Annotated in this window: 57 protein-coding genes and 1 pseudogene (2 of these 58 running past the window's edge); 33 read left to right on the forward strand and 25 right to left on the reverse strand. The window is 39.9% G+C overall.

The features are described from left to right. Together B3139_RS12240 and B3139_RS12245 are read right to left on the reverse strand one after the other, a co-directional pair. Positions 1-282 carry the 5' portion of a Fur family transcriptional regulator gene (locus B3139_RS12240; protein WP_209580691.1) on the reverse strand. Its footprint begins 210 nt before the window's first position, so the window shows 282 of its 492 coding nt (coding positions 1-282); its start codon is at positions 280-282; its stop codon lies off the left edge, out of view. A gap of 108 nt (positions 283-390) precedes the next feature. Further along, on the reverse strand, positions 391-2610 hold the full coding sequence (locus B3139_RS12245; protein ID WP_293883469.1) for a RelA/SpoT family protein: 2220 nt from the start codon (positions 2608-2610) through the stop codon (positions 391-393). Positions 2611-2761: 151 nt separating this feature from the next. Between B3139_RS12245 and B3139_RS12250 the strand changes: the two genes are divergently transcribed. From B3139_RS12250 to bshB1, 3 genes are all read left to right on the forward strand, one after another. Then, positions 2762-3394, forward strand: a complete 633-nt coding sequence (locus tag B3139_RS12250; protein ID WP_293883471.1) for a DUF4294 domain-containing protein — start codon at positions 2762-2764, stop codon at positions 3392-3394. A 19-nt stretch (positions 3395-3413) separates the two neighbouring features. Further along, on the forward strand, positions 3414-3905 hold the full coding sequence (locus B3139_RS12255) for a glutathione peroxidase (RefSeq protein ID WP_209580686.1): 492 nt from the start codon (positions 3414-3416) through the stop codon (positions 3903-3905). A gap of 125 nt (positions 3906-4030) precedes the next feature. Further along, positions 4031-4762: a bacillithiol biosynthesis deacetylase BshB1 gene (gene bshB1 / locus B3139_RS12260; RefSeq protein ID WP_293883473.1), complete on the forward strand. Its 732-nt coding sequence runs from the start codon at positions 4031-4033 to the stop codon at positions 4760-4762. A 105-nt stretch (positions 4763-4867) separates the two neighbouring features. Here the strand turns inward: bshB1 and B3139_RS12265 are convergent, their stop codons facing one another. Genes B3139_RS12265 through B3139_RS12280 form a run of 4 tightly spaced genes read right to left on the reverse strand, consistent with a single transcriptional unit; the run spans position 4868 to position 8345 of the window. Next, positions 4868-5677: a phosphate ABC transporter ATP-binding protein gene (locus tag B3139_RS12265; RefSeq protein ID WP_209580682.1), complete on the reverse strand. Its 810-nt coding sequence runs from the start codon at positions 5675-5677 to the stop codon at positions 4868-4870. After that, positions 5635-6486, reverse strand: a complete 852-nt coding sequence (locus tag B3139_RS12270; protein ID WP_293883476.1) for a PstA family ABC transporter permease — start codon at positions 6484-6486, stop codon at positions 5635-5637. Before B3139_RS12270 ends, B3139_RS12265 begins: the two co-directional genes overlap by 43 nt. Continuing rightward, positions 6479-7375, reverse strand: a complete 897-nt coding sequence (gene pstC, locus B3139_RS12275) for a phosphate ABC transporter permease subunit PstC (RefSeq protein ID WP_293883478.1) — start codon at positions 7373-7375, stop codon at positions 6479-6481. Before pstC ends, B3139_RS12270 begins: the two co-directional genes overlap by 8 nt. Before the next feature lies 1 nt (position 7376). Further along, entirely contained in the window at positions 7377-8345 is a 969-nt protein-coding gene (locus B3139_RS12280) for a PstS family phosphate ABC transporter substrate-binding protein (RefSeq protein WP_293883480.1), read from the reverse strand. Positions 8346-8493: 148 nt separating this feature from the next. On the opposite strand from B3139_RS12280, the gene B3139_RS12285 reads away from it, so the two are divergent. The 9 genes from B3139_RS12285 (at position 8494) to B3139_RS12325 (ending at position 17414) form a co-directional block, all read left to right on the forward strand. Next, entirely contained in the window at positions 8494-10599 is a 2106-nt protein-coding gene (locus B3139_RS12285; protein WP_293883482.1) for a HEPN domain-containing protein, read from the forward strand. Positions 10600-10611: 12 nt separating this feature from the next. Continuing rightward, positions 10612-11370, forward strand: coding sequence for a uroporphyrinogen-III C-methyltransferase (gene cobA / locus B3139_RS12290; RefSeq protein WP_293883484.1), 759 nt, complete (start codon positions 10612-10614; stop codon positions 11368-11370). A 2-nt stretch (positions 11371-11372) separates the two neighbouring features. Further along, positions 11373-11951 carry a precorrin-2 dehydrogenase/sirohydrochlorin ferrochelatase family protein gene (locus tag B3139_RS12295; protein WP_293883486.1) on the forward strand — a complete coding sequence of 193 codons (579 nt, stop codon included), beginning with the start codon at positions 11373-11375 and terminating at the stop codon, positions 11949-11951. After that, positions 11941-12642, forward strand: a complete 702-nt coding sequence (locus B3139_RS12300) for a phosphoadenylyl-sulfate reductase (protein WP_293883488.1) — start codon at positions 11941-11943, stop codon at positions 12640-12642. The genes B3139_RS12295 and B3139_RS12300 overlap by 11 nt, the downstream gene beginning before the upstream one ends. Before the next feature lie 54 nt (positions 12643-12696). Next, on the forward strand, positions 12697-13587 hold the full coding sequence (cysD, locus tag B3139_RS12305) for a sulfate adenylyltransferase subunit CysD (protein ID WP_293883490.1): 891 nt from the start codon (positions 12697-12699) through the stop codon (positions 13585-13587). 35 nt (positions 13588-13622) lie between these two features. Then, positions 13623-14867: a sulfate adenylyltransferase subunit 1 gene (locus B3139_RS12310; RefSeq protein ID WP_209580669.1), complete on the forward strand. Its 1245-nt coding sequence runs from the start codon at positions 13623-13625 to the stop codon at positions 14865-14867. A gap of 521 nt (positions 14868-15388) precedes the next feature. Beyond that, the gene (gene gdhA, locus B3139_RS12315; protein ID WP_293883493.1) at positions 15389-16720 is read left to right on the forward strand and encodes an NADP-specific glutamate dehydrogenase; all 1332 of its coding nucleotides are present in this window, start codon (positions 15389-15391) and stop codon (positions 16718-16720) included. A gap of 102 nt (positions 16721-16822) precedes the next feature. Then, complete coding sequence (locus B3139_RS12320) at positions 16823-17068, forward strand: hypothetical protein (RefSeq protein WP_293883495.1); 246 nt, start codon at positions 16823-16825, stop codon at positions 17066-17068. 10 nt (positions 17069-17078) lie between these two features. Then, the gene (locus B3139_RS12325) at positions 17079-17414 is read left to right on the forward strand and encodes a hypothetical protein (RefSeq protein WP_293883497.1); all 336 of its coding nucleotides are present in this window, start codon (positions 17079-17081) and stop codon (positions 17412-17414) included. 117 nt (positions 17415-17531) lie between these two features. Here the strand turns inward: B3139_RS12325 and B3139_RS12330 are convergent, their stop codons facing one another. After that, positions 17532-19901: an endonuclease MutS2 gene (locus tag B3139_RS12330; protein ID WP_293883674.1), complete on the reverse strand. Its 2370-nt coding sequence runs from the start codon at positions 19899-19901 to the stop codon at positions 17532-17534. 22 nt (positions 19902-19923) lie between these two features. Further along, the gene (locus B3139_RS12335; protein ID WP_293883499.1) at positions 19924-20670 is read right to left on the reverse strand and encodes a DUF4296 domain-containing protein; all 747 of its coding nucleotides are present in this window, start codon (positions 20668-20670) and stop codon (positions 19924-19926) included. A gap of 73 nt (positions 20671-20743) precedes the next feature. Here B3139_RS12335 and B3139_RS12340 point away from each other — a divergent pair, with 73 nt between their 5' ends. The 10 genes from B3139_RS12340 (at position 20744) to B3139_RS12385 (ending at position 28684) form a co-directional block, all read left to right on the forward strand. Further along, positions 20744-21436: a YggS family pyridoxal phosphate-dependent enzyme gene (locus B3139_RS12340; protein ID WP_293883501.1), complete on the forward strand. Its 693-nt coding sequence runs from the start codon at positions 20744-20746 to the stop codon at positions 21434-21436. After that, positions 21429-21881, forward strand: coding sequence for a GNAT family N-acetyltransferase (locus B3139_RS12345; RefSeq protein WP_209580653.1), 453 nt, complete (start codon positions 21429-21431; stop codon positions 21879-21881). The genes B3139_RS12340 and B3139_RS12345 overlap by 8 nt, the downstream gene beginning before the upstream one ends. A gap of 21 nt (positions 21882-21902) precedes the next feature. Next, positions 21903-22694, forward strand: a complete 792-nt coding sequence (locus tag B3139_RS12350; RefSeq protein WP_293883505.1) for a DUF3298 and DUF4163 domain-containing protein — start codon at positions 21903-21905, stop codon at positions 22692-22694. Between the two features lie 24 nt (positions 22695-22718). Next, positions 22719-23981 (forward strand): aspartate kinase, encoded by a 1263-nt coding sequence (locus tag B3139_RS12355; RefSeq protein WP_293883507.1) that lies wholly within the window; start codon positions 22719-22721, stop codon positions 23979-23981. Further along, positions 23982-25169: a THUMP-like domain-containing protein gene (locus B3139_RS12360; protein WP_293883509.1), complete on the forward strand. Its 1188-nt coding sequence runs from the start codon at positions 23982-23984 to the stop codon at positions 25167-25169. It begins immediately after the preceding gene. Between the two features lie 46 nt (positions 25170-25215). Continuing rightward, a complete protein-coding gene (locus B3139_RS12365; protein WP_293883511.1) occupies positions 25216-26205 on the forward strand; it encodes an LLM class flavin-dependent oxidoreductase in 990 nt (329 codons plus the stop codon). A 57-nt stretch (positions 26206-26262) separates the two neighbouring features. Then, positions 26263-27075, forward strand: a complete 813-nt coding sequence (locus B3139_RS12370) for a hypothetical protein (protein WP_293883514.1) — start codon at positions 26263-26265, stop codon at positions 27073-27075. An 11-nt stretch (positions 27076-27086) separates the two neighbouring features. Beyond that, the gene (locus B3139_RS12375; RefSeq protein WP_293883516.1) at positions 27087-27743 is read left to right on the forward strand and encodes a DUF1345 domain-containing protein; all 657 of its coding nucleotides are present in this window, start codon (positions 27087-27089) and stop codon (positions 27741-27743) included. A gap of 43 nt (positions 27744-27786) precedes the next feature. After that, entirely contained in the window at positions 27787-28173 is a 387-nt protein-coding gene (locus B3139_RS12380; RefSeq protein WP_293883518.1) for a hypothetical protein, read from the forward strand. 91 nt (positions 28174-28264) lie between these two features. Then, complete coding sequence (locus B3139_RS12385) at positions 28265-28684, forward strand: c-type cytochrome (protein WP_293883520.1); 420 nt, start codon at positions 28265-28267, stop codon at positions 28682-28684. A gap of 111 nt (positions 28685-28795) precedes the next feature. On the opposite strand, the gene B3139_RS12390 is transcribed toward B3139_RS12385, so the two are convergent. The 6 genes from B3139_RS12390 to B3139_RS12415 all read right to left on the reverse strand — a co-directional run bounded on the left by B3139_RS12390 (position 28796) and on the right by B3139_RS12415 (position 32456). Then, positions 28796-28963 carry a hypothetical protein gene (locus tag B3139_RS12390; RefSeq protein ID WP_293883522.1) on the reverse strand — a complete coding sequence of 56 codons (168 nt, stop codon included), beginning with the start codon at positions 28961-28963 and terminating at the stop codon, positions 28796-28798. Beyond that, the gene (locus B3139_RS12395) at positions 28956-29210 is read right to left on the reverse strand and encodes a hypothetical protein (protein ID WP_293883524.1); all 255 of its coding nucleotides are present in this window, start codon (positions 29208-29210) and stop codon (positions 28956-28958) included. Before B3139_RS12395 ends, B3139_RS12390 begins: the two co-directional genes overlap by 8 nt. 215 nt (positions 29211-29425) lie before the next feature. After that, positions 29426-29830, reverse strand: coding sequence for a DUF5675 family protein (locus B3139_RS12400; protein WP_209580634.1), 405 nt, complete (start codon positions 29828-29830; stop codon positions 29426-29428). 1 nt (position 29831) lies between these two features. Further along, positions 29832-30476 (reverse strand): DUF6266 family protein, encoded by a 645-nt coding sequence (locus tag B3139_RS12405; protein ID WP_209580633.1) that lies wholly within the window; start codon positions 30474-30476, stop codon positions 29832-29834. A gap of 490 nt (positions 30477-30966) precedes the next feature. Continuing rightward, the gene (locus tag B3139_RS12410) at positions 30967-31275 is read right to left on the reverse strand and encodes a helix-turn-helix transcriptional regulator (protein ID WP_293883527.1); all 309 of its coding nucleotides are present in this window, start codon (positions 31273-31275) and stop codon (positions 30967-30969) included. 101 nt (positions 31276-31376) lie between these two features. Further along, a complete protein-coding gene (locus B3139_RS12415; RefSeq protein WP_293883529.1) occupies positions 31377-32456 on the reverse strand; it encodes a hypothetical protein in 1080 nt (359 codons plus the stop codon). A gap of 306 nt (positions 32457-32762) precedes the next feature. On the opposite strand from B3139_RS12415, the gene B3139_RS12420 reads away from it, so the two are divergent. From B3139_RS12420 to B3139_RS12430, 3 genes are all read left to right on the forward strand, one after another. After that, on the forward strand, positions 32763-33164 hold the full coding sequence (locus B3139_RS12420) for a hypothetical protein (protein WP_293883531.1): 402 nt from the start codon (positions 32763-32765) through the stop codon (positions 33162-33164). 51 nt (positions 33165-33215) lie between these two features. Next, positions 33216-34226 (forward strand): AraC family transcriptional regulator, encoded by a 1011-nt coding sequence (locus tag B3139_RS12425; RefSeq protein WP_293883533.1) that lies wholly within the window; start codon positions 33216-33218, stop codon positions 34224-34226. Positions 34227-34719: 493 nt separating this feature from the next. After that, the gene (locus tag B3139_RS12430; protein ID WP_293883535.1) at positions 34720-34944 is read left to right on the forward strand and encodes a hypothetical protein; all 225 of its coding nucleotides are present in this window, start codon (positions 34720-34722) and stop codon (positions 34942-34944) included. 63 nt (positions 34945-35007) lie between these two features. On the opposite strand, the gene B3139_RS12435 is transcribed toward B3139_RS12430, so the two are convergent. The 4 genes from B3139_RS12435 to B3139_RS12450 all read right to left on the reverse strand — a co-directional run bounded on the left by B3139_RS12435 (position 35008) and on the right by B3139_RS12450 (position 41353). After that, complete coding sequence (locus B3139_RS12435; protein ID WP_293883537.1) at positions 35008-36213, reverse strand: TlpA family protein disulfide reductase; 1206 nt, start codon at positions 36211-36213, stop codon at positions 35008-35010. Between the two features lie 12 nt (positions 36214-36225). Then, on the reverse strand, positions 36226-37581 hold the full coding sequence (locus B3139_RS12440) for a RagB/SusD family nutrient uptake outer membrane protein (protein WP_293883539.1): 1356 nt from the start codon (positions 37579-37581) through the stop codon (positions 36226-36228). 10 nt (positions 37582-37591) lie between these two features. Continuing rightward, entirely contained in the window at positions 37592-40813 is a 3222-nt protein-coding gene (locus B3139_RS12445; protein ID WP_293883541.1) for a SusC/RagA family TonB-linked outer membrane protein, read from the reverse strand. Positions 40814-40978: 165 nt separating this feature from the next. Continuing rightward, complete coding sequence (locus B3139_RS12450) at positions 40979-41353, reverse strand: hypothetical protein (protein WP_293883543.1); 375 nt, start codon at positions 41351-41353, stop codon at positions 40979-40981. 575 nt (positions 41354-41928) lie between these two features. Between B3139_RS12450 and B3139_RS12455 the strand changes: the two genes are divergently transcribed. Genes B3139_RS12455 through B3139_RS12465 form a run of 3 tightly spaced genes read left to right on the forward strand, consistent with a single transcriptional unit; the run spans position 41929 to position 44302 of the window. Then, complete coding sequence (locus B3139_RS12455) at positions 41929-42288, forward strand: hypothetical protein (RefSeq protein ID WP_293883545.1); 360 nt, start codon at positions 41929-41931, stop codon at positions 42286-42288. Positions 42289-42300: 12 nt separating this feature from the next. Further along, on the forward strand, positions 42301-43593 hold the full coding sequence (locus tag B3139_RS12460) for an AAA family ATPase (protein ID WP_293883547.1): 1293 nt from the start codon (positions 42301-42303) through the stop codon (positions 43591-43593). Continuing rightward, on the forward strand, positions 43577-44302 hold the full coding sequence (locus B3139_RS12465) for an HNH endonuclease (RefSeq protein ID WP_293883549.1): 726 nt from the start codon (positions 43577-43579) through the stop codon (positions 44300-44302). The genes B3139_RS12460 and B3139_RS12465 overlap by 17 nt, the downstream gene beginning before the upstream one ends. A gap of 69 nt (positions 44303-44371) precedes the next feature. On the opposite strand, the gene B3139_RS12470 is transcribed toward B3139_RS12465, so the two are convergent. From B3139_RS12470 to B3139_RS12495, 6 genes are all read right to left on the reverse strand, one after another. Next, positions 44372-46117, reverse strand: a complete 1746-nt coding sequence (locus B3139_RS12470; protein ID WP_293883551.1) for an ISL3 family transposase — start codon at positions 46115-46117, stop codon at positions 44372-44374. A 494-nt stretch (positions 46118-46611) separates the two neighbouring features. Beyond that, the gene (locus tag B3139_RS12475) at positions 46612-49737 is read right to left on the reverse strand and encodes an AAA family ATPase (protein WP_293883553.1); all 3126 of its coding nucleotides are present in this window, start codon (positions 49735-49737) and stop codon (positions 46612-46614) included. Then, complete coding sequence (locus B3139_RS12480) at positions 49737-50324, reverse strand: ABC-three component system middle component 1 (RefSeq protein ID WP_293883555.1); 588 nt, start codon at positions 50322-50324, stop codon at positions 49737-49739. Before B3139_RS12480 ends, B3139_RS12475 begins: the two co-directional genes overlap by 1 nt. A gap of 3 nt (positions 50325-50327) precedes the next feature. Further along, positions 50328-51638 (reverse strand): ABC-three component system protein, encoded by a 1311-nt coding sequence (locus B3139_RS12485; RefSeq protein ID WP_293883557.1) that lies wholly within the window; start codon positions 51636-51638, stop codon positions 50328-50330. A gap of 1 nt (position 51639) precedes the next feature. Continuing rightward, on the reverse strand, positions 51640-52686 hold the full coding sequence (locus B3139_RS12490; protein WP_293883559.1) for an MBL fold metallo-hydrolase: 1047 nt from the start codon (positions 52684-52686) through the stop codon (positions 51640-51642). A gap of 11 nt (positions 52687-52697) precedes the next feature. Beyond that, positions 52698-53009 carry a YbjQ family protein gene (locus B3139_RS12495; protein ID WP_293883561.1) on the reverse strand — a complete coding sequence of 104 codons (312 nt, stop codon included), beginning with the start codon at positions 53007-53009 and terminating at the stop codon, positions 52698-52700. A 312-nt stretch (positions 53010-53321) separates the two neighbouring features. Here B3139_RS12495 and B3139_RS12500 point away from each other — a divergent pair, with 312 nt between their 5' ends. The 3 genes from B3139_RS12500 to B3139_RS12510 all read left to right on the forward strand — a co-directional run bounded on the left by B3139_RS12500 (position 53322) and on the right by B3139_RS12510 (position 55524). Beyond that, on the forward strand, positions 53322-53726 hold the full coding sequence (locus B3139_RS12500) for an NUDIX hydrolase (protein WP_293883563.1): 405 nt from the start codon (positions 53322-53324) through the stop codon (positions 53724-53726). 15 nt (positions 53727-53741) lie between these two features. Further along, entirely contained in the window at positions 53742-54680 is a 939-nt protein-coding gene (locus tag B3139_RS12505; protein ID WP_293883565.1) for a proline dehydrogenase family protein, read from the forward strand. A 484-nt stretch (positions 54681-55164) separates the two neighbouring features. After that, entirely contained in the window at positions 55165-55524 is a 360-nt protein-coding gene (locus tag B3139_RS12510) for a hypothetical protein (protein ID WP_293883567.1), read from the forward strand. Between the two features lie 410 nt (positions 55525-55934). Here B3139_RS12510 and B3139_RS12515 read toward each other — a convergent pair whose 3' ends face one another. Continuing rightward, entirely contained in the window at positions 55935-56303 is a 369-nt protein-coding gene (locus B3139_RS12515; protein ID WP_293883569.1) for a hypothetical protein, read from the reverse strand. A 497-nt stretch (positions 56304-56800) separates the two neighbouring features. Between B3139_RS12515 and B3139_RS12520 the strand changes: the two are divergent. Both B3139_RS12520 and B3139_RS12525 read left to right on the forward strand, forming a co-directional pair. Beyond that, positions 56801-57061: pseudogene (locus B3139_RS12520) on the forward strand (IS256 family transposase); the annotation flags it as partial. Between the two features lie 56 nt (positions 57062-57117). Then, positions 57118-57671, forward strand: a protein-coding gene (locus tag B3139_RS12525; protein WP_293883573.1) for an IS3 family transposase whose coding sequence is annotated in 2 segments (ribosomal slippage) — positions 57118-57370 and positions 57370-57671 — 1164 coding nt in all; it runs 609 nt beyond the window's last position. Because the reading frame shifts where the segments join, the coding sequence is not laid out codon by codon here.

Raw genomic sequence — 57671 nt, forward strand, 5'->3', positions numbered from 1 at the left:
ACCATAAGATTTTTCAAATTGCGCCATGTTCCGGCCAAACTGGTGCTTTGTAACCAGATCGCAAGACACCAAAAGTTCTAGGGTATTATAAACTGTAGCACGACTGACACGGTATTTTTTGTTCTTCATATGGATATATAAAGACTCTACATCAAAATGGTCGGTACGTGAATAAATCTCTTCCAAGATCGCATAGCGCTCTGGTGTTTTTCTTAGATTTTTGTTCTCTAAGTAGGCCTCGAAGATTTTTTTTACAGTTGCAAAATTTTCAGCTTGATTCATAGTAAAAATATTCTTGTACAAATTTACCAATTAGGATTGATATTTCCGCTATTAAAAATAGGGGCAAGGTAGCCGCTTAAAAGCGATTTTGAATCCAAATGCTAAAGACTAGCTTTCCGATTCATACCGATTAACACCTGTTATTCCTCTAACTTGCTTTAAATTTCTCATTAAACTTTCAAGTTGAGCAGTATCATTCACATACACCATAATATTACCATCAAAAATGCCATCATTACTTGAAATCGACAATGATCGGATATTGACCGTAAATTCTTGGGAAATCACAGTTGTTAGTTTATTTACCAATCCAACATCATCGATACCAACAATATGCAAACCAGTCAAAAATGCAGAATCCTTTGTGGAGGCCCATCGCGCTTTTAAAATTCTGTAGCCATAATTTGCCATCAATTTTGAAGCATTTGGACAGCTCGTACGGTGAATCTTTATTCCGTCATTAACCGTTAAAAATCCAAAGATATCATCACCGGGAATAGGGTTGCAACACGGTGCTAAAGTATAATCGACTTTCTGCATATCATCACCAATCAAAATCGTATCGAACTCCTTCTTATTGATCTTTTCGACTAATCCGCCGATATGTGCGTTAAATTGATTTCCAGAAGAGCTATTTGTATTGACCTCAACGGCCTTTTCATGCGCAACATACTCGCGTAATTGCCTCATATCGACTATTCCCTTGGCCACATTGTAGAACAGATCTTGTGAACTGGGATACTTGAGAAAATTGGCAATTTTGTTAATATTCTCCGTGTTATACGTCACTTTGAGTGATTTTAACTTTCGTTCCAATATCTCTTTTCCATCTTCCGCAACTCTTCTCTTTTCTTCTTTTAATGAAGACCTAATTTTGGATTTGGCTTTTGCAGTTACGACAAAATTTAACCAATCCTCCTTAGGAGATTGCTTGCTCGATGTAATAATCTCGACCTGATCCCCATTTTGTAGAATATGACTCAAAGGAACCAGCTTGTGGTTTACTTTAGCGCCAATACAGCTTGCCCCAATATCTGAGTGAATTTCAAATGCAAAATCTAAAGCCGTGGCATTGTTGGGTAGTTGTATCAATGTTCCTTTCGGAGTGAAGATAAAAATCTCATCCGAGAACAGATTCATTTTAAAATCATCCACAAAATCCATTGCATTCTGATCTGGGCTGCTTAATACATCGCGTACCTTTTTGATCCATTGATCCAAACCGGAATCAGAATTTGATTCTTTGTACTTCCAATGTGCTGCAAACCCCTTTTCGGCAATTTCATTCATTCGTTTAGTACGAATCTGAACTTCCACCCACTGCCCTCGAGGCCCCATGACGGTGGTATGCAATGACTCATAACCATTTCCTTTCGGCGAGGAAATCCAATCCCTAAGCCGGTCGGGATTAGGACGATACAAATCGGTGACGATCGAGTAGACCTTCCAGCACTCCGTCTTTTCCTTCTCATCTACAGCATCGATAACAATACGTATAGCAAACAGGTCATAAACTTCTTCAAAAGGAATCGATTTTTTCCGCATCTTATTCCATATGGAATGAATTGATTTGGGGCGGCCAAATACCGAAGCTTTGATTCCCTGTTCCTCCAATATCTCTTTGATGGGATCGATAAAATCACCTATAAACCGCTCACGCTCCGCTTTTTTCTCATTGAGTTTTCGTGCGATAAATTTATAAGTATCCGGATCGGTATATTTCATCGAGAGATCTTCCAACTCAGATTTTATTGCGTAAAGCCCCAAACGATGGGCTAATGGCGCATAAAGGTAACTCGTTTCCGAAGCAATCTTCAGCTGCTTATCCCGAGCCATAAATTCCATCGTGCGCATATTGTGCAGCCTATCCGCTAATTTGATAAGAATGACACGAACATCGTCTGCAAGCGTGAGCAGCATTTTTCTAAAATTCTCCGCCTGCATGGAACTATTTGGATCAAAAATTCCCGAAATTTTAGTCAGTCCATCGATAATCCGACGAACTTTTTTACCAAACATTTCTTCAATTTCATCCAATGTTACATTGGTATCTTCAACTACATCGTGGAGCAACGCGCATACTATAGATGTTGTCCCTAAACCAATCTCTTCGGCGGCAATCTGGGCAACAGCAATTGGGTGATAGATATAAGGCTCTCCTGATTTGCGTCGCATTTCCTTATGGCTATCCAATGCTAAGTCAAATGCCTTCCGGATCTCCTGCTTGTCCCCACGCTGTAAAGTAGGTTTACAAGCGCGTAACAATGCTCGGTAACGTTTCCTTATCTCTTTGTTTTCTGCTTCAATATCAATCACATAATCTTTCATAAACGTTACTGGTAAATGATGTTTTTTGAGTAAATTTGTGTAATTTAGTTAATGTATTCTTGAACACTATTTTCAAGCTAACTTATTTTGTAATAAATCTACCAAAATATTATAGCATTGACAAATTAAAAAGCGTTATATAATTGCCCAGATGAAGACAATTTTGTTGTGTTTACTTTTTCTAACAGGGCCTTTGTCCAGCAGGGCACAGTCTCAGTCGCTTACGCTGCCTCTTTATGGAGAAGGAGCTCAGGAGACCGTAAACAGCTATCTGACAACAACATTGCCAAATGGAGAAGTGCTGCCGTGGTTTCCTATCCCAACGGTCACCGTTATAGCCAAAAGAACTTGGTCGAGTGAAGAAGCGCGCAGAGAATATCTTCGCTTTAGAAGAAATGTCCTAAAGGTTCTGCCTTATGCAATATATGCGCAAAAAAGATATGATCAACTGGATAGAGAACTTGCGTTGACGGCGGACAAAAAAGAACAAAAAGCCCTAGTGGAGAAATGTGAAAACGATGTCAAACAGATGTTTGATAGAGAAATCAAAAATATGACGGTTTCTCAAGGCAAAATACTCATTAAGTTGATCGATCGCTATACCGGACATACCGGCTACGAAATGGTAAAAGAAATGAAGGGCGGGCTTTCCGCATTTTTCTACCAAGGAGTTGCAAAAATATTTGGGCACAACTTAAAGTCGACTTATGACCCTAAAGAAGACTTTGCCATTGAAAATATTATTAGGGAATTCGAAAAGTCGAGAACACAGCCTGTTATGTGAACACTTAAACGAAAACCAGATGAAAACAGTATACGACTTCGATGCACTCCAGTTTAACGGTAAAAAAAGATCGCTAGCAGATTTTGAAGGGAAAGTACTGCTCATCGTCAATACCGCTAGTCAATGTCTATTGACCAGACAGTTTAAATCGCTCGAAAAACTCTATCAAAAGTACAAAGATCAAGGCTTCGAGATCTTGGCATTTCCAGCAAATAATTTTCGGAATCAGGAACCATTAACTGGTGGCACGCTAGAAACATTCTGCAGAATCAATCAACAGGTGAGTTTCCCTGTCTTTAAACGAAGCCATGTTATTGGTGAATATACATCCCCCCTGTACAGTTTTCTTTCCAATAAAGAGCAAAACGGAAATATCAACAGTAAACCTTTGTGGAATTTTCACAAATACCTGATAAATAGGAAAGGAGAAGTCATAGACTTCTATTATCCAATTACTTCGCCATTATCAAGTAAAATTTGCCGCAATATTGAACGTCTTTTACAAGAGTAATCTTTAAACTGCTTACCTTTGCAGCTGCTTCCTATAGCATATTCTAAATTGCCAAGACCACTCATCGGTTAAACGGAATGATTTACGATAAGAAGGGAAGTTAAATTAAATAGAGGATTATTTATATGCTAAAATTAGATCTACTTGTCATTGCTGTCCATCCGGATGATGCTGAACTAGGCGCCGGGGGTGTGATGGCAAAATATGTTGCTGAAGGAAAAAAAGTAGGAATTGTTGACTTGACTCAAGGTGAGCTTGGTACGCGCGGCACAGCAGAGACCCGATCTCAGGAGGCAAAAGATGCCGCAGAAATTTTAGGATTAACCGTTAGAGAGAATCTTGGACTGAGAGATGGTTTTTTTGAAAATGCCGAAATGGAAAAAATGGCGGTTATAAAAGCTATCCGGAAATATCAGCCGGAAATAGTCATTACAAACGCCATTACTGATCGCCACCCAGACCATGGAAGAGCTGGGCAAATGGTCAATGAAGCCTGTTTTCTCGCGGGCTTAAGGAGGGTGGAAACGCTCGACCAGGACAATCTTATTCAAGAAGCTTACCGCCCCCGATTGGTACTCCAATTTGTACAGGACTACTATATCAAACCTGATGTTGTCATTGATATAACGGATTATTATCCTATTAAAGAAAAATCTGTACTCGCCTATAAAACTCAATTTTATACCGGAGAAAATGTGAACCCGGATGAACCGCAGACCTATATTTCCAATCCCGATTTCATGGAATCAACAGCTGCGAGGGCACGCGAATTTGGACGCTATATCCAGGCGAAATATGCCGAAGGATTTACATCAAAGAAAATATTGGGAATAGATGATCTTTTTCAGCTAAAATAAGGATTTATAGTTACACTGATACTGTGGCAAAATAAAATGCGGGATCATTCATCTTTTAGTTAGAACGATCCCGCATCATTCATCCTGCTAATATATTCACTACATTTAGGAAATAAATCCTTTCACGTACTGTTTTGTAATTTCATTTTGGGGATTTAACAAAACCTGTTCTGTTGGCCCAAACTCAAGAACTTCACCATCATAGACAAAAAGTATATAGTCTGATACCCGTCGCGCCTGCCGTAGGATGTGCGTCACCAAGACGATAGTATAATCTTTCTTCAGCTCGATGAGTAGTTCTTCAATTTTAGCAGTCGACAATGGATCCAAAGCAGATGTGGATTCATCCCCAAGGATAATTTCAGGTTCTACAGCGAGACCTCTCGCCAAACAGAGCCTTTGCTGCTGGCCAATAGACAATCCACTAGCGGAGTGACTTAAACGATCCTTTACCTCGTCCCATAAAGCAACATTACGCAATTGAGTTTCGACAATCTTATCCAGCTCTTTCTTACTTCGGGTACCATGTATTCGTGGACCATAGGCGACATTATCGTAAATGGACATTGGCAATGGATAAGGTTTCTGTGAAAGCAACCCCATCTTCTTCCTGATATGCGTTACTTCGGCATTCTTACCATAGATATCCTCGCCGTTAACCAGAACGGAACCTGTTATTTCAACCCCCTTAGTATCGTCTACCAACCTATTTAGTGTTTTTAAAAGCGTTGTTTTCCCACATCCCGATGGTCCAATAATGGAAGTTACACTATTGTTTGGCAATGCAAGGTTGATATTTTTCAGTATATGACGTCCGTCAATATACACGTTAAGATCCTTAATTTCAATATGCGGATCTATCAAGGGATTTACTATCGGCGATTCTTTTGTTTCGATTGAAGGATATGAGTGCATACTACAATAATTAAGATAATGATTGTTAAAACTAAAGCTGAGGCATACGCCCGACCCTGTACTTCGGGGATAGGGCTACTTAATTGAAAAAATATAGATAAAGGTAATGTTGCCGCCGGCTCATCGATATATTTAGGGAGATTATCGCTAAAACCAGTAGTCAATAAAACTCCCGCCACGTCACCGATGGCACGACCAAAGGCTAGTAAAACAGCTGTAAGTAGGCCGGTACGAACACTTCTCAGCATCACCTTAGCCAATTCCCAGCGGGTGGTACCCAATGAAAGGGTAACGTTTTTCAGGTCTTCTGGAATGGTCTTGATCAACTCGTCCACAGTACGTACCACAATTGGAATAGTCAGTAGCGTTACTGTAATAATACCTCCCAATAGGGAAGCCCGAATACCCAAATAGACCATAATTCCGAAACCTACAGCACCATAGACAATCGAAGGAACGCCATACAATACATCGAACAGTAATTTCGAAAACTGTGTTATTTTGGAGTTCGTTCCCAAATAGATATTCAGATATAACGAAATCGGAATCCCGATCAGCGCAGACAGCGCAGTTGAAACACCAGCCAAGTACATCGAACCCAATATCGCATTCAAAATACCACCTTCCTTTCCGATGTAAAACCCACCTTTTGGTAACTGACTGACCATTTCCCAATTGAGATAGGGAAGTCCCTTATACAATATCGTGCCGACTATAAAAAACAGCGAAGCTGTTACCGTTATACCCGAAAGGTGCATAAAAACTTTCGCTACTTTTTCGCTCAGTAACCGTCTTCTGGTATTATCCATGCTGACCTCCTTCCAGTCGTCTTAATATGAGACGGGAAATTAAATTAAAAATAAATATGATCACAAATAAAAGCAGCGCTGAGAACATCAGAGCTGACTCATAAAGTGGGATTGACATCATCTCTCCGAAATTATTGGCAATTAACGCAGGGATAGGATACCCCGCATCAAATATCGAAGTCGGCACCTTTGCAACATTTCCACAGACCATTAATACCGCTATCGTTTCACCAAAAGCTCTGGATGTAGACAAAACGATGGCAGCAACAATGCCCGGTCTAGCTTTTTTGAGTATAACGTGTTTGATGGTATCCCATTTCGTTGCTCCCAAAGATAGTGAGGCAGCCTTCAGATCATAAGGAATGGTTTGAAGAACCTCCACCATAATGGAGATCATGATAGGGAAGATCATCACAGCCAATACAATGCCCCCAGCAAGCACTGAATATCCAGAGGTCACAACACCAAAAATCGGTGCAATGTACAGCTGAATCAGCGGCACGATAAACAACACACCCCAGACTCCATAAAGAACAGGTGGAATTGCAGCTAAGATATTGACCAATGGAAGCATCATGTTTTTCAACGCATCAGACGCATACTCTGTTAGGTACACAGCAGTTAATATGCACAATGGGATTGCAATTACTAGCGAGATCAAAGTAACAGCAAGCGTACCGGCTATAAATGGCAAAAAGCCAAAAGACCCTTTCATTGGTGACCACAGCTTGCCCGCTAACAGCTGAAAAATATCACTGTATTCAAATAAAGGAATTGATTTGACCGTCAAACCAACCGCTATAATTACCACTACTGAGAGTGATAGTAGCAACAGGAGTAAAGTGGTCCGCTTAACGAGGATATCTTTTACGAGACGAGTATTTAGCATGCTATAACTTATTAAGTTCTTCTTTTACCAGTGTTTCATTTAGTGGAACATAACCATTTTCAAGCAGCTGCGACTGTGCATTTTTCTGAAGCACAAAAGAAATAAACTCCTTCAAAAGAAGGGATTCGGTCTTGTTTCGCGTTACAAAGGTTAACTCCCTTGAAGGCGGAGCCGGATATTTGCCCGTGGCTACGGCCTCCGTTAATTCAGGTAGTGTACCGTAAAACTGTTCATTTTCATCGATACGTCCATTTTCATCAATATCTAAAGGAACAACAGCTATACGGTCAAAAACCTTGTTAGTTTTAAGATTGTAGACATAATTAATATTATTGAAACCGATACCATGTATATCGTCTTTAATCGCTTGAGCAATCCCAGGATCACCAAAAATTCCTATTCCTTGCAGATCCTCTTGCTTATTTCCCAAAAATTTAGCCCAGGTTTCAGCTGCCCCTGCAGCATCTGATCGTACATACACATGGATAGGATCCGCCGTAAAACGTGGATCAATTTCTTTCCACGTCTTGAACTTTTTATTCACAAAAATGTCCAACAGTTCTTCACGGCTCAAACCACGCCTCAAGATAGCAGGATAATTAGGGTTGGCTGGATTGATTGTACATATAACAGCATCTTTTGCCACAATAATTGGAACAGCTCCTTTTTTTACTTCCTGCTCATGCAGATCTCTCGACACCATCCCAATATCAACCATTCCAGTAAGGACATCGGCAATGCCCTTGCCGGCGCCACCGGCAGAAATATTAAATCGAACATTCGGATGTATTTTTTTAAAATCTTCGCTCCATACTACAGCCAAAGGGTATAGCGCAAAAGCCCCTGATAGCGAAATATTACCTTCAAAACCATGCTCTCTCGTATATCCATTCTTCACTTCAGGCGCACAGGAAGTCAATTTCAATATGATTAAAACGCTTAAAACAAGTACAATAAAACACTTTCTCATCGTTACACCTAATAGTCTACAGGTTTTGTATATTAAATTTTATAGGGCAAATATATATTAATTTGGTAGATATTATAGAATATTAAAAAAATATTTTTACATTTGACATCGAGAAAAGAATACCAAATCAATAGATTTTATTAGTTTTATGCAAAGCTTTCGTACAGAATTAGAAAACCCAGTCGTGGAAAAGGAGATTATCGAACTTGAGAAAAAAATTCGATTGTTCCACGAAGGCAAGATAGCAGACGAGAAATTTAGATCGTTGCGTTTAGCTCGGGGGGTATATGGACAACGACAACCTGGAGTACAAATGGTTCGTATAAAACTCCCATTTGGAAAAGTTACGTTCAAGCAATTGCTTAAAATTGCAGCAATATCAGATGAATATGCAAGCAGCAATTTGCACCTTACAACACGCCAAGATATACAGATACATTATGTAAGTTTAGATCGCACTCCCGAGCTTTGGGCAAAGTTAGCTGAAGATGACATAACATTACGGGAAGCATGTGGAAATACCGTGCGCAATGTCACAGCTTCGCCAAGTTCGGGCATCGATCCTAAAGAACCTTTTGATGTTTCACCGTATGCTCAGGCAACTTTTGAATATTTTTTGCGCAATCCCGTATGTGCGGAAATGGGCCGGAAATTCAAAATGTCATTTTCTGCTAGTGATGAAGATAGCGCGTTTTCCTATATTCATGACCTTGGTTTTATTCCAAAATTAAAATTTGTTGATGGTGTTGAAACACGTGGTTTCAAAGTGCTGTTGGGGGGCGGACTGGGTTCTCAGCCTTTCTTGGCATCTATGACAAATGAATTCCTGCCGGAAGATGAACTTATCCCTTATATAGAAGCCACGCTTCGTGTCTTTGATCGTTATGGCGAAAGAAATAATCGTAATAAAGCCCGTTTCAAATACCTTATTCAGAAATTGGGCTTAGAAGAAGTGCTCAATTTAATTGAAGCTGAAAAAATTGCAACAAAGGTAAAAACCTACCCAATCGACCGAAATAAGATTGAGCAACCTGCAGCGCCAAATGACGAGCAATTGTCATCCCTCGACCTGGATAGTGATTTAAATTATCAGGTTTGGAAAAACACCAATACCTTCGAACAGAAACAGAAAGGATACTACGGGGTGTATGTCCGCGTTTCCACTGGCGACATTGGTACGGATAAAGCCAGGGCATTCGTCGCTGGACTTAAAGATTTAATTGCAGACGATATCCGCATCACACAAAACCAAAGCTTATTATTAAAATATGCGACGGCAAAATCCCTACCGCATATCTATCAATTGCTTCAATCCTTAGATCTTGCCCAGGCAGGTTACGACAGTACAGCAGACGTAACAACATGTCCAGGTACCGACACCTGTAACCTTGGTATCTCGAATAGTACGGAAATGGCACGCGTGATCGAATCCTACATTGCAGAGTTCCATCAGGATTTCGTCTTTAATCGGGATCTAAAAATAAAGATTTCAGGCTGTATGAATTCCTGCGGACAACATGGTCTAGCGCATATTGGGTTCCATGGGAGTTCGGTAAAGGCGGAAGGTAAGGTCGTACCGGCTGCACAGGTAATGCTAGGAGGCGGCACCATCGGTAATGGTGAAGGTCGAGTTGCTGAACGTATCATTAAAGTACCTACTAAGCGCGTATTACATGTAGTTGAGTGGGTGCTAAATGATTACAAGAAAAATGCGGATGAAAACGAAAACTTTCACGCCTATTATGACAGACAAGGCAAAAATTACTTCTACAATCTCCTGAAACCGCTATCGGATCTTACCAACCTAGCTGCAGATGAATTTGTAGACTGGGGCCACGAAGAAACGTTCCAGACAGCTATCGGTGTAGGAGAGTGTGCGGGGGTCGTCATAGATTTGGTTGCTACCTTAATTTATGAGGCTGAAGAGAAATTGCAGTGGGCAAATGAAACATTTAAAGAGTCAAAATTCTCTGATGCGATTTACCACGCTTACAACGCCTTTGTACAGGCTGCTAAGGCGCTATTGTTGGATAAAGGAATCAGTGCCAGTACCCAAAACACGGTCATCAACGAATTCCAAATTCACTTTGTGGAAACAGGCGAATACAGTTTCGATAAAACTTTTCCAGAATTGGTACTACAGATCAGTAAAAATGAACCGAGCGACCACTTTGCAACAGGATACCTAAAAGAAGCTACAACGTTTATCAATGAGGTTTATCAACGTAAAAATTTAACACCGATACTGGTATAGGGAGGGAATAGAATGTCAATAAAAGCAAAAGTAACTTTAGTGGGAGCTGGACCAGGCGATCCGGAATTGATCAGCCTGAAAGGAATCAAAGCCATACAAAAAGCTGATGTCATCTTGTATGATGCGTTGGTAAATGATGAATTGCTGGACTATGCACAAACAGCATGTATCAAAATATATGTTGGAAAACGTGCTGAACAACTATCAACCTCGCAGGATGAAATAAATCGTCTATTGGTAGATTATGCGTTAAATTATGGACATGTTGTCCGCTTAAAAGGTGGCGATCCCTTTGTTTTCGGTCGTGGCGGGGAAGAAATTGACTATATCCAGCAATTTGGTATTGAAACAGCAGTTGTTCCCGGGATCTCATCTGCCATTGGACTAACTGGATTGCAGCAACTTCCGCTGACTTACCGTGGAATTAGTGATAGCTTCTGGGTCATAACGGGCTCAAAGTCAGACGGCTCTTTGTCATCGGATCTTTATTTGGCCGCGGAATCCAAAGCTACGGTAGTCATTTTGATGGGGTATGGTAAACTGGCTGAAATCGTAGCCATTTACCGCGAAAGAAATCTACATAGCTTACCTATCGCACTGATTCAAAACGGTTCGTTACCGAATGAAAAGGTTGTACTTGGCACGATAGACAATATTCTTGACGAATCGGTAGAGAAAAGAGTAGGAGTTCCTGCCATCATCGTAATCGGTGATGTTGTCGCTAAACACCGTTCATTTCATGAAATTAAAGAAAAAGCATTAGCATTGTAGTCATGAACCAACTCTTTCCCATATTCGTTAAACTTAATCAGATCCACACCCTGCTTGTCGGGGGAGGAAAAGTTGCACTGGAGAAATTTGAAGCTTTGGCGTCCAATGACAAAACATTGAATCTGACCATTGTAGCTATGGAAATTATCCCAGAATTTGCGGAGTTATTAAAAAAGTATCCGCAGATTGATCTACACGTTCGCCCGTTTGCCTCAGATGATATGATGAACAAACAGCTCGTCATTGCAGCAACCAACAATATGGAACTCAATGATCAACTCCGCAGTTTAACATCCGAACAGAATATATTGTTTAATGCAGCAGACAAACCTGAATTGTGTGACTTCTATCTCGGATCTATTGTAAAAAAGGGAAATCTGAAAATCGCCATTTCCACAAACGGGAAGTCACCAACGATAGCTAAGCGCCTCAAAGAGTTGCTAAATGACCTGTTACCGGAGGAAATAGACGAAACATTGTCACTCATGAGCACTTATCGGGATCAGCTCAAAGGGGATTTCGAATTTAAAGTAAAGAAGTTGAACGAGCATACAAAAGATATATTAGGTCATGAACGTTAAGGAACTCAAAGAAATTATTGGAGATAAAAAAGGAGTGGAGCTCCTGCAGACCGTGACTTCATTGTTTCCTAAGGAAGTCATTTTCTCAACCTCTTTCGGTATAGAAGATCAGATCATCACGGAGTGGATCGGTAAAAATAATCTGGATATTCAACTATTCACATTGGATACTGGCCGACTGTTTAAGGAAACCTATTCGTTATGGAGCCGTACACTGGAGCGTTATCCATTGCAGATTAAAACGTACAGTCCTAATAACACGTTATTGGAAGATTTTATCAGCAAGAAGGGTCCAAATTCATTTTATGAATCGGTAGAAAACCGCAAAGAGTGTTGTAGAATCAGAAAAATTGAGCCGCTGCAACGTGCAATCAGCGGAAAGAAAGTTTGGATAACAGGGATACGTTCGGACCAGTCTACCAATAGACATGACATGGACTTTATCGAATACGATGAGGTAAACCAAATTATCAAAATACATCCTTTGTTTGACTGGACTTTTGAAGAGGTAAAAAAGTACTGTAAGGAACACTATATCCCATACAATGTATTACACGACAAAGGTTTTCCGAGTATTGGTTGTCAGCCCTGTACCCGAGCGATACAAGAGGGAGAAGATTTCCGTGCCGGCCGATGGTGGTGGGAAGATCAAAGTAAAAAAGAATGCGGTTTGCACGCTGTTAAATCTTAACAAAACTACAGTTAAACCCAAATTCATTAATTTAAATTTTATTATTTTCAGAGAATGGACTATTTAGATCATTTAGAAGCGGAAGCAATATATATATTAAGGGAGGTAGCTGGCCAATTTGAAAAGCCTGCACTGTTATTTTCGGGTGGTAAAGACTCGATTACGCTTGTCCACCTAGCAAAAAAAGCGTTCAGACCAGGTAAATTTCCATTTCCATTGGTTCATATCGACACAGGGCACAATTTTCCCGAAACCATTACTTTCAGAGATTCATTGATTGAAGACATCGGGGAGAAGCTCATTGTCGGCTATGTTCAGGATAGTATTGACCAAGGAAAAGTGGTTGAGCAGAAAGGTAAAAATGCAAGCCGTAACGCTTTGCAGACTGTAACGTTACTCGATACGATTTCGAAGCATGGTTTTGATGCTTGCATCGGAGGGGCACGTAGAGATGAAGAGAAAGCGCGTGCTAAAGAACGTATCTTTTCTGTACGGGACGAGTTTGGCCAGTGGGATCCCAAAAGACAGCGACCCGAACTATGGAGCATTTTCAACGGCAAGATAAACAAAGGTGAAAATGTACGTGTTTTCCCAATTTCCAACTGGACCGAATTGGATGTTTGGAATTATATTAAGCGTGAGCAAATTGCCTTGCCATCTATCTATTTCAGTCATGAGCGGGAAGTCATTACGCGTAATGGGCAGTTGATGGCAGCGGCTCCATTTCTCAATATTGACGCCGATGAAATTATTCAGCGGAAATCTGTACGTTTCAGAACGGTTGGCGACATGACCTGTACTGCTGCAGTGGATTCAACCGCTACAGAACTGGACGATATTATCGCTGAGATCAAAGCATCAACCGTGAGTGAACGTGGAGCCCGTATGGATGATAAAGTATCTGAAGCTGCTATGGAAGAGCGTAAAAAACAAGGATACTTTTAACCCTATTTCAAATCAAATACCTGAGATTGACAACAATGAATATATTGAAATTTATTACAGCCGGTTCTGTAGATGATGGTAAAAGCACCCTAATCGGCCGATTATTATACGATACCAACTCGATTCTGGACGACCAACTGGAAGCGATACAACGTGCGAACCGCAAAAATGATGACGGTACGGTAGATCTGGCTATATTAACGGATGGACTTAAAGCCGAACGTGAGCAAGGAATTACCATTGATGTTGCTTATAAATACTTTCAAACAGATCACAGAAAGTATATTATAGCAGATGCTCCAGGACATATTCAATATACCAGGAATATGGTCACAGGCGCATCCAACTCAGATTTGATCATCATCTTGATCGACGCGAGAAAGGGTGTAATTGAACAGACAAAACGCCATTCTTTTATTGCTAAATTACTTGCAATGAAGCAAGTACTTGTCTGTGTCAATAAGATGGACATGGTTGATTACAGCGCAGCAATCTATGAGCAGATCAAAAGCGACTATTTGGCGTTGGCGGTAAACCTCGGGCTTAAAGATGTTGATTTTATACCAGTTTCAGCATTGAAGGGGGATAATATTGTCCATAAGTCTGAACGGATGCCTTGGTATATAGGTGAATCGCTGTTGAATTACCTCGAACACGTGGAAATACATGAAAATGAGGCGGCAAATTGGAGATTTCCTGTCCAGTGGGTTGTACGTCCGCAAACGGATGATTTACATGACTATAGGGGATATGCGGGACGGGTATTAGGAGAAGGATTAACGATTGGAGATCAAGTCATTGTTTATCCAGCAGAAACATATAGCACGGTTAAAGCGATTGAATTCAATGGACAGCAGCTTCAACGGGCTGAAAATGGCCAGTCGGTCATTATCCATCTCAGTGATGATGTAGACATCAGCCGTGGTGATACCATAGCAAGTGTTGAAAATCCACCAAAGTTCGAACGCAATATCCAGGCAAATGTATGCTGGTTTGACAATAAACCATTAGACACAGATCAAATATATCTTGTACAAAGTCACAGTAAATTGACCAAAATAAAGATCGTTGATGTGCTGTATAAGTTTGACATCAATACACAGGAAAAAGTGTACAATGAAATCATCAGGCTGAATGACATTGGACGAATCACAATTAAATCTGCTGAAAACCTCGTATTCGATTTACAGGAAGAAAACTCCGAGAATTCTCAGGCCATCGTTATTGATCCGAGGACAAATTTAACCGTAGGCGCCTTAATGATTCAAGCTGTCGATTAATATCGTATTCATCGCAAATATTCAACCTAAATATTTTTTTAAGGAACTCAGCTATTGCTGAGTTCCTTTTTGTTTTAGATAATCGCGAAAATGATAATGGACATCAGTAGCGAGCGGTTAAGACAACAAAAGGGGTAACTTAAAACTATCTATTTAACATAATATAAATTATAATTAATCAATATATAAGAATTACTATATTTAAGAATCGCAGCCTTGTATTAAAAAATTGCCAGAAATAAACGGTTATAATGAGATATTTAACATATTAGATACCAGAATTTCAGCTATTTTATCAAGAGTGAATTTTTTTCTTTCACATACCTGTAGATTCGAATAATATACGGCAAACGGACTGTTACACACACACTTCGCCAGAAATTCTATAATTACATATAAAAAATCAAAAAGTTAAATTTCATTAGAATAGATTATTATTTGTAAATAATTAACAAATATTGGTTATTCGTTAAAAAATACATAAATTAGTGCCAGCCAAAGGGAAATTTTACTAATTAAACATGTCAAAAAATTATAACGAGTTTATCTCGATCGTTGAGAAACGAAATCCAAATGAACCAGAATTCTTGCAAGCTGTAAAAGAAGTTACCGAGGACCTATTTCCTTATATTACAGAACACCATCCTGAATTTTTCGAACAAAAGATTCTTGAAAGGCTTACTGAACCCGAGCGTATTATATCTTTCCGGGTAACTTGGTTGGACGATAACCATCAAGTACAAGTTAATCGCGGATACCGTGTTCAAATGAACAGTGCTATTGGTCCTTACAAGGGCGGTCTTCGCTTCGCTCCTTCCGTAAACCAAAGCATCCTTAAATTTCTTGCTTTTGAACAGGTATTTAAAAATAGTTTGACCGGGTTGCCGATTGGCGGCGGCAAAGGCGGCTCCGATTTTGATCCCAAAGGAAAATCGGATAATGAGATCATGCGTTTTTGCCAGAGTTTCATGACCGAGCTTTATCGTCATATTGGCGCTGACACCGATGTTCCTGCCGGAGATATTGGTGTTGGAGGACGTGAAATAGGCTATTTATTCGGTCAATTTAAACGCTTGCAAAACAACTTTACTGGAGTTCTTACCGGTAAAGGTGAGTTGTGGGGCGGTTCTTATATACGTCCAGAGGCGACAGGTTATGGCTTATTGTATTTTGTTGACTGTATTTTCAAACATCAGGGAAAATCATTGAAAGGTAAAGTAGCGACTGTTTCTGGTGCAGGCAACGTAGCATTCTACGCGGTTGAAAAAGCATTACAGCTCGGTGCTAAAGTGATCACAGTATCAAACAGTTTAGGAACATTGTATGATCCGGATGGTTTTGATGCCGAAAAAATGGCCTTTGGAGTGACATTAGGAAGAAGTTTGGATCAATATCCATCCAAATACCCGAATGCCCAGTTCTTCCCGGGCCAAAAGCCTTGGCAATTTAAATGCGATATTGCATTACCTTGTGCAACGCAAAATGAATTGGATGAATCCGATGCCAAAATGCTTATGGCAAACGGATGTATCTGTGTAGCCGAAGGTGCTAATATGCCTTCCACAGCGGAAGCTATTAAAGTATTTCTAGATGCAAAGATCAGTTTCGCCCCAGGTAAGGCAGCGAATGCTGGTGGTGTTGCTGTGAGCGGTTTGGAAATGTCCCAAAACTCCATCCGTACACAATGGTGTACCGAAGAGGTTGACAATCGCTTAAAAACCATTATGGAGAGTATCCACGAAACCTGTTTAAAATATGGTAAGGGAAGTGAATTTGTAAATTACTTAAAAGGTGCCAATATTGGAGGCTTTATCAAAGTCGCAAACGCCATGAAAGCCCAAGGTATCGTCTAAAAAGCCTTTTTCTAATCATATCATAATCCTGAGCGCTCAAATGCATTGCATTTGGGCGTTTTTTTTATACTTTTATGCTAAATTTAAAAACAAGACATTTACATGAGACTAATAGCTGAACTCCCCCATCCTGATTGCAAGATTTCAATTTTTGGCATGAACCAAAAATTCATTATTAAGTTTGAGCAGGGTAATTTAGAGCAATCCTATAAAATTGCAGAAATGGATATCATCGGTGGTGTAAATGGTGTTTTTGATTTGCTTGATGAAGAATTTTTAAAAACTGTGATTGACCAATTCGCATTGATGCGCCAATCCTTTAATAATGCTTATAGTCGACACGAATAACAACAAGCTTATGTTGAATTACCTATATTTTGCAGCATTTTGGGCATGCCAGATTATCTCCTCTATCCTATTTAAGCTCGGGGGAATACATCCAAAATATAAATGGACAACATTGATTGTCGGAAATATTATTCTGCTTTCTGCAAGCTGGTTCCTGGTACAATTATTCAAAAATGTATCTCAGCCAATTGTTATAGCCCTATGCTCTGGTGGCACATTCTTGACCGTGCAATTAGCCATGGCACTGTATTTTAAAAGTCCGCTGACCTGGATGCAGGTACTGGGTATGTTTATCATTATCTCCGGTATGGTGCTGATAACCTTTGGTGGTAAAGAAACGATGTAGCCTCAATTTACAGGACGAAAGCTGCTGTTCGACGCCAGCTAAACGACCACATAAATTTTAAAAATTTAAACGAAAATTGGAGCTCTAATAACCTTTTGAGCTCCAGTTCATTTTTGTCTACAAATAAGCGTAGGTGATACCATCACCACCACGGTCTTGATGTTCGTCCTCAAAACGACTAACATGACTATATTTACGTAAATAATCACGGATAAATTTGCGTAAAATCCCGTCACCCTTTCCATGAATGATCTTTAGCGACGGATAACCGATCATCACCGCCCTATCCAGCACACGCTCCAACTCATGAAGCGCATCCTCCGTTCGCATACCCCTTAGATCAATTTCAGGTTTAAAGTCCGCCACCGAACCCGCAGCTGTTGACCTTGATAAACTTTTTGCAGATTTTTTTCCTTCCCGTCCCTCTAGCTTAATCACATTCTTCCGTTTTTGAACGGTACGCAGTTCCCCCATAGCCAGAATAAGATTATTTTTAGCAATTTCTACCACCTGTGCCTCGGCGCCATTATCCAAAATTTGTACCCAATCCCCGATCGCTATTTCTGCAGACTCCACAACGCGCTCTTTAATTGCAGGTTTTGTGACCTGTTGTTCTTTCGGTAGGACTGCCTGAAGAGCTTGATCTAGGTTGCTCCGCAATTCACGGGTTTTTTCTTTATCGGCTTTGGCAGATTTAATTTGAGCAACCGTATTTTCAATGAGTTTATTTGAATTCTTTATAATCTGTTGCGCTTCTTCTTTAGCCTTTTTCAGAATGACTCTTTTATTTTCTTCTAGATAGGTTTGAAGTTCCAGGTATTCTGCTTTGAGGGTCTCAAGTTCTTTCTCCCGCTTAATAATCGCTACTTTGGTATCAAACACCTCTTTCTTCTCTCTTTCGAGATCAATCAAAAGGTTGTCTACTTTCTTTTGCTCCACACCAATTTTACCTTTCGCAGACGCCAATATTTCCTTACCCAAGCCAATTTTTTGAGCAATTTCAAATGCATAGGAACTCCCCGGTTTGCCGATCTGAAGAATATACATTGGCTTCATTTCTCGATTGTCAAATAACATCGAAGCATTCTCTAAACCGGGCGAATTGCTCGCAAATACTTTGAGATTAGAATAGTGCGTCGTCACTACGCCTCTAATCTGCTTTTTATTGAGCGATTCCAATACTGCTTCAGCGATAGGTCCACCAAACAAAGGATCCGTACCAGTTCCAAACTCATCGATCAAAACCAGGGTACGGCCGTTGGCAAATTCCGTAAAATATTTCATCTTCGACAGATGCGCACTATAGGTACTTAAATCACTCTCTATCGATTGATCATCACCAATATCTGCAAATATCTGTTTAAAAACGCCAATTTTCGTCGTTGGGTCCGCAGGAATTAATAGCCCAGATTGCACCATGATCTGCAATAGGCCTACTGTTTTCATGCAGACAGATTTACCCCCTGCATTTGGTCCCGAAACAACAATAACACGCTGGACATTGTCAATTTGTATATTCAGCGGCACAACAGTATGATGGTGATTCAATAATAAAAGTGGATGCCTAGCATTGACCAAATTAATCTCCACTTCTTTGGACAATTCAGGCATTTCAGCCTCAATGTCCAAAGCAAAAAGTGCTTTTGCACGTACAAAATCTACTTTTGTCAGTAGTCCATGATAAGAAAGCAACAACGGAAGGTGCGGACGAACTTTATCGGTCAGTTCCACTAGGATACGAATAACTTCTCGTCGGCGTTCAAATTCTAAATCTCTAATTTTATTATTCAACTGAAAGACTTCTTCAGGCTCTATATAAGCCGTTTGACCTGTAGCAGATTCATCATGGATCAGACCTTTAAGCTTCCTTTTATTCTCGGCTAAGATGGGAATACAAAGCCTTCCATCGCGTATGGTAAGATTACCATCGGCGGTCCATCCACTATCCTGCGCACTTTTAAAGATACTGTTGATGCGCTTTAAAGCTTCTTGCTCAGCCTTTTGAATCTGTTGAGTGATCTCCAATAGCAATCGCGAAGCATTATTTTTGAGCTTTCCGCGCTCATCGATCACCATTTCGATATCGCGGATGATGCCTTTCTCTATCGGTAAATGTTCAAAGAGAATCTCAAGATTGGGATAAAGCCCCTCACGTTCATTAAAATAACGGATGATAGCGTAGACAGTCTTTAATGAAAGTAATACTTTAAAGAACTCCTCTTCTAGCAAAAAAGCTCCCTCTACCCGAGCTTTTTCGATAATGGACCGAAGTGGAAAAAAATTCTCGACAGGGAATGCACTGTCATTCACCAAAAGATCTTTAAACTCACTAGTCTGCCGTAAAAATCGATCAATCTGATCAAAACGGGTCTGTGGCTGAATTTTATCTACCAGATCCCTACCCGATTCGCTCAAGCATTTTTGTCTTATTTTATCTTTTATCTCGGAAAATCCGAGCTTATCTATAGCATTTATTGGATATACCATTGAAGTCATATTCGTTGAATGATTAAAGTTTCACCGGAGGCTTCATTTGCCTCAGCGGACTGAGAACTGGTCCTCTGTCCAGTTCTGTCGTTGGTAACTGCCGAAGTGGAACCTCCTTCGGTGTTCGTATAGTATCCTTACCCGAAATACTCCCTGCGCCCGAAGACGCATCAACTGGTAAAGTTGGACTGCCTACAGCTAGTTGATTCATAAGATAACCATCTACACTGATACCGGTTTTCATTTGGAAATAGCGATTAAAAGACGAAGCGGCTTCTCTAAAACTCAATTTTGCTGTATCTGGAGTATAATGAATAAGTGCGGCAATTCTTTCCTGATAAGCCTGTTGCGCACGCATAACCCGATTGGTACTATCCTGAATACGTACATTAACAATCGAGTCTCTGCTACGGATAGAATCTTGTTTTCTCCTATCTATGTCTGCATAAAACTTATTTTCTTTTGTTAGATTTTCTTCCACTTTTTTATAAATAGCAGACATGACTTCGGCATCCTTTCCATAATAGTCCAGATTTTTTTTAAAAGAAACGGAATCCAAACCATATTTATCGAAGGTAACTTGGTACAAAGGCAATATGACTTTGCGCGCGCTATCAATAGGCAAAATATTAAGGTATGAATCTGTCAATTGAATTTCGGTAAGTGCATCCACAAACTCACTTTCGGAGATAATATCTTTGCCCCCTGTACGTACACAGGCAGCAAATAAAAAAATGACTGCAAGTAGATTCAGTATTAATCGTAGCATTTCGTAGTTTTGTACAAATTTACAAAAAGCACCGACATTTGGCACTTTTTACATCATCAAAACTATATCGGAAATGAGTATTGCTAGTAATTTAGAAGCGTTAAGATTGGAGACTGAAGCTGTCGGCGTACAACTTGTGGCTGTATCGAAGACAAAATCCAACTCAGATATCATGGAAGCCTATGAGGCCGGACAACGTATTTTTGGCGAAAACCACGTTCAAGAGTTGGTTGAGAAAGCGGAGCTTTTACCCAAAGATATTCAATGGCATATGATTGGCCATCTTCAAACGAATAAGGTCAAGTATATTGCTCCTTTCATCAGTCTAATTGCATCTGTTGATTCGCTCAAATTATTGAAGGAAATTAACAAACATGCTCAAAAATCCAAACGCATTATAGATTGTCTTTTACAAGTTTATATTGCTGAGGAAGACAGCAAGTTTGGTTTTGATCATGCTGAACTCATCGAACTGCTCCGCGACGATGAATTTCTCGCATTGAAGAACATCCGTATTTGCGGTTTGATGGGGATAGCCTCCAATACCGATAACCAGAAAGTAATAAAAGCTGAATTCTATGAGCTTAAAATGTTGTTTGATGGGGTAAAAGCAAGTTTCTACAGAAAAGACGAACATTTCAGCATTCTTTCCATGGGCATGTCCTCCGACTATAAATTGGCGATAGGCGAAGGTTCGACCATGGTGCGTATAGGAAGTACAATCTTTGGAAAAAGAGTAATCAAACACTTTAAAAACAATGACTAAACCACTTATAAGAGAAGCTATTAAATCTGACTGCCCACGGATGCTCGAATTGATTCATGAACTGGCCATTTTCGAAAAAGCACCCGATGAGGTGACGGTATCACTTTCGGAATTTGAGGATGCAGGATTTGGAAAATCCCCTGTTTGGGGGGCATTTGTTGCAGAAGTAGAAGGCGAAATTGTCGGCATTTCATTATATTATACCAGATATTCAACCTGGAAAGGCCGAAGACTCTATTTGGAAGATCTAATTGTGACAGAAAATATGCGTGGATCAGGAATTGGAAAACTACTTTTTGATCAGACGCTGGCCTACGGCAAACAGTGCGGTTACCATGGCATGGTATGGCAGGTCTTAGACTGGAATGAACCGGCCATTAAGTTTTATGAAAAATATAAAGCGGACTTTGATGCCGGATGGCTCAATGTATCCATTACTTATTAAATAACGGAGATAATCAGTTCAATGCGGTTTCATTTTTCCTTAAAAATTTTAGTTATCAGCTATCTGTTTTACGCTTGCAATGGCCAAAGTGCACCTGCTGATGTTGTTCAACTTGCAGATACACTCTCCTATAGTAAAAAAAGCATAGACGAGCATAGCAATTATTTTCTAAAGGAAGAAAATCGGCTGGACACGACGTATTTTCGCGCAAAATACCCTGTTTTTGCGGAAGATAAGATCAATGATCTCATTACCAATATCGTTCACCTCGAAGGCGACACCAGTATGCAGGAGGCTGCCCATCGGTTTATTAATGCTTACAATGAATATGTGGAGGATAATAACGGAAAATCTACGGCAACCTGGAACCGGGAGCTACAGGTCGATGTGATCGCCAATACCCCGGTTTTCCTGGGGCTAAGAACACAACAAGAAGAGTACACGGGCGGTGCGCATGGTGACCACTTCACCCTTTATTCAAACTTCGATAGACAGTCAAACAAACAGATTGTGATTGATGACATTATTCAAACACAAAATAAAGATAAGTTTGTCAAAATCGCTGAGCAATATTTCCGCAAACAGGAAGGGTTAAGTAGCGATGATCAATTAAATGGAAAGTATTTTTTTGAAGACGGTAAGTTTTCGCTCGCAGCTAATTTTACGTTCGAAAAAGACGACATCCTCTTTCATTACAATGTTTATGAAATCAAATCCTATGCTGAAGGGATGACTGAATTGCGCATTCCCTACGCTACTTTCAGACATTTGATTTCAGACAAAGGATTACATTATATTAATAGTCTTAATTAGCAATCAACTAAACTAAATAAATAAATGCAGGTTTTTAAATTTGGAGGTGCATCCGTCAAGGATGCTGAAAGCGTCAGAAACTCAGCACGGATTATCTCGAAATACAAAGGCGACGCCTTGTTAGTTGTCATATCCGCTATGGGAAAGATGACCAACCTTCTCGAAAGATTGACCAAAGAATATGTTAATAACACGGGCAATCAACTCCAGACACTGGATGAGGCCAAACAATTTCACTTTCGTATCCTTCAAGAATTATTTCCAGAGGGTGGACACCCGATATTTGATGAAGTTGCAAACTGTTTTGTCGAGATCGAGTGGATTTTAGAGGAGGAACCTCAAGATTCATATGACTATCTTTTCGATCAAATTGTATCGATGGGCGAACTTATCTCGACAAAGATTGTGGCAGCGTATGTCGCCTTTATTGGTGAAAAGGTACGATGGATCGATGCACGGGATTATATATTTACGGACAATACCTATCGTGAGGCTGTCGTAGACTGGAACAAAACGGAAGAAAAAATTCGCGCAGAGCTCCCCGCTATTCTCGACGAATACATTGTCATCACACAAGGATTTTTGGGCTCTACTTCGGAAAATTTCACAACCACCTTAGGGCGTGAAGGGTCTGACTATTCTGCAGCCATCTTTGCATCCTGTTTAAATGCCGAAAACGTAACGATCTGGAAGGATGTGCCCGGCGTACTCAATGCCGATCCCAAATGGTTTGAAAAGACTGAACTCATTCCTGAATTATCTTATACCGATGCGATAGAGCTTACCTATTATGGTGCAACGGTCATCCATCCGAAGACCATCAAGCCCTTACAGAATAAGAAAATTGCATTGAATGTACGCTCTTTTGTCGATCCTGACTCGCCAGGAACAATGATCAGGAGTACGAATCAGACTTTGCCCGTTCCGTCTTTTATCTTTAAGGTGAACCAGATTTTCATTTCCATCTCGCCAAGGGATTTCTCCTTTATCGTGGAAGATAATTTAAGGGACATTTTCAATCTATTCCATGAGCACCGTATCAAAATAAATATGATGCACAATACAGCCATCAATTTCACCGTTTCGGTAGACGATACAGGAAAAAATCTGGTAGACTTAATTAACGAGCTTGAGCAGCGATTCAAAGTCAAGTATGAATCTGGACTTGAACTGATTACTATTCGCTATTACAACCAGGAGACCATTGATCGAGTTCTGGTTGATAAGGAAGTGATAAGCGAACTAAAAGACACCTATACTTGCCAGCTTCTCGTAAAGAAAATATAAATGAATACACTGATCCTTCAAGAGGAGATTCAGCAGTTTCTGCATAGAAACGCACAGGAGTCTCCTGCTAAAATTGCACTTAAAAAAACTCCTTTTGAAGGAATATCCCCGTCCGAGCTTGCTACACAGCTGGACGGGAAGCAACGCGCAAGCACAAAAATCCCCCTGTGGGCCAATACGCCGGGAATCTATTTTCCCCCCAAGCTTAACTTGGAGCAATGTTCTTCGGAGAAAACAGCATTATTTAAAAGTACACTGATTAATAAGGGAACGCATTTAGTGGATGCCACCAGCGGTTTTGGTGTAGATAGCTTTTACTTCTCAAGACAGGCGGCCAAAGTTACTGCCTGTGAAGTAAATCCTGAATTAGCAGCCATCTCAAAACATAATGCGGCTGTATTAAAGGCCGACAATCTTGACGTCATTGCCGCTAACGGTGTGGATTACATCCTCCATGACGCGACCAAACGATTCGATTACATCTACCTGGATCCCTCCCGAAGAGTTCAAAACAAAAAAGTGTTTCTATTGGATGAATGTGAACCTAATTTAGTCCAATTGCAGGATGACTTTTTCCAGCACACGGATAACATTATCAGCAAACTTGCACCACTACTGGACATCACTTCCGCATTGCATCAACTGCGGTATGTCAAAGATGTGTATGTGTTGTCGCTGCAGAATGACTGCAAAGAACTTATTTTCGTCCAAGAAAAAGGATATGAGGGTGAAGCTGCCATTCATGCAGTGCGGCTATTCCATGAGCAACAACAGGTCGTATCCTTTACCTATGACAGTGAGCGCGCTGTGGTTAATGAATACAGTGAACCACTTTCCTATTTGTATGAACCAGATGTTGCACTTTCCAAAGCAGGAGCCTTTAAAACCATTGGACAGCTATTTGATGTCAAAAAATTACATAAAAACACGCATCTCTACACTTCAGATAAACAGATTGAAAATTTTCCAGGCAAAACATTCGTCATAAAGCAATTGGATTCCTTCAGTGATTTCAAAAAAAATAAACAGTCAATGCAAGCAGGGATTATTGCCAAAAATTTTCCGCTCAAAACAGCAGAAATCAAGAAGAAGTTCAAAATCAGCGATGGAGGAAATTCGTTCCTATTCTTTACGACAACCGTCAATGATCAATTTAGTGTCATACATACACAACGAATTCTAGAATAGACATTTTCATTACAATTGTCGAAAATCTTCTCCGTAATTTTAATGCATGGATAAAATAGCATTATCAGCATTAGATTTGGCTCCTATAAAAAAAGGAGAAAATACAGCTAGCGCATTGGCCCGTACGGTCAAAATTGCCCAACATATAGAACAACTGGATTTTAAAAGGATTTGGGTTGCAGAGCATCACAATATGGAATATATCGCGAGTTCAGCAACATCCCTTTTGATACAACATATTGCATCAAACACAAGCCGTATTCGTGTAGGATCTGGCGGGATAATGTTGCCAAATCATGCCCCCTTGGTTATTGCAGAGCAGTTTGGAACTTTAGAAACCTTATTTCCGGGCCGTATTGACCTCGGTTTAGGACGTGCTCCAGGTACAGACCAACTAACGGCAATGGCTTTACGCAGAAATAATCTAAATACCGCCTTTCAATTTCCTCAAGAAGTGAAAGATCTGCAACGTTACTTTAGCGCAAACAATTTCGACGCAAAAGTACGTGCCTTTCCGGGTGAAGGTTTGGATATACCCCTGTACATTTTGGGATCAAGTACCGACAGTGCCTATCTGGCGGCAAGCTTAGGGCTTCCTTATGCTTTTGCGACACATTTTGCACCAGCGCAATTTGCTTCGGCAAGTATGATCTATCATCAAAACTTTGTCCCATCTGACGTATTGGAGAAACCTTATTTTATGTCGTGCGTCAATGTTATCGCCGCAGACAGCAACGAAGAAGCCGAATTTTTAGCAACCAGTTTCTTCAATCTCTTTGCTGGCATCGTAACCAATACAAGAAGACCATTATCAGAACCCACTCCGGAAGTAATTTACAAAGGTATACCGGCAATAGAGCAAGCTGTTAAAAGTATGGCTTCATGTGCTTTCATTGGTGACAAAGCAAATATACGTCCCCAAATAGAGAAATTTGTAAAAGACCACAAAGTAGATGAAATTATCGCTACTTCCTATATTTTCGACGATGAAAAATGCCTTAAGTCATTTTCCTTGTTAAAAGAAGCACTCGCTTAAAAAATCGCTCGATTTATATACGGTGAATTTTATATATTTAAACTAAATTCACCGTATATGAATAGCTATAATGCCTTTGCACTTCTAATGGGACTGTTTTCCCTCCAAGCATGCACGAATCCCACTTCTCAACAGGTCGGTGGAAAATCCGACACGGTCAAGGCCTCTGACACATTGTCCGACGTCGTTGTGGACAGCAGTACAGTTGACCAGCCCACCATCGCAGATCCAAAGAAGGGACAGATTTTGATGGTACGCAGCTACCGCGTTTGGGAAAAGCGAGATCCTACAGCTGTTTTAAATAAAGATTGGTACGACCTTTATGAAGAAAATGGCAAATATTACCTGGAAAAAGTTGATTATGAAATAAAAGACGGTTATGACGAGTGTGCTGGCGTTCCAACTCGAAGCATTGAATCACGAAGAAATTCATTGCTATTCCTAAAGTTGGAAGGACTGCAAGCCGGTGCATTAGAAAATTTAAAAGTTACTCATTCCGAAATATGGCCTCAGGAATCGGTCGAATATGCGTATAAAAATCAACAAGTTACCCTGCGGGGATTGGGAACTATTAAATCCACAGAGGTGCAAACCGATGACAAAGGTCACGAGAAATTATTCCATGAGGTAACCAATTACAAACTACGCTACATTTCAAATAAAGAAAACAAAGAAAAAACCCTATTTCATATTGATCAATATGATGATGTATTTATGTCCACACTTTTCGTTGGGGATATCGACCGGGATGGTGTTTTGGATTTTATCTTTTCTAATCCGCGTCACTATGAGGAGGAAGCAATGCTTCTATTCTTGTCCAATCATGGCAATGCACTCACTTTTGAAGCTGATGCACAATTTGATTGTTAAAGCTGGGTAACATGGCTAGAATAAACGACTACTTACATCAAATGAAATCCATTGATCGCGCATTGCTTTCAGTGGGCATGTTTTTACTGATCTACTTTATTTCTCCAATCCAATCCCTTCCGCTATTAAACCTGCTGCTATGCTGGCTGGGGTTCTGTGTATCTTACATCGCCATATCCTGGTTTACATTTTATACCATGTCGATTGGAACAATGGCACAGAAAGCACAACAAGAAGATGGAAGCCGACTTTTTGTCTCCTTATTCATCATTTTGGTCACTATAGGTTGCTTTGTTTCTGTGCTGATGATCATTATATCCAGCAAGGACAAACAGCTGAAGGATGCATATATTATCGTCATTTGCATCCTAGCCATGATGGCTTCATGGATATTGGTTCATACCATCTATACTTTTCATTATGCACGTCTATATTACGAAAATAGGTCCGATGGTGATGGCTTAGCGTTTCCCGGTGACGACAAGCCTGATTATCTGGATTTTGCATACTTTTCATTCGTGATGGGATGCACCTTTCAAGTATCCGACGTGGGTATATCTTCAAAAAAGATCCGCAGGGTAGCACTTTTTCACGGTCTCCTCTCCTTCGCTTTAAATACATTTGTTGTTGCATTAACAATAAATATCATTTCTGGATTAATCAATTGAGTTTTCGATCAAAAAGTCTTAATTTAGAGCAAAAATTACACCCATGAAGTTTTTCAACGCCTTACTCACGCTTTGTATCATCATTATTCTAGTAGCTTCGTGTGCGAAAAATCAAGATTCAGGTAGCGCTAGTGCAGCAGCAGCTGGCAGTTTTATCGGGCGTATCCAATACCAGGATAATTCATTGGAAGTAGATCGGGATAATCGGCTTATTCGTGTTTTAACAGAAAGCGGCGATACCTATAAAGTCGAGTTCTTCACAGGTATCCCTAATATCACTTCCCTTCGATTGAATCAAGAAAACGATACCACTTGGGTATCCGCTGACACGACTGGATTAAAGAATGTCAGAATTGAAGGAAAACGATTAACGATCAATTATCAGGCAAATAGCCAAAGTTGGGTTGTTGAAAATGCAGTCCGTAACTAATAATCAATCTAAATTGTCATATTAATTTCATTTTCTATTTGAAAATTATTGCTTTCTCCCTATATTTAGTCAAGCATAAAGGAAGAGAGAAATGAAACAATTCAATAAATTAGGTGCGATTGCATCCGTGTTGGCTATTGCGCTTGCGTTGAGTGCATTTGGTTTCCAACAGGACAAACCAAAGGAAGAGCCCAAACCAACCAATCTAAAAGTTCTCCCAAAAAATATTTCCCATGACGAATTGATTTCCACGATGAAGGAATTTAACGTTGCCTTGGGCGTAAAATGTGGTTTCTGTCATGCACCATCAAAAGAAGATCCTAAGAAATTGGATTTTGCCAGTGATGAGAACCACAAAAAGGATATTGGGCGGGCGATGATCAAGATGACCCAAAAGATCAACAAAAAGTATTTTAACCGCAGTTGGGATAATTCTCCAGCCAAAGCAATTTCCTGTAAAACCTGTCATGGCGGAAAAGAAGAACCCGAGATGGTCTTAGCGAAAAACTAATCAAACCACATATTCATGTAACACCATAGTACTTGTATTATGGTGTTTTCTTTTGTTTTGGACCTTCGTCTTACGACAAAGGCGCACAATACCGTGCGCCTTAATTACCACTCACCTTTTCTGCTTGTTGCGCCATCTTCCCAGCAGCCTACTCGTGGCAAAACTGACCAAAGTACCCAGTGCCGCTGTCAGGGCTGTTTGCAACACATCCCCCAGGGAAATGCTGGCCCAGATGGAACAGAGGGTACCGCCTATGGCCGAGATACGGATATTATTCACTTTCATCCTGCACGCTCCTTTCAGCCGTAGTTTTGGCCGTATCGTTTGCCACATTCAAATCAGCTTCCGATGGCTGTTTTCCGTCACTTACCTCCAGTTGGGGTTCAGCTTCATCCAATACCGTTTCCACGATCCCCAACCCCAGGGCCAGGTATTTCAATACGTTGCCGACCTTTCCCGGAAGTTTAACAGGAGCCGCCAGCACCAGCTGCAACACCTGTCCTATTTTGTTAAAGATTTTTTTCATACTTTTTGCATTTTCAGTATCCATACCACCAATACACCTTTCGTTAAGCTAGGAGATCATGGAATTGAAAGCCTTGCGTTCCGACTGCCTATCGCTGAGGCGAGATGACGATAGCATAAATCATTGTCCGAGCATAGCGAGTTTGATTTATGCCGTCAGCTTGCTAAGAAGAAGGCACAAAGGAATGCAGCTACTAATTCCAGATCTCCAAAGCCTTATCGAATACTCAAATACACTTCATCCCCCATATCCCACAGGCTATACACCAGCGCTTTGAGCTTTGCCAAGGCCTTGCCGCTATAATCCCCAGTCCCCTCGCCTGTTAACGTCGTCACCGGCGCAATGCAGCCCTGCAATTCCCGGAGCGCATTGTTGGCCGCATGGATCAGTATTGCTTCGCGACCGAGCACCATCGGGATGCCAATCTGCTCGCCATGTTTGGGGTAGCGCCGTTTCTCCAACTTATATCGACCAATTGGAATACAGCTAATCCGTGGCGTATTATTTCTATCAGGCAGCTCGATCGTATGGCATATCTCTTCGCCTTGATAGCTGATGGTCCCATTGGTTCCCCGTGCTCCATACTTTCGTAGGAGCAGCAGGGTGTGTTTAACAGCCATATTAGCTAATGGATAGTTTACCCAGGTAAACACTCGGAGAAGTCTTGATACCATCCTGATGACCGGTAAATACCCAGCCTTCCAGCGTGTCACCGGAGTAGCTGGTAGGTAGCTTGAAACTCATACTTGCTTCTTCGCGAGTCGCAGACTCCAGGATACTAAAGAAATTCTTGCTGCTGTTGTACATGAGCAGAATAACAGAATCGCCGGCGAACGCGTTAAGTTTGTTGAACTGCGGCTCCCATGTCAACATGATCTCCTGCGGAAAAGCTTCTGACCATTCCGCAGCCATCAACGTTGCCAATGAGCCCTTGGAAATAACGATCTTTGCATAATCTATTTCAAATGCAGGGTAAGTACCTGTGACGCCACCATAATTCAGGAGATATTGTAGCGCCTTGTTGTAGCCTGTTGCTTTACTCTGCAATTTGTCCGAATAGCCCAGGTTGAGTAGATCCTTGATCGGCGAAAGAAAAGCTACCGCGGTTGCAAATCTTGCCCGCTGTGCGATCTGTCCTTCACTCGCTTTTTTGCTTGTAATCTTGGAGAGTGAGCGGACATAATCCACACCTCGCCAACTGCTTCCTATTACACTTCCTACTTTCCCAGAGTAAGCTCCGTGTATACCTTTTAAAAATCTTGCCATGATTATACATGTTTAAATAATAAATAATTACGACTGTCATGAGCAGTCTTTGTTTTGCTAGCAAGAGCTAAATTAGCATGACTTTTTTCAGTAGAAGGATAAATGCAGGGATTGATAGTACACGGGTGGCCATGCTGTCATTGCCTGTCAACTTTAAGAGATAGGCAGCCCCTCGGCAGTCCTTTGAGTCGTTAAGGGATTGTATTCGGGACATCTTCGGAAAAGATTGCAGACAGCTTCGACACCGCTTCGGCTGCTGTTCGGGTATTGTTCGGGTGCTGTTCGACTGGGAGTCGAAGCCGACTCGAAGAGTTGTCGAAGCCCACCCGAAGGAGCGTCGAGGCTGTCCCCTAGCTGTGTCGAGGCAAAGTCGAAGGATAGCCATAGCGTCGTCGAACCGCTGCCGAAGCGTAGCGACGTGAGGGAACTTCCATTCGCTTGCTCCCAGAAAATTAAGAAGGAGCCAAAAGGCTCCTTCTTTTACAACGGGCTAAATCCGCCCCTTGCGCCTGCTCTCTTCCAGTTGCTGGTGTAAATCCGACAAGTAATAATAGTGCCGCTTGCCCAGCTTCCTCGGCCTGAGCTTTCCTTCGCGGACCAGCCGGTAATACTTCGATTCAGAGATACCCAATTTGTCGAGCACATCAGCGATATCAAGCATATGATCCAGTTCGGAAGGTATCTCCGCTGTTTCCGTAGATACTTTATTCATTTCTTCTGTTATATGCGTCAATATCGCTTTTAATAAGCAGGTTATGACCTCCAAAAGGTCACATATGCGATTCATTAAATTTAACATAACCAAGCAATTAAACATGCTGGTCGCCGAAACGAGTCACTTTGCACCATTGGCACTGTGCAAAGGCTCCATCACCACAGCGTTAGACAATACATTCGTTTTTAAGCCAGATTAAATTCCTCTTCCAATTTGCTTTCATCTAGCGTATCTATTATTCCCCAAAAATTATTGATGTTGTTGCGCAGCTCACGCGAGGGCGTGACCATTATTTTGAGCTTATCCTCCGGCAACAATCGATGTAGTTTCTCCTTGATCTCAGCGGTAAGTTCCAACATGGTGGGCCGATTTACGGGCACGCGAAAATAGAGCATATTGACATACACTCTCGCCCGTATTTTAACCAACCATGGATTATCACGCAGTGCTTTAGTGGTCACCTCTATCCGACACAACTTTCCGTCATGCAGATAGACATCTGCCGTACGTTGTTGTTTATAGATGATCACCGCGTGCAGGCATTTTATCGTGGTTCCGTCTGTCGGTTCTTTATCCTCCCATTTACGCAAAAAGTAGACCATCAGTGCTAGCCGATCCCGATCGCGCTTCCACAAACTGAACAGTGTAGCCTGGGATTCTGATTTTGTCACAGCTGGGAGATCGATTGCTGTGGTGTGGACATTGTGCCCGGATAGCTGCCTTGGGCTCTTAACCAGCTGCTCGGTCACATGTTCAAGAGAATCTCTATTTTCACCAGTTTCGGATCCACCTGCTACTAAAAGTGGCGCGGGATCTTGATCGAGCTGCGGCCTGGCCCCAGAAGGTATCTGGATCGCGGTCTGAACAAAGGATTGCCAATCGAGCAATACCAATTTAGGAAAGCGATTTACCAACAGTATATAGGCGGTCATTATGGGAAAGAAAAACCAAAAATCAGTGGTCAGATACCATCGCGAAAGCAAGATCAATCCCGGCCTGTGCGGTAACAGTACTTCCAGTACGACGCCGTGGATAGCCAGGACAACACCGGATGCGCAGAGCAGATAGATCATAAAATTCAGCTTGGTATTCCTACTGAACCGCTGCCTAACCACCAAGGCTGCATGTATATAGCTGATCAGCATAGCGTAGACCAGCAACAGCAAGACCGTGCCGATCCATACCGCCATAAAACGCTTGCTCTGGATACGGCCGAGCATCTCGCTGCCTGCAGAACCCACATTGATGATCAAAGCAAAGATCATGCAAAAGAAAAAATGAAGTGGATAATAGCCTATTTGGCTCCATCGGGCAATAATAGTCTTTAATAAATACGGAAATAATCTTCTACTTTTATTTAAATTCTCCGATCGCATAAGGAATACAAATTGGTCTGGTGATTGATTCAAAATAAAAAACTTACCTCAAATTTACAAAATTTCTTTAAAATAATACTAATTTCCCGATGAAACATTCCGTCAAAATGTACCGAATCCAGTCATATCTGACCAAACAATTTGTTTTCTATGGTTTTAGCTGATTTATTTGTGGTTTTACGTAACAGCAAAAATATGAAAAGAACATTTGACCAAGCAGGTGTCAACGACCTGCAGCTAAAAGTATTGACCCTTCCTTATGCCGAGCGTCTTCCTATCATCAACTCCGTCATGAGCGATTTTGTCGGCTTTATGCATGCCTATTTTGAGCTACGCCCCAGCCAGATCCAATATCTGAATACCATGTCGCTTGCACTCAAAACCGAACTGAGCATCGGGATTGCCGACAGCTGGAACAACAGCCTAGCGGTTGACTTCCAAAAGAACAGCAGCTCGGTCGATGAAGAAAAAGACACACCAAAGGACATCATCCTTTCACGATACAATTCATCCAGTGACCTACCTGTTGCGAACAGATTGTTGCCGACAGGTTATTTTTCTATCCGCATTGTTTATCGGCATACCGCAGGCAGCTAATCCACGTTTCTCCGAAACGAACGTGGCCTATTCCCCAAAAACACCAGCGCTATGCGGACCCCATCATTCAGGTTGATAGAAGAAGAAATGGATTTTGTGAGCAAGAGTACGCTCACAAAATCCTTTCAACAGCGGTTGCCGGGTAGCCGGACCCGACTGCTATGCCATCCACAAATTTGTCTGTTCGAGGAGTATTTGCAGACCGGCAATTTGGAGAGCTATTGCTATCAGTTCGAAGTGCATAGCCCAACAACAATCCGTTTTGAGATATGCAGTCCGCAGACCCATCTGCTCTACCATCTCGCAGGGCGTGCGCCGATCCATTATAGCCAGCCACAGGTCAAAGACACCTTTATTTTCCGCCCGCGGCATGGTGCGTTTCTCTATTTCCCCGAAACTGAAATTGCATTAAAATTTGAGCCCGGAACATATCACATTCAAGGGTTTACACTACCTTTGAATCTGCTTCATATCGGCGGGGTTCCTGGCTTTGAGTATCTCTCTAGCGTGATCGCAGCACATAAAGGCAGGCTCGCACAGTACAGAGTCAGCTTGGACTTTGCCGCTATGGAGCAGACCCGACAGTTATTTGCCGAGCTCACGAGGGAACTCAGCAAGAAGCCGTTGATACCCAAAAGTATTATCCTTCACACAATTCAGGATCTGCTCCTTCTGAGCAAAAATAAGCTACTCAAAGCGCAGGGTCTCTTGAGTCACCAAGACCATTTGGCTCTACAGGCCCGAGCGTTGATCAGCAAGCGGATCTCAGAAACGGAAGAACGGATTTTGATCGGAGATATCGCTGCTACACTGCACGTTGCAAAAGATCAACTCAACAGATACCATATGCAGCGCTATGGCGAGACGCTATTGCATTTTCGCAACCAGGTATTGGCCGACAAGGCAAAGCATCTGCTGGATCGAAAAATGCCTGTAAAGCTCGTTTCGGATTTTTGTGGCTTTGGTCAGATTTCTAGTTTTACTCGATTTTTTAAAAATGAGACCGGGTTATCTCCGACGGCCTACCAACAGCTTACCTTTAATTCCAGAAAGCGGAGGTAGGTTTAGATTCACGGATTTTGTCAAATCCTGATGCGCTTTATGTCAAATTAGGCGCAGCGTCTCTCACTATCTTTGAATTATGAACCATATACCCATAGGACTGGGTGAATTTATAAACAAAGAAGTATGATCAAGCAAGAGCGTATACAGCGTACACAACGAGTCAGGGTAAATTCGCTAAATGAACAACCATTCGCCGCGGATATGAGCGCCCCACGTCGGCAATGGCCTTCGCAACTGGTGCAGCGAAAATATGCTGGCTTGGCGAAGATGAAACTTTTGCTTTCAGTGACCTGCTGCTGTGCTGGCCCTGTACGTGACAGGCACGGCCGCAGGTTTACCACATTCCCGTGTGGCGGTACGATACAGCATTTACGTGAAAAGGGCTGGCCTCATGCGGCGTTTCGGTCAGCCCGGCAGAATCTGTGAAACCGGATACATCCTGGATGTAGCTGATTAATAAACAAGATTTGACTAATTAAAATTTTGCAACATGGCTTTATTTCAATTGAACAATCAGAGTGCTCCAACAAATCCATCAAGCTATTCTTTAGCTTCTGGAACACCATCGTGTGTGGGCGACCAAAATATTTGTACGATCGACGCTGCAAATGACGGTTCAGGTAGACCTGTATTGGATAACGCAATTTTAAGTGAAATGGTTACTGCATTGAATACACATTCAAATACAGCAAAGGTTTCCTTAAAAGACGCTTAATCCCTACCTCTACTGACAACATATTGCTAAGGCTGGAATTAAAAACTCCAGCCTTTTGTTATTTTAATTATCATCAATCACCAAGCAGTCAATATTGCGCTCCCCCTTCTCAACTTTTAGACCGTTAGCTTCCATGGCTCTCTTGAGACTCGGCAGATCGCTTACCTCATAAGAGGAGACCACCTTTGTCTCTAACGGAATGCCTTCTATCATCAAAGGAGGTAATTGTGGGTTGGTAATTTCCAGAAAAGTCATCCAATAGCCCAGTTCCATATTTCCCGACGAAGCATTAATACGTTTCTTTGCATCGGGTTTTATCACCCATACCTTGACCTTCCGCGGTTCATAGCTAACCCGTATACCTAGTCTGTTTGTTAGTTCTTTTAACAAGGCTTGATGCCTTTTGGAAGAGCCCATTGCCCTTGGCCACTCAGACGAGAAACAAAAAGCGTTTTTTTGCATCCAAAAAGATTTAGGGATACTATCGACATTCGTAAACCTATCCCGATCACGGACATTTAGTATAACACGTTCCTTTTTCATCAGCGGTAATTTCTGTTCCAAACCAAGGGTATAGAGTAACGCAGGGATTACGTCTACATTGGTCATATGATAAGCTATCTTTTGCGAAGCACTATCAATTCGATACTGAAGGGGATAGCCGATTTTGTAGGGTCCAAAGGTTGAGATGTACCTATCTTCCAGCTCTAAATCTACATCTACGGCAGTATCAACCGCAAAGTCATTTTTAACAGGCCAATTGATAATATCTTTTTTGTTCAATACTTTGTTAATATTTTCCGTAGTGACCATATCTTTGCCCGTAATGGCCACGACTGTATCTTGATAAATCCATACGACATGCGGGACGCCCTTGTGTGGAAAGGATTCACTAAACCATTTGTCTTCAATTACAATCGGCAGCTTATTCCCTTTCACATAATCGTTTTTACCAAAAAACTTTTCGACCACAGTCCTACTTTCGGGTGTTACCATGAGTACCTCTACCTGTTCGTTGAATTTTACTTGAAGATCATTCATAAACGGAAAGGACGCAATACAGGATGTACACCAAGTCGTAAAAAAATCGATCAAAACTAATTTAGATCCAAACTTATTAATAGGCAGTTCGCTCTTCCCGTCCAATAGCGTATGTTTTTTTTTCCATTGGATCACATCTTGAATAGCGAGTTTTTGTTCCTGCGCATTTAATACTATAGTATAGCATAGCATCCAGCAGATGCATAGATTTTTTATATAATTTTTCATAATAGAATGTTATTATCTTGGATTTTGTTGAATAGTATTCGTCAGATTGACTACCCGAATTGGAATCAAAAATGCAAACCGAAGATCGCCAGTGGGTAGTATGTAGGTTTGATCGCCCAATTTTCTTTTTAGCTCGACCGCATATTCTTTTTCGGTGCCGAGCCGTTTGATATCCATCCACCTGGTGTTTCTCAAGATCAGCGACTTGCGACGCTCCTCCAAAATAGTCTGCATAGTTCTACCAGGTCCGTCGTTCTTTACAGCAACATAACTATCCTTTATCCAGCGTTTACGCAAGAGCGTATTGAGAGTCTGCAGTCCCAAATCCAATTGGTCGTTCCTGACTGAGGCCTCCGCTTGGATGAGGTACACCTCATCCATGGTCAGTCCACAAAAAGAAAACGAATTTTGAGCACCATCAAACTTTCCTTTGAATACAGCCTTTCCCGAGCTTTCCTTTGAAAAATAAATCACCTTTCGTAAGTCGTTTTCATTATAGGAACTGTACAAAGCAGTATCTACAAAACAGGTACTGGGCGTCAATGTCACATTCGCAGCCGTAACGGCATGGAACAATACCTCTTTATTAAACAACTCAAAAGGTGTCAATGAAGCGCTATTCAGCTGATTATAATCTATCAGTTCATTATTGATTGCCATACATTCTTGAGCCGCACTCTGTGCCAAGGGCCAATCCTGCATAATCAATGCTACCCTGGCCAACAGCGCATAAGCAGCAGCTTTGGACGGCAATGTCTTGACTGTAGCCTGAGCCGGCAGAAGGTCTATCCCCTCCAACAGTAGCTTTTTGATTTCGATATATGAAGTTTCGAGGTCACTGCGGTAAGATATTTCATCCACATTGGGCGAATTACGCAGCACAATTCCCAGTTGTGACGATGCTGTGCTCTTGTCATAAGGAAGTGTGAAGGCATCTGCGATCTGCTGATAAGCAAAGGCTTTAAAAAATAACGCCTGCCCTTTGATCAGGTCATACTTAGTGGAATTATCGCTACGATTTAATCCTGAAAGGATATCCAAGACCTGATTAGCAATAGCTACCACCTTGTAACTTGACTGCCAGTTTGTATAGTTGATATCAACATTTGCATCCCATATATAGATGTTCTTTTCCGATAGATTGGTAAAGGCATCAAAATTTGCCTTTTCAAGGTAATAGTTGTCGGACGCAGCTTCAGGGATCGGGGAATAAGCAGAATTCATACTAGCGCGATCATTCAATAAAGCTTCGGCATCTTCCAAACTGGTGGGTACCCGCATTTTAGCATCGGGCTTGAGATCTAAAAATTTAGAACAGGATACAAACAGTATTCCCATTAGTATAGGTACATATATTTTTAAGTTCATCTTTAACAATTTAAAATCCAACATTAACACCGAAAGAGGCCGAGAAAGGCAGCGGAATAGCATCCCTATATTCTGGATCAATCCCATATTTGTTGGCCCGCCATAGTATGGTATTCAAATTCTTCAAAAAGGCATTGACGGAAAGTGACCGGATCCCTTTCCATTTCCCTAGATCATAGGACAAATAGATATCCTGCAACCTGATGTGATCACCTTTCATTACAAGCGCATCAGACTTTTGAAAGAAGCTATCCCTAAAAGAATCCATAGGGTATTTAAGTGAAGGTATGTCTGTCTTGGATTCATCACCTGGGTTTTGCCACCTTAGCGCGTAGTCAGGGTGTCCTATCCTCGAATCCGCAGCACTGATCTGGGAGAATGTGCTCCTAAAAAATTTATAACCGAAACGCCCCTGTATATTGAAGCGCATCGAAAACTTCCCTACTGCAAATTCATTGGCAATATTACCATAGTAAGTAGGTCTCCCAGGCCCCAAATCCACCAGATTCTCCGTGCCGCCATATAATATTGACATGTAGTCCTTTGACAGCTCTCCGTTTAAGTACCCCTGTGGATCACCTGTATTTGGATCTAAGCCAGCAAAGGGAAAGGCCAGTACGGCAGCTTCGTCATGTCCTTCCAGGAGAAATGAGCCTGCAGAGCCCGAGTTGTAAACGTAAGAGTCTGCAGTAGGCAATTTATAACCATATTTGATCACTTTGGTCCTATTTTTACTCAGCATCAACGTTGATAACCACGAAAAGCTGTCGGTCCTGACATTCACGGTACTTAATGTTAGTTCAAATCCTTTAGAACGGAACTGCCCACCATTCATGATCATATTATCATATCCGGTGGTCGGATCGAGCTGCATATTTGCCAGCAAGTCTTTGACATTCCTGACATACCATTCAAACGATCCAGCAAGCCTGTTGTTCAGTACAGCGAAGTCAAGCGCCAGATTAATGGTCTGACTCCGCTCCCATCTCAGCGATGGATTGGCGGGCGTAGCAATATTTGCATACCGCAATCCAGTCAGTACGTCATTGCCACGATATTCAATGATCGGTAGCGCGGCATAGTTGCCATTTACCCTTCCTGAAAAACCATATGTCGCCCGCAGCTTGAGCAAATCAATCTGCTGATGTTTTAAAAAAGGCTCTTTGGATACTATCCAAGCCATTCCACTAGACCATAGCGGTTGCCACTTTTGATTCGATTTGACCCCCAATAAATTGGAGGCATCCTGCCTGACACTACCATTCAGGATATAACGTTCTTTAAACGTATAGTTTGCGTTTGCAAAAGCCGAAAGATAACGGTTAGTCAGCTGCTCAAAAATAATCCCATCCTGAATACGTGATCCCCCGGTTTTACGGTTTAAAGTCGGAAACAAGGAAATAAAATCCATAGAAGCAAAAGACAGAGTATTTTCGTCATAGCCATAGATCAGCCTGTCATCCGACTGATAGTTCTTTTGCCTGACCTCAGCCCCGGCCAAGAAATCCAGCTTACTATTGCTGCTGTTTAGATCAGTACTATAATCCAGTTGTATCCGACCTGTATGTGCATTTGAATACCGATTTCCCTTCGATAATATCCCCCCGATCGGAACCGGAGTTCTAAGTACCACTTTATCATTGTACTGTGTATACAGATTAATTCGGTTGCGTGCACTGAAAGACCCTACACCTACCCAGTCATCTACCGCTGATGATACCGTCTGGTAGGCATAAATACCCTGGATACTTAGCTTGGGGAGGATCTTATAAGATACATTCAGATTAATCATCAGGTCGCCAGTTCTATATTTATTAGAATTATCCTCCCGTTCTTTTAGTGGGTTGTAGGTCCAGTCCAGCAACTTACCATTCCCTGCTGTATCGCGGTATATCTTCCGATAAGGTACCGCATCCGATGTAATGAAATTACCCTGACCATCCGTCAACCGGAGATAAGGCCATTCCTGTCCTATGGTAGAGTTTTGGTAGCTAACCTCCTGGTTCATACTAAAGTCCCGCGCCCCTACATGTGTATAATTAATATCTGTATTCAAGTTTAAATTTTTGATCGGATTGGATTTAACAGAAATACGAAGTGTTTTACGGTTATTTTCTGAATAGTATTTGGAGTTTTTATTATCATCCAATCCAGCGGACACGTTATAGGCTATCCTAGAATTGCCACCCGATAAATTGAGTGCATACTGCTGCATTACTGATGGCCTGTACACATATTTGTAATAATCATCCCTGATATCATATGTACGATACTCATCTATCAATCGACTACCATCCGCGGCTGTCATCTCCCCTTTCTTTATCTTATTCAGGATTTCGACTACTGGAGTGAGCGTCGGAAAGCTCGTTTTATTATTCAGTTTGCTATTAAAATAACCGTTGTTGAATAGATAGGTCTCATAATCTATAAAATCAGTACTTTTCATAAAAGGAAGGGCATAGATATCTGGCCGCTCCTGAACCGTCAGGTTGCTGGTGAGCGAAAGCCTAAAAGGGTTATTAAAATTTCCCTTTTTCGAGGTCAGCACAATGACGCCGCCTCCACCATTGGTACCCCATATGGAAGTAGCAACGGCATCTTTGAGTATCGATACGGACTCAATATCATTGGGATTGATATCTCGCAGGTCACCTTCAAACAAAACATTATCTAGGACAATAGTCCTGGATGTATTACCAACCATGGCTGTACGTCCCCTATTCTCAAAGTTGAACTGCGGTAAATCCGCATATTGGCTCTGATCTCCCCATTGATAGTCTTTTTCAAAGCGGGTGCTAACACTTGCATTTTCTAGGCGATCCAAAATAGTCGCCCCCATACGCTTGTTTAATAGTTTATTATCAATAAGCTCAAATGAGCCCGCAGCCCGCTCTTTGGGTATCTTCTGAAAGCCCGTATTTACCACTTCCACCTCATCCAACTGATTCTCTATTGGTATCAATTTTATAGCCGATGATACTCCGGCAGTATATGAAGTTTCTAAACGCTTGAAACCGACATGGGAGAATGAAACTGTACCTGTAGAATTGGAGACTATTAACGAAAAGGAACCATCATTTTTAGATAATGCCCTACCCTTTTCATCAGCTATGGCTACCGATACACCTGATATTGGTTTACCGTCCGTTGCTGATACGACTCTCCCTGATACAGTAAGAAGCCCATTGGCCCCGCTGTCCTTGCGGGGCGTCTGAGCCGATAAGCTAAACATATAAAACATAAGAGCTAATACAATAAAAGCTCTTATTTTCTTCAATACATTTAAAGAACAATTAACAAGATTGAAAAACAATGCGAACAGCATTATAAGTACTACCCTATCCAATAAGGCAGCGCATAGATTTGGTCTTTTTATCATCTGCTTATGGATTAAGTATTATTCAGCAATTCGGTTAAAGAAACTGTGGATCCTTTGCTTGGCTTCCAGATCGACCGTAATGACTTCGTCAGGTTCAGCAAAGGCAAATGGCATCGCATCGATACCGATCTTGCGGAAGTGTACCAGGAAATAAGCCATCAGCACACGGCACAGTTTCATCAAAAAGGTATGCATCTGCTTTACGTCAGCTGCATCTTCCTGTGCCATGCCCTTTCTATAGTTTTCAAAGAGTTTCCACAGGCTTTCCTGACAGTCGGTAATGGTATGTTGGGACCAGAACTCCCGAATAGTATTTAATGGATCGTATCCATTATCGTATATTTCATAACATGCTAGCTCAAAGGGTAGCAGATTGTTTGATTTTTGGTTCATTTTTAAGGCATTAAAATGATCAGTACCGCGAAAAATTAAGGCAATACTCATCCTATCCCGCCCGCGTACGCGCTCAGGTTCATAAAATAGTTTAAAAAAATGCTCCGAGTTAGTTGTCTAATAATTGGTTACACAGCAGATGATATAGATACACTGACAAGCTTCGGACTGGGTCATAAAGATTCTTACTCCTAGAAATTAAGGGGGAATTGAATTGTTTGGATGTTTTGATTTAATAATCATAAAAATACTATTTCTATAATAGGCAAAGATTCCTTCTGACTAAATATGTCAAAGATTATTCCCTATAGCTTAAATTCATTTATGCGCAATAATTAAATAGTAGATATTCTATGTTGATATAAAGACAATTCGACAATACTCAATACCTTTTTAAATAATATATCTAATTTTCTAGATACTATAAAGTAAATATCTGTCGAATTTATTCGAATTTAAGAATTAGAATTCGATAAAAAAAGGTAAACACTTATTTATTTTCAATTAAATTCAGTGATATTCGATATTTTACTAGAATAACAACTTTGCTAAATTGTAATAGCAATTAGATAAAGATGGAAAAGATACATAGAGGATTAATCTTACACAAAGCAGCAAAACGTAACAAAAAGTCTATCACTCAAATCGCTAAAGATGCCGGAGTAGATCAGTCGACTTTTTATTATCATAAGGATCAAGAAGATTTGCCCTTTGATATATTATATAAATATGCAGTAGCTATGGATTATTTTTTTTCAGCTGAACTACCTGAGTTTACTGAATGGTTGAAGGAAAATAGATTAGATGTTCAAAATGAAGAAACACATTTATCAATAGAAAACCTAGTAAAAGAAAGAGACTATTGGAAAGATAGGTATTATTCATTATTGGAAGAGCATAATAAGCTAATTAAAGAAAAATATTTAAACAGTTAAATAGCGTTCAATATGAGAATAAATAAAATTTCCTTAACAAATTTTCGAAATATTGAGCATGAATCATTTTCTTTCGAATCTAATTTTACCGTGATTATTGGGATAAATGGTAAAGGCAAATCTACCCTACTCCATGCAATTCGAATTGCTTGTGGCGCGTATCTTTTAGGTATTCCAGAAACTGTTAAAAGGCATATTTGGCCCAACGAAATACGTAGAAAAGACTTTGGTACTCACTTAGCTCTGCAAACTCCTACAATTGTTGAAGCAGAAGGAAGTATAGATAACAAGAATTTAATTATTCCATGGAGAAGAATAATTCCGGAAGGGAAAGCAAAAAATAGTGCTACTTTCGTAGATATAGGGCAGATTAGAAGTATTGCTAAGTTTAAATATGATCAAGTTACTAAAGAAGGAAAAAACGTTGATAACCCTGTAATAGCCTTTTTTGGTACAAGTAGACTTTCTGGTGGAGGAAGAGATACATTATCAAACTATACTGGAAGAGAGATATTTAAAGCAGGCTACAATAATTGGCTGGAAATGAAACAGTCCACTTATCAATATCCTAAATGGTTAAAAGCTTATGATTATAGAGTAAAGGATAAAAGGGAAATAAAAGGTACCAAAGAAGCCTTTTTTGAAGCGATTAGGACTGCGGTTCCATTTATTACTCAACTGACCTTTGACGGTGATGATTTAGTTTTAAAAATTAAAATAGAAGATTTTGAATCTCCTTTTTTACCATTAAATCTCCATAGTGATGGCATCATAACACATACATCTATGGTTGCAGAACTAGCTTATCGATGTATAATGTTAAATGCACATCATGGTAAAAATGCTATAAAGGAAAGCCGAGGTATAGTTATGATAGATGAATTGGATTTACATTTGCATCCAACTTGGCAAAAGCAGGTTGTTTTAGATCTAAAAAATGCTTTTCCCAATATTCAATTTGTTGCAACCACACATTCTCCTTTTATTGTCCAATCTTTGAAAAGTGAAGAATTAATAAATTTGGATAAATTGTCAGATGTTGAGCCAGTCGATCTTACACTCGAAGAAGTTGCAGAAGATATAATGGGTGTTGAAGATAGTTACGCAATAGATAATTTAAAGAAAGAAAAGATTTCGGAGGACTATCTTTTAGCTTTAGAAAAACTTAAAGATGGAGACAAAGATCAAAATGCTGTTCTTGATGACCTTGAAATTAAAATATCTGATCCGGCAATGAGAGCATTTTTGAAAATGCAAAGGCTAGAAAATAATGTAAAAGGTAAAAAAGATGCGTCCAATACATAAAGGAACTGTACCAGCTGTCAACGGTATAGCTAAAACCGTTACTGATTATAAGGATTGGCGAGCAGACCTTCTTGATCGTTTGGGCCCATATTGCTGCTATTGCAATATGGATTTAAAAGATAGTCCTCAAGTTGAGCACGTAATTCCAAAATCAACCACCCCAGAATTGCAATTAGAATGGGACAATATGTTATTAGCATGTGGTCCCTGTAATAGAGCCAAATCTGATGATGATTATAATACAGACGATCATTATTTGCCCGATTACCATAATACTCTTCTTGCCTTCGATTATTTAATCTTAAAACATCCCACAAAAGCAGATACCAATGCATGTATTGTTATTCCTGCTGAAAATGATGTTGTTAATACGCAGAAATCAATTGATACAATTAAACTTTTTAAATTAGACGCTCTAAAATCAAATAAACGTGCTACAGACTTACGTTGGAAATATAGATATGAAGCCTATTATGCTGCACAGGTGTGGAAAAAACATTGGGATGATTGGGGTAGAGAAAAACATGTTGAGTTTATTGAACTTATGATTATTTGTGCTATTTCTAAAGGATTTTTTGGAATATGGTTTAAATTTTTCAATGATGTTCCTTCGGTAAAGGTGGCTTTGATAAATGCATTTGTTGGAACAAATAATTATGCTTTTGATAATACACTTACTCCTATTTCATTAAATGAGGGCGATTTATAAAAATTATCACTACCAAACGGGTAAATGTAAATGGTAAATAAGAATGGTTCTTCGCCAATTTTGATGCATCTATCCGGTTTGTGAGAGGCAAACCTTTCTCCTCAGCAATTCAAAACCACCCTTACCGTACATTTCGCGTTTTTTGTTCTTTAACCTGTTCACATTTCCTTCCACCAGTCCATTCGTCCAATCATAGGTTATTGCATTTTTCACTGCCTGAATATCCTTTTTTAATCCATTACAAAAGCTATCTATTCTTTTTCGGCCAATGAATCGGACATCTTTAATCCAAGCGTCCAATTGATTAGGGCAGCCTCCTTTCAGAAGAGTGCTAAACTCTATGTAAAACTTGCGTAAGCTGGATAGAAGTGGAACTTCACGAACTAGGTCATCAACGATTCGCCTTTCCTGTGAGCATTCTCCTGTATCTTTCGCAACTCCAAATTCTGGATTTGTCACATAAATTGATAGCATTTTGGGTAAAGGTAAAGGAATGAAATTGGTCATGATATCAGGTTTATTGATTTTTAATGGTTCAGGATATGTTCGATTCCATTTATGTTTATAATCTGGAAAGTTTAAGTTGAACCACCTAGTGAAGGATCGTTTACAACATTTTAGCCCTAAATCCTTTAAGGATCTAAACATGGCGGAAGAATTGATTTCCAAACTGCACATGTGTTTGATTTCATTCATATATCTATTATAATTTACAGATGTACTCCTATTTATTGAAGGTATTCCGTGTTCTAAATATTTTTCTACGGTGCGCCAGTTCGTTTTTGTTTTTCGAGCTATTTCAGAAATGCTGTGTCCATTTCCCCTCATTTTGATCATCTGAACAAGTTTTTCTCCTTTCTCAATCATACCTGAAGAGATCATCTGCTCAATATTTTCTTTAGCACCGTTCATGGAATCCAAATTCATTGCAATATCATCAAGAGGAATCTCTGATTCCGTTTTGGCATGAATAGCTTTACAAACCGTCTTTAAATAACTGTATTCTTGCCGAATTTCTTCTTGAATAGCATCACTTAGATTTTTCACCAAATGGAATCTATCGGCAATCTGCTTTGCTTCCGGAATAGCTTTGGTGATTGCACTGGCATAAGCCGTGGCTCTGTCCCGAGTTACGTATTCTATTTCTTTATGGTGGGATAGCCATTCGACAACATCATTGGAATCCCTGCTGTCCAGAAGATCTATGGGGCGCCCTGTATATGCATCGACGATTATTGTTCCATAGTTCATTCCTTTTCTCTTTGCCCAATCGTCTATACCGATGGAATGCAATTGTTTATTTGCGGTCATCGTCATGGATTTGACCATCCTAAGACAAGTATTGTTACTGACAGGAATATTCAATATCCTAGAAAAGTAAGCACCTTTATTGGCCGAAATCTCAATGAAAAATTTCTTTAAATATTCGGAAGCTCGCTTTGTACGTCTGGAATAAGGCTCGGTGAAATTATTGCATCTTTCTGAAAATATCTGCTTTTCGCAGGCGGTATTTTTGCAGGCAAAACGGCGTACCTCAAGCATTATAAGAACTGAACTCGCCGCAAAGGGTAGATCTACAAGTCTTCTTACGTAAGAAGAACGCACACTGCCACTGTATTTCATGCAACGCGGACACTTAGAACGAGTTCCTGTTCTTTTTGCAAAAAGACGTATTGTGGTATCATGTATTTCTAAACTGTATATCTTGATTTCTTTGTCACCATAAAATAAACCTATCGTTTTTAAGTTAAAAGCGCTGTTTGAATTCACTATAAAGCATATGATTATCGATGCTTTAAAATACAAAAAAACCATTACTTAAACAAGTTTTTGTGATATTATGTTATTGATAATCAAATAATTAAGTGGATTTTATAGGGAAAATATTATGTGCATCAAAATTGGCGAAGAACCACTTCTTATTGCCAATAATGCTGTGCCATTATTGGCATTTTTGATGCACTCTTAATTACCAAAAATTGTGTATTCTGATTTACCGACTACAGTGATCCAATTTTTTCTAAAAATATGCTCATTTTCGAGTCATATTACGGTATTACCGCAAATGATTACTTCAAAAGACTTTTAAAGTTATACTTATTAATTACAACAAACGAAAATGGAATGTCACCAATTGTTCATATTGATAATGATGATGCGATAAAAAGCTTTATGGGTACTTTATCAAAACTAATTCAATTTTGACGGGTCACTATGCTCCAGTATATCCAAAGGCAGGTGCGGTGCCTTCATTTTTTGAAAGATAGGTACCGATCAGATCTTTTCGACACTGGCTAACTCTCGCTTAATTATGCATTTCTTGGTTTACCATAGGTCTCAAATTCAATAAATTTCGATGTATAAAACCCTGGATCGAATTTTTTCTTCAATAAACGGAAAAAGTTGTCGTCATGAGTAGAAATTACTACTTGTCTGTTGATACCATCCTTGGAAATCATCACTCTCAAAAGGTCTATGAATGATAAGATATTGATCGAGTCCAAATATTGCACAGGATCATCCATAAAAATTGTATCAACAACAGAGTTACCTTTTTGCAAAGCCTTCGCCAAAAAGATACTGAGCGATAGGATATTGATCTGTGCTGAACTTAAATATAAAATAGGATCTATTTCAACATTATTGGTAAACTTTTTTGCTTTAATTGTGAGCTTTGGCTTGAGTTGTGAGAAATCTAAATCAAGCTTGATTTCTTTAAGTTCGGGATGAGGGTCTATTTTTTGATAAATATCATTGATAATATCTTGATTAAAAACCGCATTAACTTTGGTATCAATATAGAGCTTAACTTTATCTTTCAGGTCTGAAAGTTCAGCCGTAATTTCTTTTAGTTTATCGAACCGATCATTCATCGTTTTAAGCGCAGCTCTAGCAATTTGAAGGCTCACATTCTTTTCAATGAGTTCAAAGTGTCCTATTAGCTCATTTATTAATGCAGTTACATTTTGATATTCTACGGTTCGATTTTCACAGGCTAACTTTAGACTATTTAGTACTTGCCATCTATCAGTAACGTCAACAACTTCCTGGGCTTTTAAAAAGGCATCTAATCTGGAGTCAAACGCGCTAACAGAGCCACTTACTTGGATTAATTCTTCTTCAAGTTTTGTTTTCAGTGCCATCACTTCACTCTCCCTAATTTCCCCCAGTGATGCTGCCAAAGTCTGTCTTGCCAGTGTTGTTTTCTCAATATCTTCATTCAGCACATCGAGCTGGCGCGTCAGTGATGCGTTCAATTCGGCTGCATCCTCTGGACTCACTTCTTTTCCTTTCGAAATCTTTTCAAGAATTGCGTTAATTTCTTGATAGATTGGCTTTATCCGTTCTAAATTCAGTAAATTATCAATCTCGGCAACTCTATCACTACTCCTCTGTGTAGCGTCCAACAAATTGTTTATTGCATTTTTGGTTCCATCAACCAACTTCTCCTCTCCAACAATATCGAAATCAAGTTCTTTTAATCGATCACGTAAGGATATTAAACGTAATTCAATATCCTCTTCTTGCGATATCCCAACGTTGGTTTGGAAAGTATCAATCCACTGCTTTGAAAGGTCAGTTCTATTTTGATAGAATCTGATCCAATGCAAAATCTTTTGTTCCAACTTGCGCAGCCCAGAATTTTCTAGTTCAACCTTATCCTTCATCCTATTCAATTCCTGTATTATATCCTTGGTAGTCTGCTCAGCGCCTAGTTTGATCTGCTCAACTTCTTTTTTGAGGTTGTCTATGGTTTCCATCTGTTTATCCAAGTCCAATACATCGTTTTTCTGGTAGTTGATTGCACTAAGCAGATCTGCAAATGTATCAAACTGACTAGCACACATCGGACAAGAATTAGTAGTTGTTTCTTCTACATAGCTTTGACCGAATGCGATAATCTTTTGTAGGTTGTCATTTAGTGCACCACTTTTAAAATATTGCCGTTCCAGAGAGTTGATCTCTTTCTCCTTAGTATCTGCTAAAAGAGCTTGTTCAGCTAGAAGATCTCTTTGCGTAATTAACGATGGCTCATTAAGTCCTGTAATTAATTGTTGTTGGTCAAAATCAATCTTCGACCTAATTTCCAGTTCTCTCGCAGTTAAATCTGACTGCTTAAGCTCAACTTTTTTAAGATACTGTTGACACGCATTGCTTCTGGTAACACCATTTGCCTCTAAAACAACATTACGAAGAAATGCATCCCTATTATTCTGCAAAAATTGAAAGCTAGCATTCTGACTTTCTATTTCTTTTTTAAGTCGCTCTGTTTTATTTGTTTGGATGATTAGCTGATCCCTGAGATCTTTAAGTAAAGAAGCGCGGGATAGACCGTCCTGCAAGATTTCTTCTCGCTCTTTCTGCAATGCAGACAGTGTAGACTTGATTTCCTCGTAGACCTTCTGATTGGTACTAAGGGTTCTTACTTCCTCAATGTTTATTTGAAGAATATTCCTTTTTGCTATATCTCCCTCAATTTTTTCGTCCGATTTCCTTAGATCGTCAAAATTCTTAAGTGTACTATTATAGGTATCTATCTGGATTTTTAAAGTCTGAACCTTACGGAGGTCTTGCCCATTTCTCTGATGCCCTTCCATTAAGCCCAATATCTCGCTAATAAGATTCTGGTTAATACTTTGATCAGCGGTGTATCTGCCTGACAGCTGCACATATTGCTGTTTCAGTTGCTCAAACTTTTCGACAGTATCAATCTGATCAAGATCGATTTCCCCCAGTTCACTAGTAAAGAGACTTGAAAGATTAATCTTTACGATAATAGAATTAAAAAGGTCAGTTTGCCCAGTAGAAGCTGAGAGCGTTGTGATTTCATTTTCTTTCTCTCTAATCTTAGCTTCCTGTGCAGATAATTCTTCATTATGGCATTCCAACATTTCGGCAATACCCTGAAAATATTTAGTATCTTCATGTCCATCCCAAAAACCCGTCAGCGATTTGTAGCGATCCTCCGGAGTAGTAGAAAATACGAATTCATCTACTGCATTTTGTTGTAGGATTTGAACTATAGATTTGTTGGACTGCCTAGAAGTGACCGGAAAATAATTCTTTAAGCTCGAACTACTTGTTGATACTATTAGGCCGGGGTGCAAGTCCCATTTAGAAGTTTTTTTTACCCGACGGGTCAATATCTTATCCTCGGAGTCAGTGTAAGTGATTTCTCCAACTTTTTCCGTATCCCGATTATTTAGTACAACTTTACCCAAAGAAGCTGCATTTGCTAGGATCTTGGATTCAAACCTATTAATCTTATCACTCAATCCCCACTCTACGGCATCGAAAAAAGAGGTCTTTCCAAAACCATTCGGTGCATAAATTATCACAATATCCGCAAGTGCACCACTATTAGTCAAAAAATCAAAATACACCTTATCACGGTAGCCACGAAATGCTTCAATTTCAATTCCTTTTAATTTCATTATTGTAGGCCTTTTTCAATTAAATATTTTTCATAAAATCTCTTTTGTTTGTTGATGGCGGGATTATAGGTTTCTAAAACTTGAATCACCACAGGATTTTCTTTCTCAACAAGAGCTTTGACCGAAAGCTCACTAGCAATGTTCGGCTTAGGTTTATTGATATCTACGTCAAAAAGATATTTATTGAGCATTTTCTCTACACTCAATTTTTCCGAATCATAAAGACAGTAACGATCAAGCTCAATTTTACTGACTACAATTTTTCTACAAGAGTACTTATCCTGTTCAATCCTATATTTTATTTCACGCGATACTTCTTCATTGACAACAAAGAAAATGTAGATGTTCCAAATCTCAATATCTATCTTTAGCCCCGACTGAAAATAAAGGGCTATTTCGCTTTTATAAAGTTCCCACTCCGAATCGAGCATATTGGCGTCGTCCAGTGCTATTATAAATGCATGACAACGATACTGGGTTTCGTTTCCCAGTTTCACTTCCCATAAATTAATTTTATCTTTCGCATGCTCATTGCTCAAATTTTGGGAAAGCTCATGTGGAAGGCTTAACTGTTGATAATTGGCCATGTTCTAAGTTTTAGTTTTTAAATAATTTAGGATTGCTTTCCTAGCTGCCTGCTCAAACTGAGCATTACTGGCCTCGTATCTAACCTCAGCTAAAGCATCCTCCATACAGCTTAGATGAATGATAGACATTGATTTAACAGAACTGGGATTGGTAATATCTATTTCAGTCTTCCTTCTTAACACAGGATTAGCATTACACACGTCACTAACAATACCAACTAAATCGGTATCAGAAAAGTGTTTTCTTCCCAAAGGATGTATATCAGATGATACGATAATGTTATCATTGGGCTCGATCTGATCATAGGTGTCACGTAATATCTTTTCAACGATGCTGGCCATCTGTTTTTCGTGGGTATGAAAATACCGGATATGTATTTCCTTATCCTCACTTAGTAACTTGATTACCTCATTGACCTCTAACAGATTTTCGTCGCATAGCCATATGAAACAAAGAATTTTTAGCCAACCTTGCCATAGCTTTTCTTGCATCAGATGGTTGGCATAAGAGGTGCTGTAAGGAATAAATAGCTTGCCCTTGATATTTTCCGAGATAACAAGTGGATGAAAAATCTTCCCCAGCTCATTTGCCTTTTCAATTAATAAGGTTTGTATAACATCGGGAAATGCTTCGAAACTCTTCTGGTGATAGGTGTCGAAAGACAATAGTTGGTATGGTATCAATTTCAACAAATTGTGATGTTCTATCAACGCATTAAACATGTGAATGTGATAAATATTTAGTTTATTGTATACACCGCCCGCACCCGTAAGCTCAGGCATGATCCCTTTCAGCAGTGGAATTTCAGATTCCTCATCAAATATTCCACTGCCGGAGAGTCCAATAATATTTTCAGCGGCAGAAAATTCATTTGTTGAAAATGACGGAACTCCCGTGGCTTCAAACATTTCGTTACTGCTAATATCGGCTGTCAGTAAGAAGCTGCCAATAGGATTTTTCCTATTCTCCATAATATCTGGAAAACCGTATACTCTCAATTGATCCTTACGTTGCGCAATGCTATAATTGACGCTGACCTCAGGTGGAATACCATTGATTTTAATCAACGCAAGGTCTACATCAAGATCAGGATGAAGAAAGACATTTTCTGGATCTACATTAATGTCGAATGACATGGGCGCCTGTTGAGAGACATTTATAATATCCATTTTGTCTTCTGTACCCTTCTGCGCTACATTATGTCGCACCGTTAGTACATAGTAGAATTCTTTAGTAGAAGGCCTGAAAATACAACCGCTACCTTCATTTACCTTCACCGTCAGCATCTTTAGCGATTCTTCGTTAACTGGCATATTAAAATGGCATAATGTAATTGGTATCACTCAAATAGCAAACCTCGAAATTTGGATAATCTAACTTATCCTGTTCGGTAAATATGGATTGAGTAATTTCATTTTTATAATTAAAATAAATGGTACAATTGGGAAACTGATGGATTATTCTTGCGATCGCTTCTTTATCGGGAAGTCCATGCTTAGAACCATCGGTGCTAACGACAAATCGTTTACAATCTATTATCTCTAATAATTCTGTGGAGGTGTTGCCTTTGCTGGCATGATGCGAGACCTTAACCATATCTAATTTGAGTTTTTTATCTCTAGAATATTTTAGGTCCTCTAAGGAAGCAATGACTGTACTTGGATGGGAGTCAGCCAAAAAAAGTCCCTTTTTGTTTCCTGAAGTTGCTAGGAAGGCGATTGAACTTCCATTTGGTATTGCAGCATCCTGCTTAAAGTCTCTTGTAACCAAATTCTTGATATCGATATGAAAATCATCATGTTTATTCGACGACATTAAAATAGTATCTGACTTTTCAGTTTCCCATTTCTTGTTCAACATTTCTAGGGCTCCGAGATTTGGGGAAAGAACTTGTAAAGTGACTCCCCCAATTGTCTCTTGATGACCAGAAATAAGCAAAGGATGTTTCCAAATCGCTAATTTTTCAAGTGCAGCTTCCAAACTTTGGCCTTGTGGAACGCTCATTGATATTGCTCCTTTAGGAATAATTTTTACCCTCCTCTTCGGATCTATCTCGCATCCGAAATGATCAGTAAGCATTTTGCCAGAATTAAACCACGCTCCCTTCAATAGCTTTTTATCTGAGCTTTCGTCCGAAAAATAATTTACTATACCACCAATATGATCATCATCGATATGCGTTGTTACTAAAAGATCTATATCTTCCCCGGATTGTTGAAGCAGTTTAATTTCCTCTGAAAAACTTGTTGCATAAGTTTTGGGCGTGCCACTATCAACAATGATGTTATGCATCTTATCCCCTATCCTGTTTTTGATCAATATAAAATCGCCATTAAAGGCGGGAAGGATTTTTACTATCATAAGCTCTATATTTAAAATTTACTCAAAGCAGTTATCATAAACATTTCACTCCCCTTTCCTGAGATTTCGTCGATATCTACACTAAGCCCAATAATAGCATCAGCACGAATTGCCTGGGCACGTTGCTTGAGCGTTTCGGTAACACGCTTGTACATTTCCTGCATCTTCTTCTCATAGCTGGTAGAGCGACCACCAAAGAAATCTATATAGCTCGCGCCTATATCGCTAAAGATATTGGTGCCGATAACAACATTGGCTGCTATTGGATCATTATATCGTGAAATCTCCCTCCCTTCGATGGAATTGGTCGTGGTTACTATCATGGCATGCTACTTTTCAATCGGGCAAGGTTAATACCCAAGCCTAATATACATTATTTATGCTGAATTAATATGTTTACAGATATTAACTTTCAAGATTATTACAATTTGATAAGCTAAGGTATGCGTTTGAAAGTAGGACTGGTTACGGGAAACCGTAGCTGATTTATTCAGGAGTTTTAAATCAAGAGGTTATAATTGAAGGTATTTTTACAAGTACTTGCGTAAGGGAACAATTGCGTGTTATTCAAAATCTCTCGCTAACCGCCACAAAGGCTAGCGGACAGCCCATTTTAAATTTATTAACTTTATAAGATGAAAGATAACATTATTGAAAAAGTTGCTTTAATCTGCATAGTTGACAAGAAAGTATTAACAGCTCTTTCCCATTCAAAATCAAAGCTATATTTACCTGGAGGCAAGAGAGAAATTGGTGAAACAGATTTAGAATGCTTAAAAAGAGAAATTTATGAGGAACTTAATGTCCAAATCAAAGAAGATTCAGTGCAATATTTTGAAACTTTCGAGGCCCCTGCCGATGGTAAAACCGATGGTATATCAGTAAGGATGACATGTTATTTTGCTGATTATTCCGCAAATCCTGAACCATCAAATGAAATAGTATCTTTGGAATGGATAACCTATCAGGATAGGGATCGAACATCAGCGGTTGTAAAGATCATATTGGATAAGTTAAAAGCTTTGAAGCTTATACATTAATTTTAATATTATTAGATGGAACAATTACTATCAATCGGTGCTGAAGCATTAAGGAAAGCTGCATTAAATGAAGATGCAAAAGCTTATGTTTTAAATAACGAAGCACTCTACAAGCTAATGAAGAAAGCCGCTGACCGATACATTGGCGGTGAAAATCTTTCGGAAACTTTAATAAAAGTACAAGATTCAAATGATACCGGTTTTAAGTGTTCGATCGAGTATATGGGTGAAAGCACTCGATCTAGTATGCAAGCGGCAAAAGCGACGGATGAATTTTTGGATATCTGCAAAGCAATCAAGCAAAAAAATCTCAATTCCACGATTTCACTGGACCTTTCGCACATTGGACTAGAAGTCTCTGAAAGTCTTTGTTATGAGCACTTATCTAAAATATGTGAAACAGCAAAGGACAGGGAAGTTATTATTAGTGCTGAAGGAACAGAAAGAACTGACCGCATTTTGAAACTCTATCAAAATGGTTCAAATAAGTATGCAAACCTGTCCATTACCTTACAAGCCTACCTCCATCGGACAACTGATGATTTTGAAGCAATGTGTAATGAAAGAGGACGTATCCGTATCGTAAAAGGAGCATTTGAAACTGCTAAAGGACTGTCCCTACCGCGTGGACAGGAACTCAATGACCGCTATCTTTATTTTGTCGAACAGCTACTTTCAAAAGGCCACCCCTGTTCCATCGCAACCCATCATCATGAAATACAACAGGAAGTAAAAAAACTTATAGATACGCTGAAACCAAATAAAGAACTCTACGAGTTTGAAAGTCTTTTCGGAATCCAAACCGATCAGTTGGCCCAATTGAAAGATGAAGGCTATCCAACAAAACTCTATTTCGTTTACGGCCAGGAATGGTACCTTTATCTCTGCAACAGATTAGCGGAATATCCGTTAAATTTGTTCAGAGCATTGCAGGATATTGTCGAATCAAAATAACAATTATTAATAGAAAGTTCATCAAAACGATGAATTTTCTATTAACACAGACTTTATTTCATTAATTTAATTATTGTACATCTCAAATTTTTCAAATGAAAAATGAAGATCAATTCGAATCGCTCACTTTCCCACAGGACATAAAGAAGTTTAGGGATTGGGCGTTTGATTATTAATAAAATGCAAGAGATTTATAAGGGTTTTCACATGGAGATGCTTACTGCTGATGGAAATGCTATCGGCTTTTATAAAAAGAACGGCTTTGAAAGAGTAGGTCAAACAGAGCATATGTGGATTTATAAAGGTAATGATCACTGAGAGAAGGTTAAGGTAGCCTGCCAAAATTCAGGCATTTATAAAGACTGAAATGCAGGTTTATATCAATGCACAGCTTGGCGCAAATCTTGCGAGAGTAGCCAATATGGTAGGAACTATTCCTGAGGCTATAGTGAAGAACTGGGATCCTAATTGTAAATAAATTCAGATGCGAAAAGAACAAATAACAAAGCAGTTAAAAGAGTATTATCTGGAAGATCTTACCCTTGACGTTGTCATTGCTTATTACGCTTCAGAAGCTTACAATAACCGCAAACGATGTATTGAATCAGCTTGGTCAGACCGAGGGCAATGGAAACAATTAAAAGCGTCCCTTACCGACCTGTCTGCTGAAATCTGGGACTACTCTTTCTTGGGGGAAGCCCTTCATATCACTTTTCCTTCCGCCTCGAGCAGAATGAAAACATTTTATATCCTTTATTTGTCAGTGTTATTTCACCCTATTTCGCGATCAGGATATGGGTCTGTCCAATCGGAAAAAATCATTTACCCCTGTAAGCGATGCTGATTTTTAGGTATTTGAAAAGCTGAAAAAGAAAGTGCAAAATGTTTTCCCCGAACATCTGATAATTACGGATGACGGTTGCTACAAACAATAGAAACATAGTTATAGCAATACTATCCGCAGTATTTAAGAATACTGAAAAGGTCAAATTCAAGGCAGGCATACATAACGTAAAATATTTTTGGTGCTTAGATCATCAATAGTCAAAAATCCGGTAACAGAAAACTTTTTGACAGCTAGTGCTCCGTGCTCAATAGCTAGAAATACTTTTTTTAAAACCAAACAGGATTCGATATTGTATTAATAGTACTTTTCAAAAATAGGTAGTAATTAGGAAGCCTTGAGATCCTCCCAGACTCAAGGTTTTTTTATTCCTTTTATATCGTTTTTTATCGAATATCGTCCTTTATCCACTATAATTCCCAATGTTGTATCATGGCTATATACTTCTGCACGTGATCATCGGTCAATAAGCAATTGTCATCAATGTGGTAATTGAACTGCTTAGTGAAGGTGTCATACTGAATACTTCCTACATAAGCATTATTGAGATAAATATGCCAAAGGCTGTACTTCTTGGTCCGGACTTCCACTACCCGACGTTTTCCTTGATGATAAAACAACTCAGGCACGTCCGTATCAAAGCGAAGTATAAGCGCGTCAATGCACGCTTCATTGATGTCATCGGCGAGTACACCGAATGCCAATTGCCACACTCCCTGAGATTTCCTGAAAACATAAAAAGCAAGACCATTTTTGTTGTAAAGATGATAATCTTTCATGCACATGCTTTTATCATGCTCGGTAATTTGAGCGTACATTACCCTATTTCGGCACAAGATTTCTAGTGGTTTCATTTCATAATATTAGTAATATTGTGTGCAATAAAGATATTTAGGGTTTCTCATTTTTTAAATGCAACAGGATGGATGAAGTTTCTCATAGCTTGTAGAGCGACCGCCAGAGAAATCGAGATAGCTCGCTCTTTTATCGCTAAAGACATTGGTACCGATGACAACATTAGCTGCTATTGGAATATTAGAATTGGTCTTGGAATGCCGAATTAATATATTTACAGCTATTAACTTTCAAGATTATTACTAACTATTAAGGCTAAGGTATTGGTTTGGATGTAGGATTGGTTACGGGAAACTGTATCATTATTCTATTTAAGCAAAGAGTAGATTTCTGCATAAAATAAATATGCTCTTTGCCTTTTGTAGTAGAGGGTGTAAAGTAAACTGTGTCAAATAAAGAATTTTTATATTAGACACAGCAAATGGAAAAAGAGGAATTTGATTTTAAACGCTTCAAAGAGGAAGCAATGAGAGGCCTTTATGCAGGCAAGAAAATGGGCGGTACGGACGGAGTTTTCGCTCCGATGTTGAAACATCTTTTGGAAAGTATGCTTGAAGGTGAGCTGGATCATCATCTACAGGAAAGTAAAGCTTCAGGAGAGGTTAACCGTAAAAATGGGAAGACAAGAAAGACTGTACGGAGCCTTCAGTCCGGACAATTTGAATTGGAGAGCGGTCGTGATGTAATCTTCCCCTAAAATAGCTACGATTATTAATGTAGTTTTATAATTTAGGGACAATGAAAAAAAGTAAGTTTAGCGAGCCACAGATCATCAAGATTTTGTCAGAGCAGGAATCGGGTCAATCGGTTTCGGATATTTGCCGTGAGCACGGAATTAGCCAAGGAACCTTCTATTCTTGGAAAAGCAAGTATTCGGGGATGGAGGTTTCACAGCTCAAGCAGCTTCGGGAAATGGAAAAAGAGTTGGCGCAGTACAAAAAGATTGTTGCCGAGCAGACTTTACAGATCACAGTTTTAAAAGACGTTATCGAAAAAAAGCTCTAGGGCCTGCCGAGAAGTGTGAGCTTGTAGGTTATGCCCGTGAAGATTTCGGGATGAGCCTACGGCAGGCCTGTGCAATATTCTGCTTAAGTACTTCTGTTTTTTATTACCGTGCAAAGCGTAAAGATGATACGGAAGTCATCGAGCAGCTTTCCAAATTGGCAGAACTTCACCGTACATGGGGTTTCTGGATGATGTATCACCGGCTTAGAAATTTGAAATATATGTGGAACCATAAGCGTGTCTATCGTATTTACACAGCTATGAGGCTTAATCTGAGAAACAAACGA

Source organism: Sphingobacterium sp. UBA1498 (assembly GCF_002325125.1).
Lineage (GTDB): Bacteria > Bacteroidota > Bacteroidia > Sphingobacteriales > Sphingobacteriaceae > Sphingobacterium.

Coding starts and splice junctions, on each gene's coding strand:
- B3139_RS12245 (WP_293883469.1), bottom strand. CDS start 2,610: ATGAAAGATTATGTGATTGATATTGAAGCAGAAAACAAAGAGATAAGG.
- B3139_RS12250 (WP_293883471.1), top strand. CDS start 2,762: ATGAAGACAATTTTGTTGTGTTTACTTTTTCTAACAGGGCCTTTGTCC.
- B3139_RS12255 (WP_209580686.1), top strand. CDS start 3,414: ATGAAAACAGTATACGACTTCGATGCACTCCAGTTTAACGGTAAAAAA.
- bshB1 (WP_293883473.1), top strand. CDS start 4,031: ATGCTAAAATTAGATCTACTTGTCATTGCTGTCCATCCGGATGATGCT.
- B3139_RS12265 (WP_209580682.1), bottom strand. CDS start 5,677: ATGCACTCATATCCTTCAATCGAAACAAAAGAATCGCCGATAGTAAAT.
- B3139_RS12270 (WP_293883476.1), bottom strand. CDS start 6,486: ATGGATAATACCAGAAGACGGTTACTGAGCGAAAAAGTAGCGAAAGTT.
- pstC (WP_293883478.1), bottom strand. CDS start 7,375: ATGCTAAATACTCGTCTCGTAAAAGATATCCTCGTTAAGCGGACCACT.
- B3139_RS12280 (WP_293883480.1), bottom strand. CDS start 8,345: ATGAGAAAGTGTTTTATTGTACTTGTTTTAAGCGTTTTAATCATATTG.
- B3139_RS12285 (WP_293883482.1), top strand. CDS start 8,494: ATGCAAAGCTTTCGTACAGAATTAGAAAACCCAGTCGTGGAAAAGGAG.
- cobA (WP_293883484.1), top strand. CDS start 10,612: ATGTCAATAAAAGCAAAAGTAACTTTAGTGGGAGCTGGACCAGGCGAT.
- B3139_RS12295 (WP_293883486.1), top strand. CDS start 11,373: ATGAACCAACTCTTTCCCATATTCGTTAAACTTAATCAGATCCACACC.
- B3139_RS12300 (WP_293883488.1), top strand. CDS start 11,941: ATGAACGTTAAGGAACTCAAAGAAATTATTGGAGATAAAAAAGGAGTG.
- cysD (WP_293883490.1), top strand. CDS start 12,697: ATGGACTATTTAGATCATTTAGAAGCGGAAGCAATATATATATTAAGG.
- B3139_RS12310 (WP_209580669.1), top strand. CDS start 13,623: ATGAATATATTGAAATTTATTACAGCCGGTTCTGTAGATGATGGTAAA.
- gdhA (WP_293883493.1), top strand. CDS start 15,389: ATGTCAAAAAATTATAACGAGTTTATCTCGATCGTTGAGAAACGAAAT.
- B3139_RS12320 (WP_293883495.1), top strand. CDS start 16,823: ATGAGACTAATAGCTGAACTCCCCCATCCTGATTGCAAGATTTCAATT.
- B3139_RS12325 (WP_293883497.1), top strand. CDS start 17,079: ATGTTGAATTACCTATATTTTGCAGCATTTTGGGCATGCCAGATTATC.
- B3139_RS12330 (WP_293883674.1), bottom strand. CDS start 19,901: ATGGTATATCCAATAAATGCTATAGATAAGCTCGGATTTTCCGAGATA.
- B3139_RS12335 (WP_293883499.1), bottom strand. CDS start 20,670: ATGCTACGATTAATACTGAATCTACTTGCAGTCATTTTTTTATTTGCT.
- B3139_RS12340 (WP_293883501.1), top strand. CDS start 20,744: ATGAGTATTGCTAGTAATTTAGAAGCGTTAAGATTGGAGACTGAAGCT.
- B3139_RS12345 (WP_209580653.1), top strand. CDS start 21,429: ATGACTAAACCACTTATAAGAGAAGCTATTAAATCTGACTGCCCACGG.
- B3139_RS12350 (WP_293883505.1), top strand. CDS start 21,903: ATGCGGTTTCATTTTTCCTTAAAAATTTTAGTTATCAGCTATCTGTTT.
- B3139_RS12355 (WP_293883507.1), top strand. CDS start 22,719: ATGCAGGTTTTTAAATTTGGAGGTGCATCCGTCAAGGATGCTGAAAGC.
- B3139_RS12360 (WP_293883509.1), top strand. CDS start 23,982: ATGAATACACTGATCCTTCAAGAGGAGATTCAGCAGTTTCTGCATAGA.
- B3139_RS12365 (WP_293883511.1), top strand. CDS start 25,216: ATGGATAAAATAGCATTATCAGCATTAGATTTGGCTCCTATAAAAAAA.
- B3139_RS12370 (WP_293883514.1), top strand. CDS start 26,263: ATGAATAGCTATAATGCCTTTGCACTTCTAATGGGACTGTTTTCCCTC.
- B3139_RS12375 (WP_293883516.1), top strand. CDS start 27,087: ATGGCTAGAATAAACGACTACTTACATCAAATGAAATCCATTGATCGC.
- B3139_RS12380 (WP_293883518.1), top strand. CDS start 27,787: ATGAAGTTTTTCAACGCCTTACTCACGCTTTGTATCATCATTATTCTA.
- B3139_RS12385 (WP_293883520.1), top strand. CDS start 28,265: ATGAAACAATTCAATAAATTAGGTGCGATTGCATCCGTGTTGGCTATT.
- B3139_RS12395 (WP_293883524.1), bottom strand. CDS start 29,210: ATGAAAAAAATCTTTAACAAAATAGGACAGGTGTTGCAGCTGGTGCTG.
- B3139_RS12400 (WP_209580634.1), bottom strand. CDS start 29,830: ATGGCTGTTAAACACACCCTGCTGCTCCTACGAAAGTATGGAGCACGG.
- B3139_RS12405 (WP_209580633.1), bottom strand. CDS start 30,476: ATGGCAAGATTTTTAAAAGGTATACACGGAGCTTACTCTGGGAAAGTA.
- B3139_RS12410 (WP_293883527.1), bottom strand. CDS start 31,275: ATGTTAAATTTAATGAATCGCATATGTGACCTTTTGGAGGTCATAACC.
- B3139_RS12415 (WP_293883529.1), bottom strand. CDS start 32,456: ATGATCTTTGCTTTGATCATCAATGTGGGTTCTGCAGGCAGCGAGATG.
- B3139_RS12420 (WP_293883531.1), top strand. CDS start 32,763: ATGAAAAGAACATTTGACCAAGCAGGTGTCAACGACCTGCAGCTAAAA.
- B3139_RS12425 (WP_293883533.1), top strand. CDS start 33,216: ATGCGGACCCCATCATTCAGGTTGATAGAAGAAGAAATGGATTTTGTG.
- B3139_RS12430 (WP_293883535.1), top strand. CDS start 34,720: ATGGCTTTATTTCAATTGAACAATCAGAGTGCTCCAACAAATCCATCA.
- B3139_RS12435 (WP_293883537.1), bottom strand. CDS start 36,213: ATGAAAAATTATATAAAAAATCTATGCATCTGCTGGATGCTATGCTAT.
- B3139_RS12440 (WP_293883539.1), bottom strand. CDS start 37,581: ATGAACTTAAAAATATATGTACCTATACTAATGGGAATACTGTTTGTA.
- B3139_RS12445 (WP_293883541.1), bottom strand. CDS start 40,813: ATGTTTAGCTTATCGGCTCAGACGCCCCGCAAGGACAGCGGGGCCAAT.
- B3139_RS12450 (WP_293883543.1), bottom strand. CDS start 41,353: ATGAACCAAAAATCAAACAATCTGCTACCCTTTGAGCTAGCATGTTAT.
- B3139_RS12455 (WP_293883545.1), top strand. CDS start 41,929: ATGGAAAAGATACATAGAGGATTAATCTTACACAAAGCAGCAAAACGT.
- B3139_RS12460 (WP_293883547.1), top strand. CDS start 42,301: ATGAGAATAAATAAAATTTCCTTAACAAATTTTCGAAATATTGAGCAT.
- B3139_RS12465 (WP_293883549.1), top strand. CDS start 43,577: ATGCGTCCAATACATAAAGGAACTGTACCAGCTGTCAACGGTATAGCT.
- B3139_RS12470 (WP_293883551.1), bottom strand. CDS start 46,117: ATGGTTTTTTTGTATTTTAAAGCATCGATAATCATATGCTTTATAGTG.
- B3139_RS12475 (WP_293883553.1), bottom strand. CDS start 49,737: ATGAAATTAAAAGGAATTGAAATTGAAGCATTTCGTGGCTACCGTGAT.
- B3139_RS12480 (WP_293883555.1), bottom strand. CDS start 50,324: ATGGCCAATTATCAACAGTTAAGCCTTCCACATGAGCTTTCCCAAAAT.
- B3139_RS12485 (WP_293883557.1), bottom strand. CDS start 51,638: ATGCCAGTTAACGAAGAATCGCTAAAGATGCTGACGGTGAAGGTAAAT.
- B3139_RS12490 (WP_293883559.1), bottom strand. CDS start 52,686: ATGATAGTAAAAATCCTTCCCGCCTTTAATGGCGATTTTATATTGATC.
- B3139_RS12495 (WP_293883561.1), bottom strand. CDS start 53,009: ATGATAGTAACCACGACCAATTCCATCGAAGGGAGGGAGATTTCACGA.
- B3139_RS12500 (WP_293883563.1), top strand. CDS start 53,322: ATGAAAGATAACATTATTGAAAAAGTTGCTTTAATCTGCATAGTTGAC.
- B3139_RS12505 (WP_293883565.1), top strand. CDS start 53,742: ATGGAACAATTACTATCAATCGGTGCTGAAGCATTAAGGAAAGCTGCA.
- B3139_RS12510 (WP_293883567.1), top strand. CDS start 55,165: ATGCGAAAAGAACAAATAACAAAGCAGTTAAAAGAGTATTATCTGGAA.
- B3139_RS12515 (WP_293883569.1), bottom strand. CDS start 56,303: ATGAAAGATTATCATCTTTACAACAAAAATGGTCTTGCTTTTTATGTT.